At 70.9% G+C, this 56,715-nt stretch carries 54 protein-coding genes (1 of these 54 running past the window's edge); 29 read left to right on the forward strand and 25 right to left on the reverse strand.

Annotated elements, in window-relative coordinates; translation table 11 throughout:
* The first annotated feature begins 235 nt into the window (after positions 1-235).
* The 3 genes from AB0C26_RS23090 to AB0C26_RS23100 all read left to right on the forward strand — a co-directional run bounded on the left by AB0C26_RS23090 (position 236) and on the right by AB0C26_RS23100 (position 3,960).
* Complete coding sequence (locus AB0C26_RS23090; protein WP_360250889.1) at positions 236-1,879, forward strand: GAF domain-containing protein; 1,644 nt, start codon at positions 236-238, stop codon at positions 1,877-1,879.
* A 261-nt stretch (positions 1,880-2,140) separates the two neighbouring features.
* Positions 2,141-2,788, forward strand: a complete 648-nt coding sequence (locus tag AB0C26_RS23095; RefSeq protein ID WP_360250892.1) for a hypothetical protein — start codon at positions 2,141-2,143, stop codon at positions 2,786-2,788.
* Positions 2,785-3,960, forward strand: a complete 1,176-nt coding sequence (locus AB0C26_RS23100) for a PrsW family intramembrane metalloprotease (protein ID WP_360250895.1) — start codon at positions 2,785-2,787, stop codon at positions 3,958-3,960. Before AB0C26_RS23095 ends, AB0C26_RS23100 begins: the two co-directional genes overlap by 4 nt.
* Positions 3,961-4,471: 511 nt before the next feature.
* On the opposite strand, the gene mctP is transcribed toward AB0C26_RS23100, so the two are convergent.
* From mctP to AB0C26_RS23135, 7 genes are all read right to left on the reverse strand, one after another.
* The gene (mctP, locus tag AB0C26_RS23105; protein WP_360250898.1) at positions 4,472-6,115 is read right to left on the reverse strand and encodes a monocarboxylate uptake permease MctP; all 1,644 of its coding nucleotides are present in this window, start codon (positions 6,113-6,115) and stop codon (positions 4,472-4,474) included.
* Positions 6,112-6,282: a DUF3311 domain-containing protein gene (locus AB0C26_RS23110; RefSeq protein ID WP_360251644.1), complete on the reverse strand. Its 171-nt coding sequence runs from the start codon at positions 6,280-6,282 to the stop codon at positions 6,112-6,114. Before AB0C26_RS23110 ends, mctP begins: the two co-directional genes overlap by 4 nt.
* A gap of 89 nt (positions 6,283-6,371) precedes the next feature.
* A complete protein-coding gene (locus tag AB0C26_RS23115; RefSeq protein WP_360250901.1) occupies positions 6,372-7,025 on the reverse strand; it encodes a response regulator transcription factor in 654 nt (217 codons plus the stop codon).
* Complete coding sequence (locus tag AB0C26_RS23120; protein WP_360250904.1) at positions 7,022-8,194, reverse strand: histidine kinase; 1,173 nt, start codon at positions 8,192-8,194, stop codon at positions 7,022-7,024. The genes AB0C26_RS23115 and AB0C26_RS23120 overlap by 4 nt, the downstream gene beginning before the upstream one ends.
* Before the next feature lie 10 nt (positions 8,195-8,204).
* Complete coding sequence (locus AB0C26_RS23125; protein ID WP_360250907.1) at positions 8,205-9,131, reverse strand: D-alanine--D-alanine ligase family protein; 927 nt, start codon at positions 9,129-9,131, stop codon at positions 8,205-8,207.
* A 1-nt stretch (position 9,132) separates the two neighbouring features.
* Entirely contained in the window at positions 9,133-10,215 is a 1,083-nt protein-coding gene (gene alr / locus AB0C26_RS23130; RefSeq protein WP_360250910.1) for an alanine racemase, read from the reverse strand.
* Positions 10,212-10,820, reverse strand: coding sequence for a M15 family metallopeptidase (locus AB0C26_RS23135; protein WP_360250913.1), 609 nt, complete (start codon positions 10,818-10,820; stop codon positions 10,212-10,214). The genes alr and AB0C26_RS23135 overlap by 4 nt, the downstream gene beginning before the upstream one ends.
* A 121-nt stretch (positions 10,821-10,941) precedes the next feature.
* Between AB0C26_RS23135 and AB0C26_RS23140 the strand changes: the two genes are divergently transcribed.
* Positions 10,942-11,973 (forward strand): FAD-dependent oxidoreductase, encoded by a 1,032-nt coding sequence (locus tag AB0C26_RS23140; RefSeq protein WP_360250916.1) that lies wholly within the window; start codon positions 10,942-10,944, stop codon positions 11,971-11,973.
* Positions 11,967-12,113, forward strand: a complete 147-nt coding sequence (locus AB0C26_RS23145; protein WP_360250919.1) for a BBE domain-containing protein — start codon at positions 11,967-11,969, stop codon at positions 12,111-12,113. The genes AB0C26_RS23140 and AB0C26_RS23145 overlap by 7 nt, the downstream gene beginning before the upstream one ends.
* Before the next feature lie 69 nt (positions 12,114-12,182).
* Here AB0C26_RS23145 and AB0C26_RS23150 read toward each other — a convergent pair whose 3' ends face one another.
* Positions 12,183-13,160, reverse strand: a complete 978-nt coding sequence (locus AB0C26_RS23150; RefSeq protein ID WP_360250922.1) for a redoxin domain-containing protein — start codon at positions 13,158-13,160, stop codon at positions 12,183-12,185.
* Between the two features lie 165 nt (positions 13,161-13,325).
* On the opposite strand from AB0C26_RS23150, the gene AB0C26_RS23155 reads away from it, so the two are divergent.
* Positions 13,326-13,862: a GNAT family N-acetyltransferase gene (locus tag AB0C26_RS23155; RefSeq protein ID WP_360250925.1), complete on the forward strand. Its 537-nt coding sequence runs from the start codon at positions 13,326-13,328 to the stop codon at positions 13,860-13,862.
* On the opposite strand, the gene AB0C26_RS23160 is transcribed toward AB0C26_RS23155, so the two are convergent.
* On the reverse strand, positions 13,825-14,616 hold the full coding sequence (locus tag AB0C26_RS23160; protein ID WP_360250928.1) for an EamA family transporter: 792 nt from the start codon (positions 14,614-14,616) through the stop codon (positions 13,825-13,827). The genes AB0C26_RS23155 and AB0C26_RS23160 overlap by 38 nt on opposite strands.
* 27 nt (positions 14,617-14,643) lie before the next feature.
* Here AB0C26_RS23160 and AB0C26_RS23165 point away from each other — a divergent pair, with 27 nt between their 5' ends.
* Positions 14,644-15,195, forward strand: coding sequence for a LysR substrate-binding domain-containing protein (locus tag AB0C26_RS23165; RefSeq protein ID WP_360250931.1), 552 nt, complete (start codon positions 14,644-14,646; stop codon positions 15,193-15,195).
* Here AB0C26_RS23165 and AB0C26_RS23170 read toward each other — a convergent pair.
* A complete protein-coding gene (locus tag AB0C26_RS23170; protein ID WP_360250934.1) occupies positions 15,115-15,765 on the reverse strand; it encodes a TetR/AcrR family transcriptional regulator in 651 nt (216 codons plus the stop codon). The genes AB0C26_RS23165 and AB0C26_RS23170 overlap by 81 nt on opposite strands.
* Before the next feature lie 45 nt (positions 15,766-15,810).
* Here AB0C26_RS23170 and AB0C26_RS23175 point away from each other — a divergent pair, with 45 nt between their 5' ends.
* From AB0C26_RS23175 to AB0C26_RS23190, 4 genes are all read left to right on the forward strand, one after another.
* On the forward strand, positions 15,811-17,325 hold the full coding sequence (locus AB0C26_RS23175; protein WP_360250937.1) for an MFS transporter: 1,515 nt from the start codon (positions 15,811-15,813) through the stop codon (positions 17,323-17,325).
* Positions 17,258-17,845 (forward strand): hypothetical protein, encoded by a 588-nt coding sequence (locus AB0C26_RS23180; RefSeq protein WP_360250940.1) that lies wholly within the window; start codon positions 17,258-17,260, stop codon positions 17,843-17,845. The genes AB0C26_RS23175 and AB0C26_RS23180 overlap by 68 nt, the downstream gene beginning before the upstream one ends.
* A gap of 267 nt (positions 17,846-18,112) precedes the next feature.
* The gene (locus AB0C26_RS23185) at positions 18,113-18,295 is read left to right on the forward strand and encodes a hypothetical protein (protein WP_360250943.1); all 183 of its coding nucleotides are present in this window, start codon (positions 18,113-18,115) and stop codon (positions 18,293-18,295) included.
* Positions 18,296-19,787: 1,492 nt separating this feature from the next.
* Positions 19,788-20,429, forward strand: a complete 642-nt coding sequence (locus AB0C26_RS23190; RefSeq protein ID WP_360250946.1) for a hypothetical protein — start codon at positions 19,788-19,790, stop codon at positions 20,427-20,429.
* A gap of 42 nt (positions 20,430-20,471) precedes the next feature.
* On the opposite strand, the gene AB0C26_RS23195 is transcribed toward AB0C26_RS23190, so the two are convergent.
* Positions 20,472-20,678, reverse strand: a complete 207-nt coding sequence (locus tag AB0C26_RS23195; protein ID WP_360250949.1) for a hypothetical protein — start codon at positions 20,676-20,678, stop codon at positions 20,472-20,474.
* A gap of 2 nt (positions 20,679-20,680) precedes the next feature.
* Positions 20,681-22,015 (reverse strand): hypothetical protein, encoded by a 1,335-nt coding sequence (locus AB0C26_RS23200; protein WP_360250952.1) that lies wholly within the window; start codon positions 22,013-22,015, stop codon positions 20,681-20,683.
* A gap of 43 nt (positions 22,016-22,058) precedes the next feature.
* On the opposite strand from AB0C26_RS23200, the gene AB0C26_RS23205 reads away from it, so the two are divergent.
* From AB0C26_RS23205 to AB0C26_RS23230, 6 genes are all read left to right on the forward strand, one after another.
* Positions 22,059-22,589, forward strand: a complete 531-nt coding sequence (locus tag AB0C26_RS23205; RefSeq protein WP_360250955.1) for a hypothetical protein — start codon at positions 22,059-22,061, stop codon at positions 22,587-22,589.
* A 5-nt stretch (positions 22,590-22,594) separates the two neighbouring features.
* A complete protein-coding gene (locus AB0C26_RS23210; protein ID WP_360250958.1) occupies positions 22,595-23,554 on the forward strand; it encodes a D-2-hydroxyacid dehydrogenase family protein in 960 nt (319 codons plus the stop codon).
* A 62-nt stretch (positions 23,555-23,616) separates the two neighbouring features.
* Complete coding sequence (locus AB0C26_RS23215) at positions 23,617-24,495, forward strand: AraC family transcriptional regulator (RefSeq protein ID WP_360250961.1); 879 nt, start codon at positions 23,617-23,619, stop codon at positions 24,493-24,495.
* Between the two features lie 55 nt (positions 24,496-24,550).
* Positions 24,551-26,404, forward strand: a complete 1,854-nt coding sequence (locus AB0C26_RS23220) for a maleylacetate reductase and hydroxyquinol 1,2-dioxygenase domain-containing protein (RefSeq protein ID WP_360250964.1) — start codon at positions 24,551-24,553, stop codon at positions 26,402-26,404.
* Complete coding sequence (locus AB0C26_RS23225; protein WP_360250967.1) at positions 26,391-27,692, forward strand: FAD-dependent monooxygenase; 1,302 nt, start codon at positions 26,391-26,393, stop codon at positions 27,690-27,692. The genes AB0C26_RS23220 and AB0C26_RS23225 overlap by 14 nt, the downstream gene beginning before the upstream one ends.
* A 60-nt stretch (positions 27,693-27,752) precedes the next feature.
* A complete protein-coding gene (locus tag AB0C26_RS23230) occupies positions 27,753-28,112 on the forward strand; it encodes a hypothetical protein (RefSeq protein WP_360251647.1) in 360 nt (119 codons plus the stop codon).
* On the opposite strand, the gene AB0C26_RS23235 is transcribed toward AB0C26_RS23230, so the two are convergent.
* Together AB0C26_RS23235 and AB0C26_RS23240 are read right to left on the reverse strand one after the other, a co-directional pair.
* Positions 28,109-30,529 (reverse strand): LuxR C-terminal-related transcriptional regulator, encoded by a 2,421-nt coding sequence (locus AB0C26_RS23235; RefSeq protein ID WP_360250970.1) that lies wholly within the window; start codon positions 30,527-30,529, stop codon positions 28,109-28,111. The two genes, AB0C26_RS23230 and AB0C26_RS23235, sit on opposite strands and share 4 nt — an antisense overlap.
* A gap of 97 nt (positions 30,530-30,626) precedes the next feature.
* On the reverse strand, positions 30,627-32,054 hold the full coding sequence (locus AB0C26_RS23240) for an MFS transporter (protein WP_360250973.1): 1,428 nt from the start codon (positions 32,052-32,054) through the stop codon (positions 30,627-30,629).
* Positions 32,055-32,180: 126 nt separating this feature from the next.
* On the opposite strand from AB0C26_RS23240, the gene AB0C26_RS23245 reads away from it, so the two are divergent.
* From AB0C26_RS23245 to AB0C26_RS23255, 3 genes are read left to right on the forward strand one after another with little or no spacing between them, the layout of a single operon-like run.
* The gene (locus AB0C26_RS23245) at positions 32,181-32,393 is read left to right on the forward strand and encodes a bleomycin resistance protein (RefSeq protein WP_360250976.1); all 213 of its coding nucleotides are present in this window, start codon (positions 32,181-32,183) and stop codon (positions 32,391-32,393) included.
* Positions 32,394-32,424: 31 nt separating this feature from the next.
* Complete coding sequence (locus AB0C26_RS23250) at positions 32,425-33,924, forward strand: beta-N-acetylhexosaminidase (protein ID WP_360250979.1); 1,500 nt, start codon at positions 32,425-32,427, stop codon at positions 33,922-33,924.
* A gap of 38 nt (positions 33,925-33,962) precedes the next feature.
* Positions 33,963-34,808 carry a helix-turn-helix transcriptional regulator gene (locus AB0C26_RS23255; RefSeq protein ID WP_360250982.1) on the forward strand — a complete coding sequence of 282 codons (846 nt, stop codon included), beginning with the start codon at positions 33,963-33,965 and terminating at the stop codon, positions 34,806-34,808.
* 1 nt (position 34,809) lies between these two features.
* Here AB0C26_RS23255 and AB0C26_RS23260 read toward each other — a convergent pair whose 3' ends face one another.
* The 3 genes from AB0C26_RS23260 to AB0C26_RS23270 are packed head-to-tail and all read right to left on the reverse strand — an operon-like array spanning position 34,810 to position 38,015.
* Positions 34,810-35,481, reverse strand: coding sequence for a hypothetical protein (locus AB0C26_RS23260; protein ID WP_360250985.1), 672 nt, complete (start codon positions 35,479-35,481; stop codon positions 34,810-34,812).
* Between the two features lie 18 nt (positions 35,482-35,499).
* Entirely contained in the window at positions 35,500-35,766 is a 267-nt protein-coding gene (locus AB0C26_RS23265; RefSeq protein ID WP_360250988.1) for a hypothetical protein, read from the reverse strand.
* A gap of 29 nt (positions 35,767-35,795) precedes the next feature.
* The gene (locus tag AB0C26_RS23270) at positions 35,796-38,015 is read right to left on the reverse strand and encodes a glycoside hydrolase domain-containing protein (protein WP_360250991.1); all 2,220 of its coding nucleotides are present in this window, start codon (positions 38,013-38,015) and stop codon (positions 35,796-35,798) included.
* A 152-nt stretch (positions 38,016-38,167) separates the two neighbouring features.
* Between AB0C26_RS23270 and AB0C26_RS23275 the strand changes: the two genes are divergently transcribed.
* From AB0C26_RS23275 to AB0C26_RS23285, 3 genes are all read left to right on the forward strand, one after another.
* Complete coding sequence (locus AB0C26_RS23275; protein ID WP_360250994.1) at positions 38,168-38,935, forward strand: 3-hydroxybutyrate dehydrogenase; 768 nt, start codon at positions 38,168-38,170, stop codon at positions 38,933-38,935.
* 2 nt (positions 38,936-38,937) lie between these two features.
* Positions 38,938-40,926 carry a helix-turn-helix domain-containing protein gene (locus AB0C26_RS23280; protein ID WP_360250997.1) on the forward strand — a complete coding sequence of 663 codons (1,989 nt, stop codon included), beginning with the start codon at positions 38,938-38,940 and terminating at the stop codon, positions 40,924-40,926.
* Positions 40,927-41,041: 115 nt separating this feature from the next.
* Positions 41,042-42,397 carry an MFS transporter gene (locus tag AB0C26_RS23285; RefSeq protein ID WP_360251000.1) on the forward strand — a complete coding sequence of 452 codons (1,356 nt, stop codon included), beginning with the start codon at positions 41,042-41,044 and terminating at the stop codon, positions 42,395-42,397.
* A 187-nt stretch (positions 42,398-42,584) separates the two neighbouring features.
* Here the strand turns inward: AB0C26_RS23285 and AB0C26_RS23290 are convergent, their stop codons facing one another.
* The gene (locus tag AB0C26_RS23290; protein ID WP_360251003.1) at positions 42,585-43,307 is read right to left on the reverse strand and encodes a response regulator transcription factor; all 723 of its coding nucleotides are present in this window, start codon (positions 43,305-43,307) and stop codon (positions 42,585-42,587) included.
* Positions 43,304-44,512, reverse strand: a complete 1,209-nt coding sequence (locus AB0C26_RS23295) for a sensor histidine kinase (RefSeq protein WP_360251006.1) — start codon at positions 44,510-44,512, stop codon at positions 43,304-43,306. The genes AB0C26_RS23290 and AB0C26_RS23295 overlap by 4 nt, the downstream gene beginning before the upstream one ends.
* Here AB0C26_RS23295 and AB0C26_RS23300 point away from each other — a divergent pair.
* Entirely contained in the window at positions 44,511-45,236 is a 726-nt protein-coding gene (locus AB0C26_RS23300; protein WP_360251009.1) for an ABC transporter ATP-binding protein, read from the forward strand. The two genes, AB0C26_RS23295 and AB0C26_RS23300, sit on opposite strands and share 2 nt — an antisense overlap.
* Complete coding sequence (locus tag AB0C26_RS23305; protein WP_360251012.1) at positions 45,230-47,476, forward strand: FtsX-like permease family protein; 2,247 nt, start codon at positions 45,230-45,232, stop codon at positions 47,474-47,476. Before AB0C26_RS23300 ends, AB0C26_RS23305 begins: the two co-directional genes overlap by 7 nt.
* Before the next feature lie 25 nt (positions 47,477-47,501).
* Here AB0C26_RS23305 and AB0C26_RS23310 read toward each other — a convergent pair whose 3' ends face one another.
* From AB0C26_RS23310 to AB0C26_RS23320, 3 genes are all read right to left on the reverse strand, one after another.
* On the reverse strand, positions 47,502-48,242 hold the full coding sequence (locus tag AB0C26_RS23310) for a sulfite exporter TauE/SafE family protein (protein WP_360251015.1): 741 nt from the start codon (positions 48,240-48,242) through the stop codon (positions 47,502-47,504).
* A 66-nt stretch (positions 48,243-48,308) separates the two neighbouring features.
* Positions 48,309-49,265 carry an endonuclease/exonuclease/phosphatase family protein gene (locus AB0C26_RS23315; protein WP_360251017.1) on the reverse strand — a complete coding sequence of 319 codons (957 nt, stop codon included), beginning with the start codon at positions 49,263-49,265 and terminating at the stop codon, positions 48,309-48,311.
* Between the two features lie 181 nt (positions 49,266-49,446).
* The gene (locus AB0C26_RS23320) at positions 49,447-50,358 is read right to left on the reverse strand and encodes an AEC family transporter (RefSeq protein ID WP_360251020.1); all 912 of its coding nucleotides are present in this window, start codon (positions 50,356-50,358) and stop codon (positions 49,447-49,449) included.
* Positions 50,359-50,874: 516 nt separating this feature from the next.
* On the opposite strand from AB0C26_RS23320, the gene AB0C26_RS23325 reads away from it, so the two are divergent.
* Together AB0C26_RS23325 and AB0C26_RS23330 are read left to right on the forward strand one after the other, a co-directional pair.
* Positions 50,875-52,425: a pectate lyase gene (locus AB0C26_RS23325; RefSeq protein WP_360251023.1), complete on the forward strand. Its 1,551-nt coding sequence runs from the start codon at positions 50,875-50,877 to the stop codon at positions 52,423-52,425.
* A gap of 103 nt (positions 52,426-52,528) precedes the next feature.
* Positions 52,529-53,758, forward strand: coding sequence for a prolyl oligopeptidase family serine peptidase (locus tag AB0C26_RS23330; RefSeq protein WP_360251026.1), 1,230 nt, complete (start codon positions 52,529-52,531; stop codon positions 53,756-53,758).
* 20 nt (positions 53,759-53,778) lie between these two features.
* On the opposite strand, the gene AB0C26_RS23335 is transcribed toward AB0C26_RS23330, so the two are convergent.
* Complete coding sequence (locus tag AB0C26_RS23335) at positions 53,779-54,444, reverse strand: hypothetical protein (RefSeq protein WP_360251029.1); 666 nt, start codon at positions 54,442-54,444, stop codon at positions 53,779-53,781.
* Between the two features lie 75 nt (positions 54,445-54,519).
* Between AB0C26_RS23335 and AB0C26_RS23340 the strand changes: the two genes are divergently transcribed.
* On the forward strand, positions 54,520-54,774 hold the full coding sequence (locus tag AB0C26_RS23340) for a hypothetical protein (protein WP_360251032.1): 255 nt from the start codon (positions 54,520-54,522) through the stop codon (positions 54,772-54,774).
* 59 nt (positions 54,775-54,833) lie between these two features.
* Here AB0C26_RS23340 and AB0C26_RS23345 read toward each other — a convergent pair whose 3' ends face one another.
* Together AB0C26_RS23345 and glsA are read right to left on the reverse strand one after the other, a co-directional pair.
* Positions 54,834-55,592 (reverse strand): alpha/beta fold hydrolase, encoded by a 759-nt coding sequence (locus AB0C26_RS23345; RefSeq protein WP_360251035.1) that lies wholly within the window; start codon positions 55,590-55,592, stop codon positions 54,834-54,836.
* Positions 55,589-56,566: a glutaminase A gene (glsA, locus tag AB0C26_RS23350; protein ID WP_360251038.1), complete on the reverse strand. Its 978-nt coding sequence runs from the start codon at positions 56,564-56,566 to the stop codon at positions 55,589-55,591. The genes AB0C26_RS23345 and glsA overlap by 4 nt, the downstream gene beginning before the upstream one ends.
* A 126-nt stretch (positions 56,567-56,692) precedes the next feature.
* On the opposite strand from glsA, the gene AB0C26_RS23355 reads away from it, so the two are divergent.
* Positions 56,693-56,715, forward strand: the start of a protein-coding gene (locus AB0C26_RS23355) for a winged helix-turn-helix domain-containing protein (RefSeq protein WP_360251041.1). Its footprint extends 961 nt past the window's final position; the window shows 23 of its 984 coding nt (coding positions 1-23); it begins with the start codon at positions 56,693-56,695; its stop codon lies beyond the right edge, outside the window.

Raw genomic sequence — 56,715 nt, forward strand, 5'->3', positions numbered from 1 at the left:
CGACCGCCGCGCGAGTGGGGGGGGGCGCGGGCGGCGCCCCCCCCCCCCCCGGGGGCGGCCCCCCCCCCCCCCCCCCCCCGGGGGGGGGGGGGGGGCGCCCGCCCCCCCCCCCACGACGCTGGCCGTCCCGGTCTTCGCCGAGGGTGGGCTGTGGGGGTTCCTCACGGTCGCCGCCGCCCCCGGCCGGGCCTTGCCGCCGGACGCCGAGACTTCGCTGAGACAGTTCACCAATGTGATGTCGACAGCGATCGCCGACGCCGAGTCGCGGCACGCGCTGGCGCGCCTGGCCGAGGAGCAGGCGGCGCTGCGCCGAGTCGCGATGCTGGCGGCGCACGGCGCCCCGCCCAGCGAGGTCTTCGCCGCCGTGGCCGGGGAGGCGGGCGCGTTGCTGGGCACCGACATCTCCATGGTGGCCGGCCGCAACGGCGACGGAACCGTTACGGTGCTGGGCAGCTGGAGCACCGGCACCGACGGGCTGCCGGTCGGCACCCGGGTCACGCTCGGCGGCCACGACGCCACGAGCATCGTGGCCCGCACCGGCCGGCCGGCCCGGGTGGCGAACCACGACACCCCCGGGGACCCGGCCGAGATCGCCGCGCCGATCCTCGTCGAGGGGCGCGTCTGGGGCTTGCTGCTCGTCGCCACCCGCTCCGATGAGCCCTTCGCGGCCGACATCGAGGAGCGGCTGGCGACCTTCGCCGACCTGGTCGCGACCGCGGTGGCCAACACCGAGGCTCATGAGCAGGTCCGCCGATACGGCGAGGAGCAGGCCAGCCTGCGCCGCGTCGCCACGCTGGTGGCCGAGGGCGCGGGCCCGGCGGCGCTGCTCAAGGCGATCACGGACGAGCTCGCGGCGACGTTCGCCGCGATGAGCGCCGTCATGCGATTCGACGACGATCTGTCCGAGGTCGTCCTCGTGGGCAAGTCGGGCGAGATCGCCGTTCCGACCGGAAGTCACTGGCCGATCGGGGAAACCCCCGCCGCGGCCGCGGTGCACCGGACAAGGCAGCCGGTTCGGGTCGAGGCGGCCGGCCCGGCGCCGGCCACGGGGCCGCACGGAGCGGAAATCCACCGACTGGGCATCGTCTCGACGGTGGCGAGCCCGATCATCGTGGAGGGCCGTCTGTGGGGCGTCATGACGGTGAGCGACCGGGCTCCGCTGCCGCCGGACACCGAGCAACGGCTGACCAGGTTCGCCAACCTGTTCACCACGGCCATCGCCAACTCGGAGAACCGCTCCGAGCTGGCGGCCTCCCGGCGGCGGATCGTCGCCGCGGCCGACGAGGCCCGGCGCACCATCGAGCGGAACCTGCACGACGGCACTCAGCAGCGCCTGGTCTCGCTCGCCCTGGCCGTCCGGTCGGTCCAGTCCTCGCTGCCGGCGTCGCTCGGCGATCTGCGCGACGACCTCTCCACCGTGGCCACCGGTCTCGCCGCCGCGGTCGAGGAGCTGCGCGAGCTGGCCCGCGGCATTCACCCGGCCGCACTCACCCAGGGCGGCCTGAGCGCGGCCCTGAGATCCCTGGCCCGCCGCTCGGCGATCGCGGTCGACCTGAGACTCGCACTCAACGAGCGGCCGGCCGAGCCCATCGAGGCGGCCACCTACTTCGTCGTCTCGGAGGCACTGGCCAACGCGGTCAAACATTCGGCCGCCACGCACATCGAGGTGTGGGTCGAGCACCGCGACGAAACTTTGCGCCTGGCCATAAGCGACGACGGCGCCGGCGGCGCCGACGCGCGCGGCTGGGGACTGCTGGGCCTTCGGGACCGCGTCGAGGCGCTGGGTGGTTCCCTGTCCGTGGACAGCCCGCCCGGCCGCGGCACACGGATCACCGCCGACCTGCCGTTCACGCTGGGCCCCCTGCGCCCGTCGGCCTGAGCAGACCACCGTTCCGGCGCAACCACCTGGTCTCCGTGCCGGAAGTCGCCACGCCGGCCGAACTCACCGAGCGGATCGCGGCCATCGATCGAGCCGAGTACGGCAGGATGTCGCCGCCGGGTTTACCACGCGAGCTGTGCGTCGCTGCGGTCGCGGGCGGGCGCCATCGACTCAAATCGACGCAGCGAACCGTCCCTTCAGCCATTGACCCGTAACGCAACGTCGATGCTGTCATCGCTGGGCTCGTGTGAGATTGGATCGATGTCCGATGCGTACGATGGAGGCCGCCTGTCCGGTACCTGGGTGCCGGTGGAGCGGCGCTGGTGGGGCTTGGACCGCCGAAGTCTGCCTTCGGCGCTCGTGGTGGCAGGTGTGGGGATTCTGCTCGGCGGGTTGCTGCCGCTGATCGATCGGGTGGTTCCGAACGACGACACGGTCCGGGCCGGTGATCGGCTGAACCTCGGCGACGGGCTGACGATCGCGCCGCCGGCCGGGTGGCAGTTGGTGAGCGGGTTGAGGGTCGGTGCTGCTACGACGATCCCCGATCAGGGTTCGCCAGTCGCCGAGGTCGCCGACGACGGTGTGGTGGCCGACATCCGAACCGCGGCGTTCGCCGGTGATGCCAGCGCACTGCTGGACCAGGTGAACAAGAACCTCACCAGGTCGTCCACACGTCCTCAGTTCACGGTGACCGGCGGCCGGGCTTCGGTGACCTCGATCGATGGGATCACCGGGTTGGTCGAGACGTACACCAGTACCGCGGGTGAGGGGTTGGTCGCCGCGTACAAGCTGGCCGACGGCCGGGGCCTGACGGTGGAGGTCGATGCCGCCGCGGGCGGGCAGTTCGCCGCGCGCGCCGACCAGGTCGACGCGATGCTGCGCAGTGTCTCCTTCAAGGAGCCGTCATGACGACTACCGACGCGGCTCTTGATCTTCGTGCGGCCCGGGCTGCTGCGATCGAGGCCTCCGGCTGGGGTACCCCGTTCCGGCTGGTTCAACTCCGCAACGCCGCCTTCTGGGTGTTCGTGTTCGGCATGGCGGCGGGCATCCTCCTGATGATCCAGTACTACAGTCCCACGCTGGGCACCTACGGCGTCGGCCTGGGCAGCGGCATCATCATGTTCGCCCTGTACACGATCCCGTGGTTGTTCCTGCTCAGCTATCACAACAGGTACACCTCGCTGCCGCCGAAGCTGCTGCTGGTCGCCGCACTGTGGTCCGGCATCGCCGGAACCTACGCGATCGGGTTGCAGGCCAACGACGCGATCGTGTCGCTGTACACCAAGGCGTTCGGCCCGGCCTGGGCCCACGACTGGGGTCCCGGCCTGACCGCGCTGTTCACCGAGGAGTTCGCCAAGGCCAGCGCGCTGATCCTGCTGATCGGCCTGGCGCCGCGGCTGGTCCGCAGCCCGTACGACGGCCTGATCATCGGCGCCTTCGCCGGCCTCGGCCTGCAGATCTCCGAGGATGTGCTGTACGTGGTCAACGGCACCGCCGCCGCCTTCGGCACCGACCAAGTCGGTACCGCTTTCGCCACGCTGTCCAGCCGGGGTTGGGCCGGGCTCTTCCAGCACGTGCTGTTCAGCGCGGTGTTCTGCGCCGGTCTGATGTGGCTGATCGGGCGCGGCGACCGCGGGCACCGCCTTCGCGGGCTGGTACTGATGCTCTCGGCGATGCTGGCGCACAGCATCTGGGACAACATGGCCGCCTACGGCTACGTCATCGCCGGCGGCTTCGGCTTCTTAGGCCTCATGATCGTGACGATCATCGCTGAACTGATCCTGCTCCGGACGACGTTCCGGCTGGCCGCCCCGCAGGAGCAATCCTGGCTGCGGGCGATCCTGGCGCCCGAGGCCGAGGGTGGTGTGCTCACCGACGCCGAGGTCAACGCCGCCGCCGGAGGGCGAAGAACCCGCAAGGCGTACCGCAAGTCGGTACACGGCCATCACGAGAGAAAGACCGCCGAGCACGTGCTGGCTGCCGCGCATGACCTGGCGCAGGAACTGGCCGAATCTCGGGGGCAGGACACCGAACGCGTCATCCACGCCCGCGCCGAGATCGCGCGGCTCAGGGCCACGTGACCGCGCCGTAGCGTGCGACCACGCGAGCGGGCACCACAGTTCATCCGGGAGGATTTCCGATGTCACGCGAGAACAAAGCCCGAGCCGGGGTGTCGCAGGTGATCCCGGACGACACCATCCAGGACGTCGCCCTGGTGTATTTCCGCGGATCGACGCGGTCCGGAGCCATCGGGGCCGCGCTCGGCGGAGCGCTCGGCGGCCAGATCGGCGGCACAAGCACCGGAGCATGGCACGCAGATCGACTTCACCGACACCACCACCGGATCCAAGCTCGAGGTGGAGGCGAGGCTGCTGGGCAACCTCGGCGTGACCGACCTCTTACAGAACCTCGCAGGTAAAGACACCACGGAACCAGGCTGACACCGTCCACGCATTACGGACTCGAGGATCCGCCACCCGGAGTACCCCTTCGAAGCCGCAAGACAGGGCCCTACATACCTGACGCACCGTCTCCCTCTTCAAGCCCTTCAGAGGCTCGGGTGGGTCCATTCATCGACATGGAGATGCCGCACTAGGCGCGTGACGGCGTCTCCACCGCCGTCGGGTCGGGGTCGACGCGCGGGTCGCCCTCGTCGGCGAAGTAGTCATCCCGCGTGGTGCCGTCGACGCCGGCCGGGGTCTTGGCCGCTCGCAGGATCAGCGTGACGATCACGGCGATCAGCAGGTTGACCAGCACGGTCACGAAGCCGACGTAGATGGTGCGTTTGGTGTCGAAGCCGAATTCGGACAGCGGGAACGCCGACCCGCCGAAGTGCGCGTGTTTGGTGGCCGGGTTGGGAATCTGCCACAGCATCCACATCGACAGGCCCATGCCGGCCACCCAGCCGGCGATCAGGGCGCCCCGGTGCAGCCACCGGGTGAACAGGCCGAGGGCGACCGCGGGAGCGGTCTGCAGGATGATCACGCCGCCGATGAGTTGCAGGTCGATGGAGAACTGCGGGTCGAGGAAGGCGATGCAGGCGACCGCGCCGATTTTGACGACCAGCGAGGTGATTTTCGAGACGCGGGCTTCGTCGGCGTGTGAGGCGTTTTTGCGCAGGTATTCCTTGTAGATGTTGCGGGTGAACAGGTTGGCCGCGGCGATCGACATGATGGCGGCCGGGACGAGGGCGCCGATGCCGATCGCGGCGAAGGCGACGCCGGCGAACCAGGCCGGGAACTGCATGTCGAACAGCAGCGGTACGACGGTGTTGCTGTCGACGGTGCCCTGGGTGGCGCCGGGCAGCGGCTTCACGTTGGACGCGATGGCCGCGTACCCCAGAAGCGCGAGCAGGCCGAGCAGGAAGCTGTAGGCCGGCAGGGCCGACATGTTCCGCTTGATCACGGTGCGGTTCTTGCTGGCCAGCACCCCGGTGATGCTGTGCGGATAGAGAAACAGCGCGAGTCCCGATCCCAAGGCGAGCGTCACATACTGCAATTGATTGCCGGCGTTGAGCAGAATTCCGTCGTTCGCCGACACGCTGGCCTGAAACTTCTCGTCGGCGGCGTCGAAGATGCTGCCCCAGCCGCCCAACTTGAACGGAAGATAGATGACCGCCACCAAAATCACGACGTAGATCAGCGCATCTTTGACGAAAGCGATCAGCGCGGGGGCGCGAAGACCCGATTGATAGGTGTACGCGGCCAGGATCGCGAACGCGATGATGATCGGCGCATGCCGGGCGAGCAGGCTGTCGCCGGTCACGCCCATCGTCTTGAGCACCGCCTCGATGCCGACGAGCTGCAGGGCGATGTACGGCATGGTGGCCACGATGCCGGTGATGGCCACGACGAGGGCCAGCGTGGGCGAGTCGAACCGGCTGCGCACGAAGTCGGCCGGGGTCACGAAACCGTGCCGGTGCGACACCGACCAGAGCCTGATCAGAATCAGAAAGAACAATGGATAAGTGATGATGGTGTCGGGAATGGCGAAGAATCCGGCCGCGCCGGCGCCGAAGATCAGCGCGGGTACGGCGACGAAGGTGTACGCCGTGTAGAGGTCACCGCCGACCAGGAACCAGGTGATCCAGCCGCCGAAGTTGCGCCCGCCCAGGCCCCACTCGTCCAGGTGTGCCATGTCTTTGGGGGCGCGCCAGCGGGCGGCCACGAAACCCATGCCGCTGACCAGCAGGAACAGCAGCGTGAAGACGACGATCTCGGTGATGTGGTCCCTCATGGCCGGCGTCCCCGCTTCGTCATCCGGTAGACGACAGCGGTCGCCACGACGCCGACGAGGATGAGGAGAAGCTGGATCCAGTAGAACGCGGGGAAGCCGAACAGCCGCGGCTCGTCACGGTTGTAGAGAAACGTCAGGAGCGGCACGACGATCGGGATGAGCAGCAGCCAGTTCCAAGGGCTGCGGTCACGGCGAGGGCTACACGATCACCTATCCTGCCATGATCGATGTCCGAGGGGCCGTCGCCGGATCTCGGTCAGGTGCGAAGGCCGTGTTCGTGGGCGAAGACGACGATCTGGACGCGGTCGCGGAGGTTCAGTTTGCGGAGGATGGCCCCGACGTGGGTCTTGACCGTGGACTCGCCGGCGAAGATCTCGGCGGCGATCTCGGCGTTGGACAGGCCGCGGGCCACGGCCCGGAAGACGGCCCGTTCCTTGTCGGTCAGCGCGAGGTAGGCGTCGGGTACTGGCGAGCGGGCCGGGAACTGCCCCTCCAGCAGGGCGGAAAGGTCGTTGGGGGCCAGTACGGCGTTGCCGGCGTGGACGCTGCGGATGGCGTCGGCCAGCTGGGCCGGGGTGGTGTCCTTGAGCAGGAAGCCGCTGGCGCCGTGGCGGATGGCCATGGCCGCCCGGTCGTCCAGGTTGAAGGTGGTGAGCACCAGGACCCGTACCGGATGGGTCCTGGGTGTGGCGTAGATGAGCCGGGTCGCCTCGACGCCGTCGAACTCGGGCATCCGCAGGTCCATCAACACCACGTCCGGCTGCAGTTCCTCGGTCAGGCGTACGGCGTCCCGGCCGTCACCGGCCTCGCCGACCACCCGGATGCCGGGCTGCGCGTTCAGGATGACCACCACACCGGCCCGGAACAGCTCCTGGTCGTCGACGACCAGGACCTCGATGTCGTCGCTCACGGCAGCGGCACCGGGATCCGGGCGACGGCCACGAAGACGTCGTCGCGGCGGCCGGTCTCCAGCGACCCGCCGACCGCCGCGAGCCGTTCCCGCATGCCGTGCAGGCCCGAGCCGGAGCCGGGCGGCGAACCAGGGGCGCCGGTGGCGTTGCGGACCTCGATGACCAGGCTGTCGGCGGTCCAGGAGCGCTGGACGATGACCGCGCTGTCGTGCCGGCCGTGCCGGATCGCGTTGGTGAGCATCTCCTGCAGCACCCGGTAGGCCGTCACCCGTTGCTCCTGGGTCAGCACGCGCGGCGTGCCGTCCTGGCCCGAGACGACCTCGCGGCCGCCGTCGCGCAGGTTGCCGATCAGCTTGTCCATGTCGTCGGCGGTGTCGCGGGTCGTCGACAGCACCTCCTGCACGTCCCGCAGCGACGTGCGGGCCGAGGTGGCGATCCCGGCCAGCAACGATTTCAGCGCGCCCGGGTCCTCGTCGGGCAGATACTGCCCCGCCTCGGCCTGGGTGAGGATCACGGCCAAGGAGTGGCCGACGACGTCGTGCACGTCGCGGGCCAGCCGGGTCTGCGCGGCCCGGATCCGGGCCGTCTCCTCGGCTTCCGCCCGTTCCCGGGCCGCCTCGGCCAGGTCGGCGTGGGCCCGGCCGGAGATGCGCAGCGCCAGCCCGGCCAGCCACGGAACGCCGATCAGGGCGGCCATGACGACGGCGACGCCGATCCGCCAGCCGATGCCGAGCTGATCCACTGTCGCGGCGATGAGACCGTACGAGGGAATGGGGAAGTTGATTCTGACCGCTTCGGCCTGGACGAGCAGCACGGCAGCGACCGCGGCGGCCGGAATCGACAGGGCGCTCGCCCGCAGCGTCACCGTGCCGCCCCAGCGGGCCGTGCCGAACGCGACGGCCAGGATCGCGATCTGGGTGGCGATGTACGGGCTTCCGGTCGCCGCCTGGCACAGCGGGATCGCCCAGACGAGCACGAGGGAGACGGCCGGCGCCCTCCGCACCAGCCCGACGGCCAGGGCGGTGCCGAGGACCACCAGCCAGAACAGGAGCCGGCGGACCGGGCTGAAGTAGGAGAGCCAGTCGTTCGTCATGTATTCGAGCGCGCCGAACAGCAGCACCAGCGCCGCCGCGCCGATGTCCGGCCACCACCACGTCCGATCGCGCACGCCTTCCACGTTAGGCGAGGGTGTCGCGGATCAGGCGGTCGAGCAGCTCCGGGTAACCCCATCCAGCGGCCGCGAACATCCGCGGGACCTGCGAGTGCTCGGTGAAGCCGGGCATCGTGTTCACCTCGTTGAGCACCGGGCCGGCCTCGGTGACGAAGAAGTCGACCCGGGCCACGCCCCGGCAGCCGAGCGCGTCGTAGAGGGCGAGCGCGGCGTCCTCGAGGGCCTTGCCGGCGGCCGGATCGATCGGCGCCGGCACCCGGAAGACCGTACTCCCGGAGTATTTGGCCTCGTAGTCGAAGAAACCGTCGGCCACGACCTCGAGGGCGGGCGTGACGAAGCCGTCCAGCACGGCGATGTCGACCTCCCGGCCGGTGACCACCTCCTCGACCAGGACCCGGTCGTCGTGCCGCAGCGCCTCGGCCAGGGCGGCCGGCAGCGACTCGGCGTCCCGCACGAGACAGACGCCGAGGCTGGACCCGGCGGCCACCGGCTTGACCACGACGGGACCGGTCCAGGCGCAACCGGCGGCGGTGCGGGCGGTGAACAGCCGCCCGGGCGCGGTGGCGATGCCGAGCGCCGAGGCGATCAGCTTGGTCACCCACTTGTCCATCGCGAGCGCTCCCGGGCGGACTCCGGAGCCGATGTACGGGACGCCGGCCAGCTCCAGAAGCGCGGCCAAGGTGCCGTCCTCGCCGTGCGGGCCGTGCACGATGGGCAGAGCCACGTCACAGCTCTGCAGGACGGAGACGGCGGCGGGCAGCCCGATCGGCGCTCCGGCGCCGTCGCGCCAGGTGCCGTCGGGGGCGATGGTCAGCCGTACGGCCTGATAACGCTCCGGGTCGAGAGCGGCCGCGACGGCCGCGGCCGAGGCGAGCGAGACCTGGTGTTCGCCGTTGCGGCCGCCGCCGATGACGGCGGCGCGGATGCGGGACATGTCAGTTACCCCCGATGACGTGACGGTGTGGGCGGGCGCCCAGCCCGGTGACGATTTCGTGCGGAAGCGTGCCGGCCCAGGCGGCCCAGTCGGCGATGGTCGGCTCGCCGTCGTCGCCCGGGCCGAAGACGGTCGCGGTGTCGCCGGGCCGGACCTCGGGGCCGGTCTCGACGACGGTCTGGTCCATGGAGATACGGCCGGCCACGCGGCAGCGGCGGCCGCCCAGCAGGACTTCGGCCCGTGGCCCGGCGCCGCGTGGAAGGCCGTCGGCGTAGCCCAGCGGCAGCAGCGCCAGGTGGGTGTCACGGGCCGCGCGCCAGGTGTGGTCGTAGCCGACCGGCGTGCCCGCCGCGACCCGGCGCACCTCGACGACCGGCGCGGTGAGCGTCATGGCGCCGCGCAGCGAAGTACCACCGGAGGGGTCGATGCCGACCAGGCCGGCGCCGGTGCGGACCAGGTCGAAGTGGGTCTCGGGGCGGGTCAGGGTGGCTGCGGTGGCGGCCAGGTGGCACAGCCGGGGGCGCAGGCCGGCCGCGAAGGCGACCGCGATGCCGTCCCGGAAACGCCGGGTGGCGGCCGCCGTCTCCGGGCCGGCCAGATGGCTCATGATGCCGGCCACGACCAGGCGACCGCCGCGCTCGGCGGTGAAGGCGGCCCGGCACAGCGCGGCCCATTCGCTGAGGGACGCGCCCTCGCGCGCCATTCCGGTGTCGAGCTGAAGGTGCACCCGGGCGCCGGGCGGGAGGGCGGCCAGGTGGGTGAGGCTCGGCACGGCGAGGTCGACCCGGTGCCGTACGGCCGCCTCGAAATCCGTGCCGAGCGGATTGAGCCAGCTCAGAATCGGCGCGGTCAGCCCGTTCGCGCGCAGGTCGAGCGCCTCGCCGAGGCCGGTCACGCCCAGCCAGGCCGCACCGGCGCCGAGCGCGGCCCGGGCCACGCCCAGCGCTCCGTGCCCGAAACCGTCGGCCTTCACCACGGCCATCAGCTCACCGCGGGCGCGGGCGGCCAGCGTCCGGGTGTTGCCCGCGACGGCGCCCAGGTCGACGGTGACTCGCGGCCCGGCGCCGAGGGTGGCGACGGTCATGCGGCGACCGGGCCGTGCAGCGAGGCCGGCGCGCCCGTCATCAGCGCCCAGTAGCGGTCGCCGTAACTCCAGTGCCACCACTCGGTCGGATAGTTCACCAGGCCGGCCCCGCCGAGCACGCGGGACAGCAGCATCCGGTTGGCCCGCGCCCGCGGGCTGATGTTCTGGGCCGCGAAATAGCAGGCGCCGTCCGACTCCTCGGGGGTGGCGTCGATCGGCGTGCCCATGTCGAGGTCGCCGTCCGGGCCGCTCAGCGTCAGGTCGACGGCGGCGCCGGCCACGTGCGGGGCCACCTCGACGGGCGCCACGAAGCGGCTCACCAGGTGGTGCAGTCCGGCCTCGTCGACGGCCGGACGGGCCGAGCGCACCTGGGCCTCGTACATCTCGATGATCTGCCGTTGCCTCGCGACCTCGCGATGGCCCTCCACCACGCGCGGGAACACGCCCGCGGGCAATGCCGCCCGCGCCCAGCCGAGGCGTTCGGCCAGGTCGGCCCGCACCCGGGCACGCGCCGGGCCGAACTCGGCGCCGAGCCGCACCAGCGGGACTCCGGCTTCCCGCACCGGCACAGCCAGAACGCGCGGGTCACTGAGAAGGATCACCATGTCGCAAAGATCGCTTCCGCGGGCGGGCCGGCGCATCGTTCTCAGGTACCGGCGCGATGGCCTCGAGTACCGCTCGCCACTGTCCACGAACCCGGGCGCGCCACATCGCGTCGAGATGGTCATGACTGATCTTGAGAAACTGACCGGGCCGGTACTGCGCCCGGGCGACCCCGGATACGACGAGGAACGCCGCACCCAGAACCTGCTGACCCCGTTGCGGCCGGCGATCGCGGTCGGCGCCGCCGACGTCGCCGACGTGCGGGCGGCGGTCCGGTACGCGGCGGCGAACAGGCTGGCGGTCGCGGTCCGTGGCGGCGGTCACATGCAGCCGTACACGGCCGAGGGCGCCGTGCTCATCACCCTGGACCGGATGGCCGGGGTCACCGTCGACGCCGGGCGGCGGACCGCGCGGGTGACCGGCGGCGCGCTCTGGCGGGAGGTCATCGACGCCGCCGCCAAGGAAGGGCTGGCCCCGATGGCCGGCTCGTCGGTCACGGTCGGCGCGATCGGTTACGTGCTCGGTGGCGGGCAGGGTCCGATTCTTTCCCGGCCGTACGGATACGCGTCCGACCACGTGACCTCGTTCGACATCGTGACGGCGGACGGGGAGCTCCGCACGGTCAGTGGCGACGACGAGCTGTTCGCGGCGCTGCGCGGCCCCCCGATCCCGCAGCTGCCCGAGCCGCTGCGCGGCGCGCACGTGCTGAGCGTCCGCTTCGCCCACCTGGGCCCGGCCGAGGAGGGCGAGGCGCTGCTGGCGCCGATGCGGGCGGTCGCGCCCGCCCTCATCGACACGGTGGCCGAGGTGCCGTTCGCGGTCGCGGCGACCCTGCACAACGACCCGGTCGACGCCTCGCCGTACCAGGACCGCAGCCTCGGCCTGAGCGGCCTGCCCGACGCCGCCCTGGACAAGCTGATCGAGCTGACCGGCCCCGGCACCCGGATCCCGCTGACCAGCGTCGAGGTGCGGGCCCTGGGCGGCGCCATGGACCGCCCGCCGGCCACACCCGACTCGGTGCCCAGCCGGGGCCTGCCGTTCCAGCTGTCGCCTTCGCGGTCGGCGCCGACGACCTGGACGGCGGCCACCGCCGCCTCGAACGGCTGGTCACCGCGATGCGGCCGTGGTCGGACCCGCGACACCGCCGGATGCTGAACTTCCTCTCGACCGAGGAGGCGGTCGACCCGCAGGAGCTGTCCGAAGTGTACGGTCGCGAACTCTACGACCGTCTGCGCGCGGTCAAACGCCGCTACGATCCGGACGTCATGTTCCGGATGAACCACACCATCCGCTGACGGCGGCCGGCCCACAGCCGAACGCTCTCAGCCGAACGCTCTCAGCCGAACGCTCTCAGCCGAACGCTCTCAGCCGAACGTGAAGCTGTACGTCTCGGCGCCCGGCTCCAGAAAGGTGATCTCCACGGTGTGGTCGGTGATCGGGTCGGGCTGGCGCAGCAGCTGGTACAGGCGGCGGTCGCCGAGCGTGCCGTAGCCGTCGGCGTCGACGTCCTGGCCCGCGCCGGCGGCCGGCGGCTCCCCGTCGACGAGGATCTGGAAGCGTACGGGCGTGGCGGCCCCCGCGACGATGTTCAGGTCCCGGGCGTGGAAGCGGTAGAGCAGGCGGGCTCCGGCGGCGCCGGAGACGGTCGCCTGCTCGTTCATCGTCCAGTCCCCCTCCAGGGACCACTCGTTGAGCCCGAGCGTGTCCGGAAGCGTGTACCGGTGCGGTTTGCCGAGAATCAGGCCGTCGGGCGAGGCGAAGCGCTCGGTGCGGTCGTATCCGGTGTAGTTCTCCTGCGATTCGAGGGTCGACCAGTCGGCCGCCTCCTCCACCGGCCGCGGCTCGACGACGACCAGATCGTGCCCGGGGTCGGCGCCGGCCTCGTGAAGCAGGCGCTGGATCGCTTTCTCGGTACGCTCGTACTCGCCCTCGCCGAAGTGGTGGAACCGGATCTCCCCGTCGGCGTCGGCCAGATACAGCGCCGGCCAGTAATGGTTGTCGAAGGCACGCCACACGCCGTACTCGTTGTCGAGAGCGACGGGATACTCGATGCCGTCGGCGCGCATCTCCCGGCGTACGTCCTCGAGGTCGTGCTCGAACCGGAACTCGGGCGTGTGCACGCCGAGAACGACGAGCCCCTGAGAGGCGTACTTCTCGTGCCAGGCCCGCACATAGGGAAGCTGGCGCAGCCAGTTGACGCAGGTGAAGGTCCAGAAGTTGACGAGAACCACCTTGCCGCGCAGTTCCTCCGCCCGCAACGGCCCGGTGTTGAGCCAGCCGGTCGCGCCGTCGAGCAGCGGCAGCGGGCCTTGTTTCGGCAGGTGGTGCGTTCCTGAGAACATGGCGTCTCCCCTGGTTGGTGGTGCTCTCACCCTCGCCCGGCAGTACCCCGTCCCGCACCCGGGAGTTCCCCTGGTCCGGTGTACTGGTCGTCACAGAACCCGGCACGCGCCGCCACCACACTCGAAGTGCTGGCCCTTTTCGGGCCGGTGGCGCAGGATGCGGGCGTGAGCGAGTACCTGGACACCGGGCGCCTGATCCTTCGTCAGTTCACCGACAAGGATGCGGAGCTGCTGATCGAGCTGGACAGTGATCCGGCGGTCATGCGCTATCTGAGCGGCGGGGAGCCGACCGCGCCCGAGGTGATTCGCGAGCGGAACCTGCCGAACATCATCGCCGGGTACGAGAGGTGGGGCGGCGACTTCGGGCTCTTCGCGGCGCGGGAGAAGGCCGGCGGGGCCTTCGTCGGCTGGTTCTTTCTGCGGCCCGAGCGGGGCGGCCCGCTGGACGAGGTCGAGCTCGGCTATCGGCTGCGGCGGGCGGCATGGGGCGCGGGGTACGCCACCGAGGGCGCGAAAGCCCTGCTGGGAAAGGCGTTCACCGAGCTGGGGGTGCGTACCGTCTGGGCCGAGACCATGACCGCGAACAGCGCCTCCCGGAACGTGCTGGAGAAGGTCGGCATGGTGTTGACGGAAGGCGCCGAGCACGGCGGGGTGCGCTACGAAATCACGAGCGAGCAGTGGAGGCAGCGCCGGCCGCTGTAGCGTTCGCCGTCACGACCAGCAGGATTCCGGTCCACTGATGGACCGTCAGGGGCTGGCCCAGCAGGGTCAGACCGGCCAGGGCGGCCATCAGCGGGTGCACGCTCATGAAGACGCCGAACAGGCGGGGTGGTACGCGGCGGAGCACGACCAGGTCGGCGGCGTAAGGGATGACGGAGCTCAGCAGGCCGGCCGTCACGGCGTACGGCAAGCCCTCGAATTCGACTGTCAGCAGGACCGGAAGGTAGGCCAGGGCGGAGACGGAGGTCGCGACCGCGGGGGCCTGAAGGCCCGTCAGGCGACGCCCGGCGAGGCGGTTGAGGAGGATGTACGCGGCCCAGCAGGCGGCCGCCAGAAGCCCGAGGCCGACGCCGGTGAAGTCGCTGGCCGGGCCCGGCGACACGAGGATGTGGACACCGGCGCCGGCCAGGGCCGCGCACAGCAGGTCGCGGCGGGTCCGTGAGCCGGCGAGGGCGACCGCGAGGGGGCCGAGGAACTCCAGCGTCACCGCCAGGCCCAGGCCGATCCGGTCGATCGCCATGTAGAGGCTCAGGTTCATGGTGGCGAAGACCAGGCCCAGCAGCAGTACGGGCCACCACTGTCCCCACGTGAAGCGGCGCACGTCCGGGCGGGCCACCGGGATGAGGACGGCCGCGGCCACGATCTGCCGCACGGCCACGACCCCGCCCGGCCCCATGACCGGAAAGGCGTGTGAGCCCACGGCCGCGCCGATCTGGTTGCTGGCGGCGCTGCCCATGGTGACGGCGCCCGCGGCGGTTCCGGCTTGCCGCTGGTCTTCGTGCAGTCCGGCACCGCGACCGCGGGTCTGGCCGAAGGGCTGGCGGACGTGGCGGTGCTGCGCCGGGCCCTCGACGGCGACGAGCGTTTCGACACCGCTCTGGTCGGTACGGAGGCGCGGTATGCCGCCGTGGCCACCGACAACGCGCTGGCGCGCCGGCGCACGGTCCGGATCAGTGGCCTGGCCCGCTACACGGTGGCCCTGGACAGCCGGACGGGCACGACCACGGCCTCGCTGTGGCCGGCCGGGTCGGGACCGGCGTCGACGCGGGAGACGCACGGTGTCGACGAGTGGCTGACGCTGATCGCGGCGGGACAGGCGGTCGGCGTGACGTCGGAGGCGACGGCCAACCAGAACCCGCGGCCGGGGGTCGCCTACCGGGCGGTGCGGGACGCCCCGCGCATTCCGGTGTGGCTCGCTTGGTGGCGCGACGACCGCCCGTACGGCCTGACCGAATTAATCGCCCTGGCGCGCGGCGCCTATCAGCCCGCCGACCAGCGCCCGCAGACCCTCGGGGTAGATGTCGCGGGCCACTAGCTCGGGCCACCGCGAACCGATGGCGGCCAGGGTGGGCACCCGTTCCGGGTCGAAGTCGGTGAACGTGATCTCCCAGCCGCCGAGGTCGCGCCGGGCCGAGCGGGCACGGACCAGGATTTCGCCGACGGTGTAGTACCAGATGGCGCGGAAGGCGTCGACGGCCTGCTCGCGGGTGAGGCCGCAGTCGACCGCGCCGTCCAGGATCACCTCGACGAGCCGCAGCGCCGGCGCGCCGAGCCGCCCGACGAAACCGTCGACGGTGAGCACCTCGGCCGCCCAAGGCCACGCGGCCAGCCCGTCGTGCAGGGCCTGGGCGGCGACGACGACGCGCTCCCCCGGGGCGTCGGGCAGGTCGGGCGGGGCCGCCTGTTCGGCGTACTCGTTCAGCAGCAGCAGGAGAAGAGCTTCCTTGTCCCGTACGTGGTGGTAGAGCGTGGTCGGCCCGATCCCGAGCTCACCGGCGAGCCGGCGGATCGTCAGCTTCTCCCAGCCGTGGTGGTCGATCAGCCGCCGCGCGGTGGCGAGGATCTGCGCGCGGGAGGTCACGGGCGGGCGTCCAGTTCTTGGCACGTTCCCCATCTTGCCCCCGCCCGCCCCGGGCACTAGTTTTCGAACATGTTCCGAAAGTCGCTCACCCTGACGGCCGTGGCCGTCGTGCAGTTCATGGTGTCGCTTGATCTCTCGGTCGTAAATGTCGGTCTTCCGGCAATCCGTGACGGCCTCGGCTTCGGCGCCACCGGGCTCACCTGGGTCATCCACGCCTACGCGCTCGCCTTCGGCGGGCTCCTCCTGCTCGGCGGCAAGGCCGCCGACCGCTTCGGCCGGCGGCGGGTCCTGCTGGCCGGCCTGACGCTGTTCGCCGTCGCCTCACTGGCCGGCGGCTTCGCCCAGTCGCCGGGTCACCTCGTCGCCGCCCGGTTCGCCCAGGGCATCGGCGCCGCCGCGCTGGCGCCGGCCGCTTTGGCCCTGCTCACGGCCACCTTCCCCACCGGCCGGCCACGCGTGCGGGCCTTCGGTGTCTGGGCCGCGACCAACGCGGCCGGCGGCGCTCTCGGCGTCCTCATCGGCGGCGTGCTCACCCAGTGGGCCGGCTGGCGCTGGGTGATGTTCGTCAGCGTTCCCATGTCGCTGGTCGCCCTGGTCCTGACCTGGCGCGGTGTCGCCCCCGACGACCCGGTCGCCCCGCGCGGGCGCCCCGACGTGGCCGGCGCCGCGCTGGGCACCACAGGCATGACCGTGCTGGTGTACGCGATAGTCCGGCAGTCGTGGCTCTGGACCCTGCCGGCCCTGCTCCTGCTGGCGGCGTTCGTGCTGGTCGAGCGCCGGACCACCAGGGATCCGCTGATCCGGCTGGGCCTGTTCACCAACCGGTCGGTGGCCGGCGCCAACGCGTACAACCTGCTGGTCGGCGCGGCGATGGCCGCGGCCTTCTACTTCGCCTCGCTCTACCTGCAGGGCGTGCTCGGCGTCGGACCGGCCCTGACCGGCGTGATGTTCCTGCCGTTCGCCCTCGGCGTGGTGGCCGGCTCGGTGCTGGCCGTGCGCCTGGGCTACCGCTTCCCGCCCCGCGTCCTGCTCGTCCTGGGCGGCCTGCTCACCGCCGCCGGCTTCGCCTGGTTCTCCGGGATCAACCCCGACGGCGCCTTCGCCACCGACATCCTCGGCCCGTCCCTCGTGGCCAGCCTCGGGTTCGGCCTCTGCCTGGCCCCGATCGTCTCGCTCGCCACCGCCGGCGTGGTCCCGCACGAGTCGGGCATGGCGTCCGGCCTGCTGAGCAGCTCCCGCCAGATAGGAGCGTCGCTGGGCCTGGCCGTCCTCGGCACGGCAGCCGCCCACCACACCACCACTACCGGCTCCCTCACCGCCGGCTACGCGTTCGGCCTGACCTTGTGCGCGGCCCTGCTGCTCGCGGCCACGCTCATCGCCCTGACGGTCCTGCCCCGCGCGACAACACCCCGCCCGCGAGACGCGCCACCCGGTATGCTCCCCGGCCGTGCCGATCGAGTCGCCCAGCCGCCTGAACCGGCGGCGGGATCTGCCGGGCTGGCTGATCACACCGGCGGTGACCGTTCTGCTGGCACCGGCGCCGGCCCTGAGCATCGGCGTGCTGGTGGCGCGGGACGCGACTGACTATCCGGCGCTGTGCGGCACCACCTTCGCCGAGAACGGCTGCTCGGAAACCATTCTGGCGATGGTCGCCCGGCACGCCCGGCTGTTCGCGGTGGGCTGGCTACTGCTCTGGGCCCTGCCGTGGTGGCGAGGCCTGCGTCCGTACCGGATCTGGTGGGCCGTCGCGGTCACGGCCGTGCTGGTGGCCGCTCCGTTGCGCCTGGCGGATTGGCCCCGGCTGTACAGCGGTTTCCAAGTCGACCAGCTGTTCACCGACGGCTCGTCCCTGGCCGAGCGCGAAGACCGGGCCGACGCCGCCTTCTCGCTGATCACCGTACTGATGGTCGCGCTGCCCGCCCTGCTGTTCTTCGTGTTCCTGCTGACCGACCGCCGCCCGCGCGCGCTGACCAGCGGAGCCCTGGCGATCGTGCTCCTGATCCCGAGCATCGTCATCCTCAAGCACACGTACCACCCGGCCCAGCGCGCCCGCCCTTGCGTCACCGACACCAACACAGACGCCAACATCTGCGCCGGCGACTGAGCCGCGCCTTTGGTTCCAAAGCCGAACCGGCTCCACAATGACTCGACCAAGGCGGACCTCGCCAGTTGTATCCATGAGCTCGGGCGGAAGCCGGTCGCCGGCCCGAGTTGAGGCAGGCGCCGATCTCAAGGGCGGCCCCCGTCCCGAGCGCCGGTGCTCCTGGTGAACATTGACGGCGTCTTCACCCGCTCCATTGCCGATCGTTAGTGCCCGTATCTGGTGCTGGCCCGGTTGAACGAGCCCACCAAGCAGCCGCGGGGTGAGCGCATGGCCACGGTGGCGGCACTGGCCACTTCTGCCGCCTATCAATCGATCACGGATCGACGGCTGAGCAAGGCGCCAAGCCAGCGTGATGCCCACACGATGCGGCGTCAGTTCGCCCTAGCGCTCGGCATCATGGAACTACTGGCAGTTGCCTTGAGCTCCGCCATCCAGTCCCGGGACGCGTGACAGCTGGCGGCGCGCGGCTCGCAGCTCGGCGGCGCGCGGCTCGCAGCTCGGCGGCGCGCGGCTCGCAGCTCGGCGGCGCGCGGCTCACGGCTCGGCGGCGCGCGGGTGGCGGCTCGGCGGCGCGCGGGTGGCGGCTCGGCGGCGCGCGGGTGGCGGCTCGCGGGTGGCGGCTCACGGCTCGGCGGCGCGCGGCTCGCGGCTCGGCGGCTCACGGCTCGGCGGGCTCACGGCTCGCGGGTGGCGGCTCGGCGGCGCGCGGGTGGCGGCTCGGCGGCGCGCGGGTGGCGGCTCGGTGGCGCGCGGGTGGCGGCTCGGTGGCGCGCGGCTCACGGCTCACGGCTGGCGGCTGGCGGCTGGCGGCTGGCGGCACATACGACAGGCGGCAGGTGAGCGTGCTTCTCGCTGACTCCCGGATCCTTCTTTGCGCCCCATTCTTATTGGCATGATCCTTTCTTTGTTTTCGATCTCCGGGGTGCGGGATAATGGTTTATGACGCAGTTGGGGGTCTTTTCCAGGTCGGAGATCGCGGCGATGCGTGACTGGTCCGGGGTGCCGAGCCATTCGCCGGACATGGCCGATTTCCGGCGTGATTGTGAGGAGCGGCGACGGTGGGGACTCAAACGGCGTCATGCGTTGAAGCTGTGCCGATTGCATGGCTGTTCGCGGCTGTGCGGCGAGTTGGGGCTACATGATTCGGTCGAGCGGATACCGCCGCTGCTCTGGGATGACGAGGTCACGTGTACGCGGCGGCCCGTTGACCCGGCGAAAGCCGCTGCTCACCCGGAGGGTGCGCCCGCCTGCCGCGCGCGGGAGCCGGTTGAGGAATCGGCAGCACGAACCGCGGAGGTGGCCCAGCCCGCGACGGCGATGAAGCCGGAACCGACAGTCAAGGCCAAGACGATAGTGCGGCCCGAAAACCACATTTACGATGAGGCGGCGACCCAGGCGAAGGTCACCACACGGGGCGAATTCGCCGGGCGATATGGAACGCCGCGTTGCGCCGTGAATATCGGCCACAGGAGGCGGTCGGAAGATCGGGTATTCACCGCTCAGCCACGCCTCAGGAAGATGGTGGCATCACGGAATCACTGGCGATACCTGAAACCGTGCGCAGGGGCGGTGCGAAAGCATTTGAGAATGCGCCACGGCTCTCAGCCCCGACCTGATCGAACGGCATCGTGTGAGCCGGTTGAGGGGCGTCTCTGTTGCGGCCGGCTGGGTTTCGTTAGGGCCGCGCCACAACTCGGGTGCCGGGTCTTCGTGGGCAAAAGCGTGCCAGGATGCCACACCTGTCGCCGCTTCCCACGATGTGGTCAGTTGCTGGCGATTTTATGTCGGGCATGTCGGACTTGGTCGCCGGCAGCACTGCCGGTGGCCTCCGCTCAAGTCGCTGACCTGCTAGAACGCTATTTTCTTGTTAGGCGCCTCACCTTTGGGCGGGATTTTCGCGGCGATTGATGGGCTGGCTTCGTGCCGCCTACGGTCGAGCGCCGTGGAACCCGAACCGACATCTCGCGAACGTGCCGCCGCCCGCCTGCTGGAGCAATATCAGAGTGCTGGCAACGGCTTCGACGGCATTCACCAGATGCTGCTGCCTCACCTGCGGGAGAACCGGCACGCCGAACCGCGGCCGAAAGACACCGCCGCGCTGGCTGCGGCCGTCTACCGGCTGGGTTATCTCGACTATGCGCGCCCGCACATCAGCTGGCCGAACTTCGTCGTCGACGCGTCGGTGCTGGCCTCGCATGCCCGCCTGGACAGTCTCACCGTGGGCGCCGCCCTGGTCGAAGCCGTCGCCGACGACACGTGTCAGGTCATCGCGTCCCCGCAGGCTTACCTGCACGTCGCCCCCGGGCTCACCGGCGAGCAGGACCAGCGCCTGTACCGGTTTCTGCGGCATCTCGAGCCGGCCACGGAAACCCGGGAGAAGCCGGAAGACTCACGCCCGGCGATCGAGGTGCCTCCGCTGACGTTCCGGCACACCGACATCATCGCCCGCCTCAAGACCGGGGAACGCCCGGACATCGTGCACACCGCTCTCCTGGCGCTGCACCACCGCTGCGTCATCGGAACCTTCGACCCGGCCGCCTACCATCGCCTCGGCTATCTGCGAACCCTCGACTTGAACGCTTGAACGCTTTGCGGAAGCACTGCGGAAACAGGTAGCGGCCGGAGCTCACTCGACCGCGACAATCGCGATACGTCGCCTCACGGCAAGCCGCTCCGCCGGCTGACCCCAGGGAGACCGCGCGTCCTTGACCACGAGGATCGCGGCGCGCCGCCAGGTCCCGGCAAGGTCGAGTTGACGCTCTGGCTCGTCGACGAACCCGATGTCGGCCTTTCCACCCGCCTCGTAGTGGAGAGGGTGCCGGCGGCGGAACATGGTCACGCCTTGCGGACGGCGGCCACGCACTCGCGGTTCACCTGGGACCACGGCTTCTGCAAGGAGGAGATGGCGGCGCCCTCCAAGCCGATGCCCTGCTGGACCGCCTGCTGGAAGAACGCCAGGGCGGCCTTCTGGCCGTACTTCGCGATCAGGTAGTGCAAGGCGTAGTAGCCGACGGCGTAGCGGCCGCCGGCGTCGTCGTTTGACGCGTCGTCGGGTGGGTGGGGCACCGCCACCGTCGTGAGGTTGTGGGAGCGCAGATAGCGGTGCAGGTCCTGCCGCTCCTGGGCGGTCCCCTGGGGGTTGCCGGCCAGGGCCACGTGGTCGGCCATGCCCTCGACCAGCCACCACACATCGTTCTTGCCGTAGTAACTGTCGTTGCGCAGCGTCGACACGTGGGCCAGTTCGTGCCGCAGCAGCTCGTCGGAGTAGCCGGGGGTCATCTCGCTGGCCAGCACCTCCGTCTCGATGCGGTCGCGTCCGGTCGGCACGGCCCAGCCGGCCACCCAGGAGCCGGGGTTGCCACGGTACCAGCGCTTCCAGGACGCCGCGTCGGCCAGGAAGACCCGGTAGCGGTCCACCCGCCCCTCCCCCACCGTGTAGCGGTCGGCGACCGCGGCGGCGGCCTCGGCCCGGCGGCTCAGGTCGGCCAGCCGGCTCCGGTAGGCGAGCGGCACCGCCACCAGGGTGCGCCGGCCGGCCCGCGCGACCAGCTCGGTCGTCTCCCACGGGCGGGAGAAGGTGTGGCTGCCGCCGGTGCAGTCGAAGCAGGTGGTCGCCTCGTCGTAGACGTGGTAGCCGGCGAGCCGCAGGCCCTGCGGGGTGATCCGCCACATGCTGTCGAAGTACGCGTAGTCGGCCGCGCACTCCTTCTCGACCAGGCAGTGGTCCACCAGCGTTTCGACGCGCCAGTCACCGCCCGCTTCGGCCGGCGGCCACGGGTTGCCGCCCACCGACTGCTCGAAGCGGGTGACGTGCAAGGAGCGCAGGCTGCGGTAGCGGCGCCCCAGTTCGGCTTTGGCGCCCGGCAGGGCGTCGGCCGTGAACCCGGCGAAGTCGCCGGCGAGCAGCGCGGCCGACTGCCTTTTCATGGCGGCCTCCGCCTCCTGGCCGACCCAGGCCTGCCATTGCGACCGGGGTGCCGACGCGGCCGGCCGCTTCAGCTTCACCGGCTCCACTGTCACCACCGGGCTGGGCGAGGCCGGCGCGGCCGCGACCGGCGCCGGCGTGGCCGGCCAGGCCGTCACGGCCACCCCGGCGGCCGCCGCCAGCACCACGGCGAGCCCGCCGGCGATCCACCAAACGCGCCGTCGACGGGCTTTCGTATCGATCACGGCGCGAATCTTAACTACATGATCTTTTTGCTACTCTCCCGCGGTGCCGAAGAAGATCATCACTGCCGTGGCGCTCTGCGGCGTCGCCGCCGTCGCCGGGGTCGGGTGGCCGATCGTGTCGGCCCGCGACACCGTACTCTCCACTCCCGACACGGTCGGCCCGCTGCGCCTGGACCTCTCCGACGACGGCCGGTCCACCGCCGAGAACCTGCGGACCGTCCTGTCCGACGGCATCACCGTGAAGACAGCGGTCGGCGCGGTCTACCTGGACGGCACCGGCAAGAACGTACGCTTCCTCGGCGGCACCAAGTCGATGTGGGCGCCCGGAAGCGTTCTGGACTCCGCCTTCGGGCTGCTCGCCGACAAGGCGCACACCGAGGCGACGGATCTGCACACCGTGGACGCCGGCCCGCTCGGCGGCACCATGAAATGCGGAACCGCGGCCGCTGACACCGTCTGCGGCTGGGCCGACCACGGAAGCCTCGCGCTGGCCGTGTTCACCGGCCGCGCCGAGTCCGATTCCGCCCAGCTTCTGCGCCGGCTCCGAGAAGCCGCCGAATCGGACGTACGGTGATGACCATGAGGATTGTCGTGTTGGACGACTATCAGCGGGTCGCTCGGGAGTACGGGCCGTTCGACACCCTGGAGGCCGAGGTCGAGGTGCTGCACGAGCATCTCGCCGACGAGGACGAGCTGGCCGACGCGCTGCGCGGCGCGGACGTCGTGGTGGTCATGCGCGAGCGGACGGCGTTTCCGGCGTCGCTGTTCGGCAAGCTGCCCGGCCTGCGGCTGCTGGTCACCACGGGCATGGCCAACGCCGCCATCGACCTCGCGGCGGCGGCTGAGCGCGGGGTCACGGTCTGCGGCACCCAGATGTACGGGTCCACCAAGAGCTCCAACACTGCGGAGCTGACCTGGGCGCTCATCCTGGCGGTCCGCCGGCACGTCGTGGTCGAGGACCGGGCGCTGCGCGACGGGCGCTGGCAGACGACGGTGGGCACCGACCTGGCCGGCAGCACCCTCGGCGTGCTGGGCCTGGGCCGGCTGGGACGGCAGATCGCCCGGATCGGGCAGGCCTTCGACATGCGGGTGATCGCCTGGAGTCAGAACCTGACGCCGGAACGCGCCGAGGAGGCCGGTGTCACCTATGCCGGCAAGGACCAGCTTTTCGCCGAGAGTGACGTGCTGACGGTGCACCTCAAGCTCAGCGACCGCACCAAAGGCCTGGTCGGCGCGGCCGAACTGAGCGCCATGAAGCCGACCTCCATCCTGGTCAACACGTCGCGCGGGCCGATCGTCGACGAGGGCGCGCTGGTCGCCGCGCTCACGGCGCGGACCATCGCCGGGGCCGGGCTGGACGTCTACGACGAGGAGCCGCTGCCGCTGGGCAACCCGCTGCGGGGCGCGCCGAACACGGTCCTGCTGCCGCATCTGGGCTACGTGACCGAGGCCGGCCTGCGGACCATGTACGAACAGGTGGTCGAGGACATCGCGGGCTGGCAGCGTGGTGAGGCCGTAAGGATCATTTCTTCCGATTAAGGGCGGTGGCGGGGCGGTTGGACGGGTTGATTTGATCATTGCTTTGGGGCTATGACGGGGCGATGGCGGAGATGACGGTGGCCGACACGAATGGCATCCTCCGCCAGTCGTGGGTTCATCCGGAGCGCACCAGCCGGGGCCTCGGGTGGGAGCAACTGTACGTCTCCACCCAGCGCGAGCAGCCCTATCAGGCCTCGTTCGGCGGCGCCGGCAGCCATCTGGTCATCCTGCACCTGAACGGTCCGGTCACCGTGCGCCGCGGGCACCTCGGGCTCACCCGCGGGCGTACGGTGCCGCCGGGCGGCCTGTTCGTGCACCCGGCCGGCAAGGAGCTCACCGTCGAGCTGGGCGGGCAGCTCGACACCGTGCACGCCTACCTGACCGACGACATGCTCCGGGCGGCCCACGACGGCGACCCGGTCGAGCTGGCCGAGGAGCTGGGCAGCCTCGACCCGCTGGTCGAGCAGCTGCTGCTGACCCTCGACGGCGTGCTGCGCGCGTGGGAGCCGTCGGCGCGCACCTACGTCGACCATCTCGGGCAGGCGCTCGCCGCGCAATTGGCACGGCGTCACAGCGTACGGCCGAAGCCCGCGGCCGAGACGCGGCGCCCGGCCCGCGCCGGTCTGCCGGACCGGCAGGTTCGCGCCGTACGCGATCTGATCGAGCAGCGGCTGGGCGAGCCGCTGCCGCTGTCCGACCTGGCGGCCGTGGCCGGGTTGAGCGTGAGCCAGTTCGCCCGGCAGTTCAAGGCGCGGACCGGCCTGTCGCCGCACCAGTTCGTCATCCAGCGCCGGGTCGACGCCGCCACCTCGCTGCTGCGCCGCACGGCCATGCCGATCGCCGAGGTCGCCCAGCGCTGCGGTTTCTCCCATCAGGAACATCTGACCAGGGTGCTGCGGGCCCACCTGGGGGTTACCCCGGCCGCGCTGCGCCGCGGCTGAATCGTGCAGCGGTTTTGTGCAGGATCGGCGCGCTCGGCGGGCTGACACTGGGCGCGTGGAGTCGTTCGAGTACACCGCGCACCATCCCCGGGTCGTCTTCGGGGCGGGGACGCTGAGCCGGCTGCCGGCGGAGATCGCGCGGGCCGGCGGGTCACGTCCGCTGCTGCTCAGCAGGCGCGGGCCGGTGGCCGGCGTCGACGCCGTGTTCGACGGGGTGGCCATGCACACGCCGGTCGAGGTCACCGAGCGCGCGCTGGAGGTGGTGCGCGAGCGGGGCGCCGACTGCCTGGTGGCGCTCGGCGGCGGATCGAGCACGGGGCTCGGCAAGGCTCTCGTGGCGCGCACCGGGCTGCCGCTGATCGCGGTTCCCACCACGTACGCCGGGTCGGAGATGACGCCGATCCTCGGTGAGACCGACGGCGGGGTGAAGACCACACGCCGCGACCCGGCGCTCCTGCCGGCAACGGTGATCTACGACGTGGAGCTGACCCGGACCCTGCCGGCCGGGCTGTCGGTGACCAGCGGGCTGAACGCGATGGCGCACGCGGTCGAGGCGCTGTACTCGCCGCAGGCCAACCCGGCGATCGACAGTTTCGCCCTGGACGCGATCGGGCGGCTCGCGCGGGCGCTGCCCCGCATCGCCGACCGGCCGGACGATCTCGACGCCCGCGCCGACGCGCTGACCGGCGCCTGGCTGGCCGGGATCTGCCTCGGCACCGTCGGGATGGGGTTGCACCACAAGCTCTGCCACGTGCTGGGCGGCTCGTTCGGCCTGCCCCACTCGGAGACGCACGCCGTCGTGCTGCCGCACGTGATGGCCTACAACGCGCCCACGGCGATGGCGCGTATCGCCGCCGCGCTCGGCGTCTCCGACGCCCCGGCCGGGGTCTTCGATCTGGCGGCCCGCCTCGGCGCGCCCACCTCGCTGGCCGAACTCGGCCTTCCCGAGACCGCGCTGAGGACAGCGGCGGTGGCGGCCACCGAGACGCCGTACCCGAACCCGCGAGCCGTGACGGCGGACGGCGTCGAGCGCCTGCTGTCCGACGCGTGGCACGGCCATCGCCCGGCCACGGCCGCCGGCGATCTGAGCCGGCTCACCGCGCAGGTGGTCGCCAGCTTCGCCGGCGCGCCCGACCAGCGGCTGGCCGCGCTGCTCGGTGACCTGGTGACGCGCCTGCACGGCTTCGTGGCCGACAACGACCTCACCGAGGCCGAGTGGACGGCCGCCATCGGGTTCCTCACCGAGACCGGGCAGCTCTGCTCGCCCACCCGGCAGGAGTTCGTGCTGCTGAGCGACACGCTCGGCATCTCCAGCGCGGTCGATCTGCTGAGCAATTCGCGCTCCCCCGACACCACACCGTCGGCCGTGCTCGGCCCCTTCTACGTCGAGGGGCCGCCGGTCAAGGAGCACGGTGCCGACCTCGCCGAGGGCCTGCCCGGCACGCCGCTGCGGGCCGACGTGCGCGTCACCGACGTCGACGGGCGGCCGGTGGCGGGCGCGACCGTCGACGTCTGGCAGTCCAATCAGGACGGCTACTACGACGTCCAGCTGCCCGACCTGGAAGGCCCGGTGCTGCGGGCCCGGCTGCGCACCGACGGCGACGGCCGCCTGTGGTTCCGGTCGATCCTGCCCTCGGAATACCCGATCCCCGACGACGGACCGGTCGGGCGGATGTTGCGGGCCACCGGGCGCCATCCGTACCGGGCGCCGCACCTGCACTTCATGATCAGCGCGCCCGGTCATCGCCGGCTCGTCACCCAGCTCTTCGTCGCCGGCGGACCGTACCTCGACTCGGACGCGGTCTTCGGCGTCAAGGACGACCTGATCATCGACTTCCCGAGCGACGAGGACGGCACCCGCCGCGTCGCCTTCACCTTCCGATTGGGGCCCGACAGTGCTGGAGACTGACGTTCTCATCGTGGGCAGCGGCCCGGCCGGCGGCGCCGCCGCGCTGCTGCTGAGCACGTACGGCGTACCCAATGTGGTCGTCACCAAATACGCCGCCCTGTCCGACACGCCGCGGGCGCACATCACCAATCAGCGGACCATGGAGGTGCTGCGCGACGCCGGGATCGAGGACCAGGTGATCGCCCAGGCCACCCCGCAGCACCTGATGGGCGACACCACGTTCTGCACCAGCCTGGCCGGCGAGGAGCTGGGCCGGCTGCACACCTGGTACACCCACCCGTCGCGGCTGGCCGACCACCTGCTCGCCTCGCCGTCGAGCATCTGCGACATGCCGCAGCATCTGATGGAACCGGTGCTGGCGTCGAACGCGATCGCGCGGGGCACGTCGTTCCGCTTCCAGACCGAATACCTGTCGCTCGAACAGGACGAAGACGGGGTCACCGCGACCGTGCGGGACCGGCTGCGCGGCGACGAATACCAGATCCGTGCGAAGTATCTGATCGGCGCCGACGGCGGCCGCAGCAAGGTGGCCGAGGACATCGGCCTGCCGATGGTGGGCCGGATGGGCGTGGCCGGCAGCATCAACATCGTCTTCGAGGCCGACCTCACGAAGTACACCGCCTACCGGCCGAGCACCCTGTACTGGGTGCTGCAGACCGGATCGGACGTCGGCGGCATCGGCATGGGGCTGGTCCGCTGCGTGCGCCCCTGGCACGAATGGCTCATCGTCTGGGGCTACGACATCGACGGCGAGCCGCCGGACCTCACCGAGGAGTACGCCCGGCGGATCGCCCACCACCTCATCGGCGACGACACCGTGCCGGTCACCATCAAGTCGTCCTCGGCCTGGACGGTCAATCACCTGTACGCCGAGACGTACCACCGCGGCCGCGTCTTCTGCATGGGCGACGCCGTGCACCGGCATCCCCCGTCGAACGGCCTCGGTTCCAACACGTCCATTCAGGACGCGTACAACCTGGCCTGGAAGGTGAAGTTGGTTCTGGACGGCACGGCGGGCCCGTCGCTGCTCGACACCTACTCGGCCGAGCGGGCCCCGATCGGCCGGCAGATCGTCGACCGGGCCAACCGCAGCATCGGCGAGACCGCCCGCGTCTTCGAGGCGCTGGGCCTGCTGTCGACGGACGATCCGGCCCAGCTGCGGGCCAACATGGACGCCCGCAAACTTCCCACGCCGGAGGCGGAGAAGCAGCGGCGGGCGCTCCGCGAGGCCATCGAGTTCAAGAACTACGAGTTCAACACCCACGGCGTCGAGCTGAATCAGAGGTAAGTCTCGTCGGCCGTCACGCCGGACGGGACACCACCCCCGGCGAACCCGCGCGACGACGAGCTGTACCACCACGCGACCACCTGGCCCGGCGCGAAGGTGCCCCACGCCTGGGTGACCCGCGGCGCCGAGCGGCTGTCCACACTGGATCTGGGCGGCCGGGGCCGCTTCACGCTGCTCACCGGAATCGGCGGCGAGGCCTGGGTTGCCGCCGCTTCGGCGCACGGCATCACCGCCGTCACCATCGGCCCCGGCGCCGACTACGAGGACCCCTACGGCGACTGGGCCCGCCTGCGCGAGATCGGCGACAGCGGCTGCGTGCTGCTGCGCCCCGACAACCATGTCTGCTTCCGCAGCGCCACCGTCACCGACGACCCGTCCGCCACCTTGCGCGCCGCCCTCGACAAGGTGCTGGGACTTTAGAGCAGGCCGCGGTCGCGGGCGATGAGGACGGCCTCGCGGCGGCGGCGGGCGCCCAGTTTGCGGTAAATGGCTCGTAAGTGGACCTTGACGGTGTTGGCGGAGATGGAGAGGCTGTCGGCGATCTCGTTGACCGTCAGCAGGGTCGGCAGGAAGTGCAGGACCTCCACCTCGCGGTTGCTCAGCGGTTCGGCCAGTGGCGGTAGCGGCCCGGCGCGGGCCGGGGCGGCCTCGGGGGTGAGGCGGCTGCGCCGCAGCAGGGCCGTCGCCGCACGGCCCGGAAAACGATGGAACGGCCAGGTGATCCGGTCGCGGGCGGCCAGCTCGTCGGCGCGGCGGATCGCTCTCAGCGCCTCGGGCTCCGCGCCCCGGTCCTCGGCCACCAGGGCGATCCCGATCCACGCGATGATGGCCGTGAGCGGGTCACTGCCCCCGGTGGCCCGGCGGAACAGCTCGTCCGCCCGGTCCCTCTCGCCGGTGACCAGCAGGGCGCGGGCCAGCGAGGCGCGTTCCGCGGCGAGGAGCCTCGGCTCGCCCATCGCGGCGTACCGGGCCAGAACCAGCTCCGGGTCGCCGAGCTCGAGGTCGACCTCCGACTCGGTGAGGTTCAGCCACCGGCGCAGCAACGGGGCGTCGAGCGTTTCCGGCCAGTCGTGGCGGGCCTGCCGGATCACTTCGCGGGCCGCCTCCGGCTGGCCGCGGATCAGCAGCAGGTGGGTCCGGGCCACGCCGGTCATCGTCACCAGCGCCGCCTCGTGCGGGTAGGGCTCCCAGTGCTGCGCCTGCCGCAGCAATTCCTCGGCGGTGTCGACGTCGTTGCGCTCCACCGCCACGAACGCCTCGACCAGGAAGGCCAGGGACGCCTGCGGGGTGGTCTCCACGTGGTGCCGCTCGGCGAGGTGGCGCGACTGTTCGGCGTACTCCCAAGCGTCCTGCCGAGACCCGGTGACCAGGGCCAGCGCGCCCAGGTGCCCGAGCATGTTGATTTCGACGAGCGGCACCCCGTTGGCGCGGGCCACGCTCAGACCGGCCCACAGGTAGCGTTCGGCGGCGTCGGCCCGGCCGGCCCAGAACAGCCCGATGCCCTTGTTGGCGATCGCGAGGGCGCGGTACTGATGGGCCGCGGGCATGTCTTCCAGCCGTACGGTCGCGAGCTCACGCAGGATGCGCGTGGTCTGCGCGACGAGTGCCGGCATCTCGCCCCGGACCCGCCTGACCAGGATCGCCTCCAGCAGCCGGACCGCGGTCCCGGCCATCAGCCGGTCCGCCTCGGTGCGGCCCTCGAGCAGGCGGCCGGCCCGGGCCAGTTGCGCGGGCACGGCCGCGTAGTCGCCTTCGGAGAACAGGCGCAGCGCCCCGCACACGGCGAGTTCGGCCTCGTCGCGGGTGAGGACTGGCCACGGAACCCGCTGGAGCATCGCGAACAGCCGGTTGCGGTCGCCCGACACGATGAACGGCGCCGCGGCCCCGACAACCAGCCGGCCGAGCTCGGTCCAGTCCTCGGCGGCGAGCGCGTGGTCCAGGGCCTCTCGCGGCTCGTGGACGGTGTACCACCGCATGGCCCGGGTGTGCAGCGACCGGACCTGGCCCGGCTCGTCCCGCCGGAGACGGCGCAGCAGAGTGGCCCGCAGCCGGGGGTGCAGATGGAACAGGTCGGAGTCGCCCGGATCAGCCGTCACGAACGCGTCGGCGGCGGCCAGCCCGGACAGGATCCGCCCGGCCCCGGGCTCGCCGGACAGCTCGGCCGCGAGGCCGGACGGCACCGAGCTCAGGATGCTGACGCGCAGCAGCAGTCGCCGGGTGCACTCGCACAGCCCGGACAGCACCTCACTGTCCAGATAGTCACCGGCCGCGGCGTCGTCCAGCCGCAGCCCGGCCGCCCAGCCCAGGGAGTCCGGGTCCGGCGCCGGCAGGCCGGCCGCGGCGGCCAGCTCGGCCGCCTCGGCCTCGGTGAACGCCAGCGCGCCGGCGTCGATCACGGTCAGCTCGCCCGCCGCCTGCCAGCGGTGGGTGGGCAGGGCCGGTTCGCCGCGACCGGCCAGCACCATCCGGACGCGAGGGGACCAGTCGTGCAGCAGGGTCTCCAGCTCGGCCAGGGCATCGGCGTCGACGAGCCGCTGATGCTCGTCGAGCACCAGCACCAGCGGACCGGCCGGCGCCGCGCCGAGCATGCTGGTCAGCTCGGCGCGGAGCACGGCGGCGTCGTTGTGCCGGTCATGGAGGGTGAGCCAGCGGACCGGTTCGGCGCGGCCGAGGGCCCAGCTCGTGATCAGCACGGTCTTGCCCCAGCCGGCTCCGGCCCGGACCAGCGTCACCGCCCCGTGGACGCCGGCGTCGAGTTCGGCGTGCAGCCGCTCGCGCCGGACCAGAACGCGGGGCAGCGCGGGCGCCGCCCGGTGAACCTCGCCATGGTGGGGCATGTGATGACGTCACCCCCCCTAGCTGATCATCACCTCTTTCCCGCAGGTGAGAGCCAGTTGACCATGCATGGCACCCGATGGCAACGGCCGTGCCCGTTCAGGCCGCCGTCAACGGGGTGGCGATGTCCTCCAGGCTCTTGCGCTCGGCCTTGACGCCCAGGAAGGCCTCGACCACGCCGCCGGCGATCATGACGGCGGCGCCGATGACGAAAGCGATCACCGTGTCGCCGACCTGGCCGGTGCCGACCAGGTTGGAGAAGAGCAGCGGGCCGGTGATGCCGCCGACGGCGGTGCCGACCGCGTAGAAGAACGCGATGGCCAGGGCGCGGGTCTCCATCGGGAAGATCTCACTGACGGTGAGGTACGCCGAGGAGGCGCCGGCCGAGGCGAAGAACAGCACCACACACCAGCAGGCGGTCATCGTCACCGCGTTCAGCACGCCCGCGCTGAACAGCCACGCCGTACCCAGAAGAAGAACCCCCGACAGGACGTACGTGCCGGTGATCATGATTTTGCGGCCGACCGAGTCGAAGAGCGAGGCCAGCAGCAGCGGGCCGAGCAGATTGCCGACCGCGATGACGGCGAAGTAGTAGCCCGTACTGCCCGACGGCACGTCGAAGAAGGTCTGCAGGATCTGCGCGTAGCCGAAGGTGATCGCGTTGTAGAGGAACGCCTGGCCGATGAACAGGGCCAAGCCCAGGCCGGCCCGCTTCGGGTACTTGGTGATCAGGGTCTTGGCGATGGTGCCGAACCCGATGGTCTTGCGGGTGTGGATCTCGATGCTCTTGTCGACGGGGTCGAGCGTGACGTGGTCCTCGCGTTCCACGGTCTTCTCGACGTCGGCGACCAGGGCCTCGGCCTCCTCGCCGCGGCCGTGGATGAACAGCCATCGTGGACTCTCCGGCACGTGCCGGCGTACGAGAAGAACCACCAGGCCCAGGACGACGCCCAGGCCGAACGCCGCCCGCCAGCCCCAGCTGACCGGCAGCTGGGTGAGGATCGGCACGGTGAGCAGGGCGCCGAACGCGGCGCCGGCCCAGTACGTGCCGTTGATGATCAGGTCGATGCGGCCGCGGTACCTGGCCGGGATCAGCTCGTCGATGGCCGAGTTGATCGCCGCGTACTCGCCGCCGATGCCGGCCCCGGTGACGAAGCGGAACAGGAAGAACCACCACGGGTCGAACGACAGGGCGGTCATCGCCGTGCCGAACAGGTAGACGGCCAGGGTGACCATGAACAGCTTCTTGCGGCCGAACCGGTCGGTCAGCCAGCCGAAGAACAGGGCGCCGCAACAGGCGCCCAGCACGTAGATCGCCGCGCCGAGGCCGGTGACCTGACTCTGGGTGATGTCGAGGCCGCTGCCGGACTCGGACAGCCGGCCCGACAGGTTACCGACGATCGTCACCTCGAGGCCGTCGAGCACCCACACCGTGCCGAGCCCGATAACGATCATCCAGTGCCAGCGCGCCCAGGGCAGCCGGTCGAGCCGGGCCGGGACATCGGTGCGAATGGTTCCGGAGGACATGATCCCGGGCTACCCAAAGCTCAGACGTTTTAGACCTCCCCCGGGGATCGGACCAGGGTCTCCACGGGTTCGGCCCGGCACCCTGGTGCGCGATGCTGGCCGTACCGAAAACCTGAGGAGACGACTGTGAGCAACAGTGACGTGGCGGCCCTGGCCGACCTGCTGCACGAGACCGCCGAGCACCACGGCGCCTTCGAGGCGGTGGCCCCGCCGCACGACTGGTGGGACTGGTACGCGGCCTACCTGAACGCCCGCCAGAACGGCAGCACCCCGGACGAGGCGGTCGCCGCCGGCAACCGCTACATGGCCGAGATCAAGAACGTCGTCATCCCGTCCTGACCTCTGATCGAACTGCGTCTATCGTCTAGGAATGCGCATCGTTGCCGCCCTGCTGGCGCTCGCCCTGCCGCTGACCGCGGCCCCGGCGGTGCCCGCCGCCGAGGCCCCGGCCATCGCTCTGAGCAGTGTCGTTCCGGCGCCGCTCGAGGTACGCCAGCAGGGGGCGACGTTCCGGCTCACCGACCGCACGGTCATCGAGGCGCCGCGTTCGGCCCGAAATGTCGCGAATCGGCTGGCCGAGGCGCTGCGGCCGGCCACCGGCTACCGGCTGCCCGTGGTCGAGCGGGCCCGAACCAACAAGATCTCCCTGCGTACGGACGAAAGCCCCGGTTATCGCCTGACCGTCACCAAGAGCGCGATCACCATCGGCGCTCGGGACAACGCCGGCCTGTTCGACGGCGTGCAGACCCTGCGGCAGCTCCTGCCGCCCGCGATCGACGCCGCCACGCCGCAACGGGCCGCGTGGGTGGTCGCCGGCGGCGAGATCGCCGACCGGCCGCGGTACGCCTACCGCGGGGCGATGCTCGACCTGGCCCGCCACTTCCACACCCCGGACGAGGTCAAGCGCTACATCGACGAGATCAGCCGATTCAAAATCAACTATCTGCATCTGCATCTCTCCGACGATCAGGGCTGGCGCGTCCAGATCGACTCGTGGCCGCGGCTGACCGCGGTCGGCGGCGCCCCGGGCACCGGCGTCGACGGGACCGGCGGCGGATTCCTGACCAAGGCCGACTACCGCGACCTCGTGCGGTACGCCGCCGACCGGTACGTGACGATCATTCCCGAGATCGACATGCCCGGGCACGTCAACGCCGCACAGGTCGCCTACCCGGAACTGACCTGCGACGGCGTCGCACCGCCGCCGCGCACCGACACCGCGGTCGGCTACAGCTCGCTGTGCATCGGCCAGGAGACCACCTACCGGTTCGTCGAGGACGTCATCCGCGAGCTGGCCGCTCTCACCCCCGGCCCCTACCTGCACATCGGCGGCGACGAGGCGCACGCCACCACCGAGGCCGACTACCTCGCCTTCCAGCAGCGGGTGCTACCGCTGGTCGCGAAATACGGCAAAACCCCGTACGGCTGGAATGAGATCGACCAGGCGCCCGCCGCGAAAGACGCCGTCCTTCAGTACTGGAACCAGAAGCCCACCTTCACCCCGGTCCACGCCTCGAAGGTGGTCCTCTCCCCCGCCAACCGCGCCTACCTCGACATGAAGTACGACCCGTCGACCCGGCTCGGGCTGAACTGGGCCGGCTACATCGAGGTGCGGACGGCGTACGACTGGGACCCCACCACCTACGTGCCCGAACGCGCGGTACTCGGCGTCGAGGCCCCGCTCTGGTCCGAGACCCTGCGCGACCTCGACGACATCGAGTTCATGGCCTTCCCCCGCCTGGCCGCGATCGCCGAGATCGGCTGGTCGCCACGCAAGGACTGGGAGTCGTTCCGCACCCGGATCCACGCCTACTATCCCCGCTGGGAAAACAGGGGCGTCAACTTCTACCGGTCACCCCAGGTGGGCTGACCACCGCAGGCGGGCGGGTGGCGACGTAGCGTCGGGGTATGGACCACCGGAGTGAGATCAAGGACTTCCTCACCACGCGGCGTGCGCGGATCACGCCCGCGCAGGCGGGGCTGCCCGCCTATGGGACCGGCCGGCGGGTGCCGGGGCTGCGCCGGGAGGAAGCGGCGATGCTCGCCGGGGTCAGCGTCGACTACTACACGCGGCTGGAACGCGGCAATCTCTCCGGGGTGTCCGAGAGCGTCCTCGAGTCACTGGCGCGGGCCTTCCGCCTGGACGAGGCCGAGCGGGAGCACCTGTACGACCTCGCCCGGCAGGCCAATCGCAGTGCCCGGGCGCCTCGGCGCCGCACCACGCGGCAGTTGCGCCCCGGCGTTCAGCAGCTCCTGGACGCCATGACCGGGGCTCCCGCGTACGTCCGTAACGGCCGCCTGGACGTCCTCGGCGCGAACCATCTGGCCCGGGCCGTGTTCGCCCCGGTGTTCGAGGGGCCGCCCAATCTGGCCCGCTTCATCTACCTCGATCCGGCCGCCCGGGATTTCTACCGGGACTGGGAGCAGGTGGCCGAGGATGTCGTGGCCCTGCTGCGCGGCGAGGCCGGCCGTAACCCGTACGACAAGGGCCTGACCGATCTCATCGGCGAACTCTCCACCCGCAGCGACCGATTCCGCACCTGGTGGGCCGCCCACGACGTGCGCCAGCACCGCACCGGCGTGAAACGCCTGCGGCATCCCCTGGTCGGCGACCTCGACCTCGCGTACGAGTCGATGCAATTGACCGCCGACCAGGGGCTGCAGCTGAACGCCTACAGCGCCGAACCGAACTCCCCGCACCAGGACGCCCTCAACCTGATCGCCAGCTGGGCCGTCACCGGCGCGCGGGCGTGAGTCAGCGCGTCCGCTGGGCGCGGGCCAGCGCGTCGGCCCGGCTGCGCCGGGGCTTGGCCAGGAAGTCCACGCTCACGCCGGCGCCCGCGCCGGGCTTCCGCTCGAAGCCGCGGAACCGGTCGGCCAGCGTCCGCACCCGCTTGTGGCGGGGACCCAGCGCGATGTAGAACAGCGACTCGTCCACCTGGTCGTCGTCGCCGCCCCACCGGACCACACCTTCGCAGTCGGCGAGGATGTCGCGCAGCACCAGCTCCTGCAGCGGGAAGAACCCGCCCTTGGCGCGGGAGCCGGGGCGGATGCGGACCGCGCTGCCGGAGGCCAGGTTCGACTCCGGCCGGCCCTTGGCCACCTCGGCGGCCGGCTGCCAGCCGGTCAGGTCGATCGAGGGGATCTGTTCGATCTCGTAGTGGAACCGGCGCACGACGTGCAGCAGGATCGTCTCGGCGTCGCCGATCGACACGGGCACGCTCAGCCCGGTGCCCGACACCGTACGGGTCCACACCTGCGAGTCGACGTCCTTGGTGGCCTGGATCGGCCATCCGTTGGCCGACGTCTCGCGCCGGGGCTTGCTGGGGGCCTGCGCCCGCGCCGCGGCGGTGGGCAGGGCGGCGCCGGCGACCACGGCGGCCGCGCCGGTGCGGAGAACTACCCGCCGGCTGATCCGGAGACTCATCTGTCTCGGTGTTCCTTTCTAGAGAAATGCGATCAAGGCGAGGGAGGGCAGGAAGAAGGCGACGACACAGGCCGGCCAGTACGACCAGGCGGGCACCAGTTCGCGCCGCCACAGCCCCCAGTTGAGAAGGGACCAGATGCCGACGGCGAGCCCGGCGATCGGGAACAGGAGCAGTTTGGACACGAACTCCGGGTCGTTCAGCCAGTGATAAGTCAGGGCGATCGGAACGACGCCGGGAATTCCCAGCACGACATTCAGGCCGACGGCCGTCAACAGTCTCCGCACGTGCCCATCCTTGCCGCCGCCCTCCCGGGTCAAGCAGCCGCCCGGCAGAGCGCGTTGTAGCTCTCCAGCACGCTATACAGGCCGGTCACCTGGCGTCCGTACAGCAGGACGTCCTCGTCCGGCGCGCCGTTGTCCTCGAGGGTGCCGTTGTACCGGGCGATGATCTTCCCGACGTCGGCCATGCTGGTGGTCAGGGTGGGGATCGGAAGGCCGACCTGGTGGGCGTTGTACATCGTCAGGTACGCGACCGACTGGATGTTGTACGCCGGTTCCTGCAGCCGGTCCCAGACGGCCCGCAGGTAGCCGTTGCTCAGCTTCACTCCGTTGATGATCCCCTGGTCGATGCACCAGTTGCGGGACTCGATGGCGACTTTGGCGTAGATCTGTCCGAGACCGGTGCTGCAGTCGTCGACAAGGCCCTTCCGGACCGCGTCGTCGAGAACGGCGTCCTGGAACCACAGATGGCGCAGCTCCCACAGCACCGGCGCCTGGATGAGGGCCTTCCGGATTCGGAGCTTCCGGGCCAGGTTGGTGAACACGACGTCCATGTTCATCAGGGTGTTGAAGGCTTCCGTCGTGGTCACCTGATTGAAGGTGGCCCACTCCTTGTCCTTCCATCCCTCTCCGCCGGTCTCCGGGGTGCCGATCGACTCCTGGTACGCCTGCACGTCCCGCAGCAGGGCCGATCGGTAGGTCTCGTCGAAGTCGACGTCGAGGCCGTTGACGTATTCCGGCGCCGGGGCGAAGTCGTTCTGGCCGATGTCACGCCCGGACGCGATGTTGTTGTCGATCTCGATGGCGCCGCTGCCGGAGCCGATCTTCTTGGTGACGATCTGGTCGTACGCCCAGTTCTTCGGCAGTGGGTAGCCGAGGTTGCCGGAGAATCCGGACGACATGTCGGAGACGAACGAGGTCACGGCGTATCCGGCGTCGGAGACGCGCTGGCACACGTTACGCGGGCCGTAGATGCCGACCTCGTAGTGCGAGCTCTCGCCGATGGCCTCCCAGATGCCTTTGAAGTGCGGAATGATGTACCGCGTGACCTCGGCGTCCAGGGCGTCGTAATCGACGGCGAAGTAGATGATCGTGCCGGCCTTGAAGCCGTGAATCTTGGCCCACTCGATGGCGTTGTACGCGTCGGTGTTCCCCTGCTCGTAACTGAAGTAATCAGTCGACCGCGACCACGTCTGGAAGATCGGGAAGCACCGCAGCCCGTACTCCTTGATGGTGTCGAGCTCACCCGGCTGGATCTGCTTCTCCGGCAGGTCGGTCTTCGAGGGGTTGTAGAGGTACCGGCCGATGTACTTGTATCCGGCGGCCTTCAGCGCCTGCGCCCGGGCCGGGGTGATCTTGGTGACCCCGTCGCACGCCTCGCCGCTGCGGGTCTGGTCGCCGTACGACACCAGAAGTGACGCCCAGGTCGCGAAGTTGCCCGTCCCGGTGACCGGCAGCTTCGAGAACAACTGGAAGAGCTCCACCTCCCCCTTGACGTCGGCCGTGAAATCGCCGAAGGCGACGTTCCGCGCGTTCAGCCGCATGGCCGCGGTGAACAGCCGTGCCCACACGCCGGTGGCGCCGTTCTCGACGGTGTGCTGCTTGAGGCCGCTCTGGGTGCCCGGGCCGAAGACGCCGTTCGCGGTGCCGTCGGCCATGCCCAGCTCGTACTGGATCGCGAAGAGCATCGAGGTGGCCACGTCGCGCGAGTGGTGGCCGTCGCACGGGATGATGTAGAAGTCGCGGCGGCCGGCGTACCGGCCGTTCATCCATTGCTGGATGCTGCGGATGGTGTCCGAGCCGTTGTTGACGGTGACGTACGCGTCCATGTTGAACAGCGCCTTGACCACCTTGGGCTCCAGGTCACCGCCCGGGAAAGCACCGGCGACGCCCATGTCCTGCTTCAGCGAGGCCACCGACGCCTGGACCCGGGCGCTGTAGATGCCGTCGATCCCGCCGCCGTCGTAGCCCTTGCAGTACAGGGCGGACTGCAGGATGCAGCCGAAGGCCCAGGACGGCACGGTGGACGCGTTCAGCTTCGGATACTTCGACTGGAGGGTCGACAGTGTGGTCGGCCCGAACGTGTTCGACAGGGAGGTGATGCCCATTTCGTACTGCAGGGCCCGGGTCAGGGCGTACATCGTGGTCCAGCCGGTCTGGCCGTCCTCCGGAACCTTCGAGATGCCCAGCTTCGCGCCGTTGGCATACGTCTGGTTGATGAACTGCTGGGCCCGAAGGACCATCTCGTCAGACATCGAGCATCTTTCTGCGAGGGAAACGCGGTTCTTAGCGTTGACGATCTTACATATTTCGATCAGATCCAGGGGACCCGTCACATAGGAGGTCCGGCGGCTATGTGTGGGTGAGCCATGGGGTACGGCCCTGTCATGTGGGTAGGTTCGGGTCCATGACGACGACTGGGGTGGTCGAGCTCGACCTTGCGGGGCGCACCGCGATGGTCACCGGTGGCGGCAGCGGGATCGGGCGGGCGTGCGCCCTGCGGTTGGCCACCGCCGGGGCGTACGTCCTGGTCGTCGACGTCGACCGGGTGGCCGCGGAGAAGGTGGCGGCCGAGATCCACGGTGAGCCGGTCGCCGTCGACCTGGCCCGCGAGGCGGCGGTCGACGGGCTGCGGGCGGACGTGGACGTGCTGGTCAACAACGCGGGTCTGCAACATGTGGCGCCGCTGCACGAGTTCCCGCCGGAGCGGTTCGCGTACCTGCAGAAGGTCATGGTGGAGGCGCCGTTCCAGCTGGTGCGGCGGGTGCTGCCGCACATGTACGGGCGGGGCTGGGGCCGCGTCGTCAACATCTCCTCGGTGCACGGGCTGATCGCGTCGCCGTTCAAGGCCGCGTACGTGACGGCGAAGCACGCCCTGGAGGGCCTGTCGAAGACGGTGGCGCTGGAGGGCGCCGGGCACGGCGTCACGTCGAACTGCGTGAACCCGGCCTTCGTCCGTACTCCCCTGGTCGACAAGCAGATCGCCGACCAGGCGAAACAGCACGGCGTCACGGAGGACGAGGTGATCACGAAGGTGATGCTGGACCGCGCGGCGATCAAACGCCTGATCGAGCCGGACGAGGTGGCCGAGACCGTGGCGTTCCTGTGCTCGCCGGCCGCCGACATGATCACGGGCGCGTCCATCCCGCTCGACGGCGGCTGGACAGCGCACTGAACATGCTGGAGTTCTTCGAGCTGCTGGCCCGGGAGGCCGCCCCCGCCGAGTTCGAGCAGCCGCTGATCGCGGCGCGGGAGGCCGGCGCATCCCCGCCGGAGCTGGCCGAACTGGAGCGGGCAAAACTGCGGGCGCTTCAGGTACGGGCGGTGCTGGAGCGCCGCCGCCGGCGGGAGGAGGAGCTTTCCGCCCTGTACGACACGGCGAGCGACCTGGCCGCCCTGCGCGACCTGGACGCGGTGCTGCGCGCGATCGTCCACCGGGCGCGAACGCTGCTCAACGCCGACGTGTCGTACATGACGCTGAACGACACGGCCCGAGGCGACACGTACATGCGCATAACGGACGGCTCGGTGGCGGCCAGTTTCCAGAGTCTCCGCCTGGCGCCGGGCGCCGGCCTGGGCGGCCTGGTCGCGCTGCGGGGCACCCCGTACGTGACGGCGAACTACGCGGGCGACGCCCGTTTCGAGCACACGAGCGACATCGACCGGGGCGTAGGCGACGAGGGCCTGGTGGCGATCCTCGGCGTACCCCTGAAGCTGGGCGCGGAGGTGATAGGCGTCCTGTTCGCGGCGAACCGCACGGAGCGCCCGTTCGCCCGCGAGGAGGTGGCGCTGCTGGTCTCCTTGGCCGCCCACGCCGCGGTGGCGATCGACGCGGCCCGCCTGCTGACGGAGACCCGCACCGCTTTGACCGAGTTGTCGGCCGCCAACGAGGCCGTGGAACGAGCCGCGGCCGCCCACGACCGCCTGACGACATTGGTCCTGCGGGGCGGCGGCGTGGAAGACGTAGCCCACGACCTGGTAGACGTCCTGGACGGCACCCTCCTGGTCTTCGACGCCACCGGCCGCCGCCTGGCCGCCGCCGGCTCCCTGCCCTCCCCTCCCCCCGCGATGCTGGCCGAGGCGATAGCCGCTTCCCGCGCCGAGGGCCGAAGCGTACGAAGGGGCCCCCTCTACGTCGCCGCCGTGGTAGCCGGCACCGACGACCTGGGCGCCCTGGTCTTCCAGCCCGCAAGCCCGCTGTCGGAGGCCGACCAGCGAACGTTGGAGCGCGCCGCGCAGATCACCGCCCTGTTGCTCCTGTTCCGCCACACGGTCGCCGAGGCCGAGGCACAGGTACGCGACGAACTCCTGGACGACCTCATCAGCCACCCCGACCGCGACCCGGCCGCGCTGCGCTCCAGGGCCGCCCGCCTCAACGTGGACCTGGACGCCCCCCACGTGGTCGTCGTCGCCGACGGCACCCAGATCACCTCCTGGGCCCGCACTTTCGCCGCAACCCGCAGCGGCCTGGCCATGACCCGCGACGGCCGCACAACGTTGCTGCTGCCCGGCACCGACCCGGGCCAAGCCGCCCGATCAGTCGCCAAGGAGGCCCACCGCGAACTGGGCCGCCCCGTAACCGCCGGCGCCGCCGGCCCTTTCTCCGCCGGTGCCGCCAGCCCTTCTTCTGCCAGTGCCGCCGGCCCTTTCTCCGCCGGCGCCGCCAGCCCCGTAACCGCCAGCCCTTTCACCGCCAACGCCCGCGGCCCCGTAACCGCCGGCGCCGCCGGCCTGATCGGGGAAGCCGCCGGTCCTGTGGCTGGCGCCGCGACCGTCGCCGCGGCTCACCGGGAGGCCGAGCGCTGCGTCCGCGCCCTCGTCGCCCTCGGCCGCACCGGCACGGGCGCGAGCGCGGCCGAGCTCGGCTACGTCGGCCTGCTGCTCGGCGACGGCCAGCGGCACGACGTCCTCGGCTTCGTGGCGAGCACGCTGGGCCCGGTGATCGAGTACGACGACAAGCGCGGCACAGCCCTCATGCACACACTCGACGCCTACTTCGCCGCCGGCGGCGGCCTGGCGCGCGCCGCCGAGGAGCTGCACGTCCATGTCAACACCGTCAGTCAGCGGCTCGACCGGGTCACGCAGTTGCTCGGCACCGGCTGGCAGGACCCGGAGCGCTCCCTGGACGTGCGCCTCGCCCTGCGCCTCCATCGACTGAGCATGTAGGACAGCAACACACCCGCCCCACAGGCTATGGGCGCGGCGGCCATGGGATCCCGACCGGTCCGCGGCATATCGTCACCTGACGATGTGGCCCCGATCACAGTCAGGAGAGGCCCTCATGCCGACGCTTGCCACCCCTCGAACACCCCTCGTGAAGGTGATCTTCGCCAGCCTGGTCGGCACCGCCGTCGAGTGGTACGACTTCTTCCTGTACGGCTCCGCCGCCGCGCTGGTCTTCGGCTCGTTGTTCTTCCCCTCTTCCGATCCCGCGACCGCGACGCTGCTCGCGTTCGGCACATACGCACTAGGTTTCGTCGCCCGCCCGCTCGGCGGCATAGTCTTCGGCCATTTCGGCGACCGGGTCGGCCGCAAGAAGATGCTGGTCGTCTCCCTGCTGATGATGGGCCTGGCGACGATCGCGATCGGCTTGCTGCCGACATACGCGACCATCGGAGTGGCCGCCCCCATCCTGCTGCTCGTATGTCGCCTCGCCCAGGGTTTCGCGGTCGGCGGTGAGTGGGGCGGCGCGGTGTTGATGGCCGCCGAGCACGGCGACGACAAGCGTCGCGGACTGTGGACGTCGTGGCCGCAGGCCGGCGTGGCCCTGGGCAACCTGCTCGCCACCGGTGTGCTGTGGGTGCTCGCCGCGGTGCAGTCGGACGAGGCGTTCAACGCGTGGGGCTGGCGCATTCCGTTCCTCCTCAGTGCCGTTCTGGTTCTGGTCGGTCTGTGGGTGCGACTGTCCGTCGAGGAGTCGCCGCTGTTCCAGTCGGCTCGCGAGCGCCTCACCGAGCGGCACCAGCCGCTGCTCGAGGTGGTGCGCCGCTACCCGCGCGAGGTCCTGGTCGCGATGGGCATGCGCCTGGCCGAGAACATCTCCTACTACCTGTTCACGGTCATCTCCATCACCTTCCTGACCACGTACGCCGGCGAGAAGTCCGACCGGGACATGATCCTGAGCGCCCTCCTCATCGGTTCGGTGGTGCAATTCGTGGTCATTCCTGTGATCGGCGCGTTCTCCGACCGGGTGGGCCGGCGCCCGCTCTACCTCGTGGGCGCGGTCGGCGTCGCGGTGTGGTCGTTCTTTTTCTTCGACCTGGTCGGCAGCCGCTCCGAGGGCCTGATCACGTTCGCGGTGGTCGTCGGGCTGATCCTGCACGCCCTGATGTACGCCCCACAGGCCGCGTTCTTCTCGGAGCTCTTCGGCACATCGGTCCGCTACACGGGCGCCTCGGTCGGCTACCAGCTCGCCTCGATCTTCGCCGGCGCGCTGGCCCCGATCATCGCCGTACGCCTGCTCGGCAGCACCGACAACCCGAACACCACCGCCGTGGCCATCTACATGACGATCGCCTCCGTCCTCACCATCATCTCCGTCCTGGTCACTCGCGAGACCGCCCGTTCCTCACTGAGCCACGACCGTGTTACCCCCTCCTCCGCCGACGCTCCGAGCAACGCTCCCGCGACCAAGTAGCCCCGACCGGCGCCACCCGGGCCGCGACACGCGAGGTCGCGGCCCACCTCGTCAATCGAGCGCCACCTCGTCAATCCAGCGCCCACCTCATCGATTCAGCGCCCACCTCATCGATTCAGCGCCCACCTCATTGGTTCAGCGCCCACCTCATTGGTTCAGCGCCCACCTCATTGGTCCAGCGCCCACCTCATTGGTCCAGCGCACCGGCGACCGGCCTCCCGTCCCGATGGTGAGAGGCGACCACCAGGCCCGACTCGTAAGCGGTGATGACCAGCTGGGCGCGGTCACGCGCGTGCAACTTCGCCAGCAGACGAGTGATGTGGGTCTTCACCGTGGCCAGCCCGAGCCGAAGACGGTCCGCGATCTCCGCGTTGGACATGCCACCCGCGATCAGCACCAGCACCTCGCGCTCGCGATCGGTGACGTGGTCGAGTCCGGTGATCGGGTGATCGCTCTCCGAGCGGGAACTACTCGCCGCGAAGCGTGCGATCAGGCTCCGGGTGACCGCCGAAGCCGGCAAGGCATCCCCGGCCGCCACCGCGCGGATCGCGGCGATCAGGTCGTTCGGCGCCACGTCCTTGAGCAGAAATCCGCTCGCTCCGGCTCGCAGCGCCGCGAAGACGTACACGTCGAAGTCGAAGGTCGTCAGGATCAACACCCGTGTGTCGGGCGTCCGCGCGTCACCGCAGATCAGCCGGGTGGCCTGGATGCCGTCGACCTCCGGCATCCGAATGTCCATCAGCACGACGTCGGGTTGCTCGCGGCGAGCCAGCTCCACCGCCTCGGACCCGTTACCCGCCTCCCCCACCACCTCGAGTCCCGGTGTCAGCTCGATCAGTAGCCGGAAGCTCGCCCGCAGGAGTTCCTGATCATCCGCGATCAGCACCCGCACAGTCTGTTCGGCCGTCACGGCGTACCTCCGTAAGGAAGAGTGGCAACCACCGCGAACCCGCCGGCCGAGCGCGGCCCCGCTTTGAAACTGCCGCCATAGGCGGCGACCCGCTCGCGCATGCCGGCCAGCCCCATCCCGTCCCTGGCCGGGGCGGGCCGTCGCGTCCCGTCGTCGGCGACCTCTATCCTCAGCTGGCCGTCGGACGCGGCCACGTCCACCCGGCACTTCGCCGGCGCCGCGTGCTTCACCACGTTTGTCAGGGACTCCTGCACGATCCGGTAGGCGGCCAGAACCACACCGTCAGGCGCGTCGTCTCCCCCGCGCACTTCCAGGCTGACCGCCACCCCCGCCGAAGCAGCCTGATCGGCCAGCTGGGTGAGGTCGCGCAGCGCCGGGGGCGCGGTGAAGTCGGGTGCGGTCCGCAGCTCGCCCACCGACCGGCGCAGCTCCTCGAGGGCTTGTTTGCTTGTCGCCTCGATCACCGCCAGCGCCGCGGGCACCTCTTGGGGCCGCTGTTGGGCCACATGGTTGGCGATGGCCGCCTTGACCGCGATCAGACTCAGACTGTGGCCGATGATGTCGTGCATCTCCCGCGCGATCCGCAGCCGCTCCTCGGAGACGGCCCGCTCGGTCGCGCGCACGACGGCCAGCCGCGCCTGGCGCCGTCGCTCACGGAGGGTCCAGCCGAGCGCCCAGCTCGTCGCGCAGATCAGCGCCGCGAACACGGTGCCGGCCAGCCCGGGCCCATCAGCCGAGATGTCGGCCGCCACTGTTCCGATCAACAGGACGATGGTCGTCGCTGCCGCGACCCTGATACTCCAGGGGGCCGCGGCGTAAAGACCGAGGGTGAAAAGCATGACGGCCACGGCGAACAGGGGGCCGGCGGAGGCGAAGTCGGGCACGACGCCGGTCGCCAGCGCGCCGCCCGCGCTCACGCCCACGACGAGTGTGGCAGCGACTGGCCATGGCCGGCGAACCAGGAGCGGCACGCTGAGCAGCGTCGCGGTCGAGAAGGTAAGCCAGGGCGGCTCGTGGTGGCTGCCGTCCTCGGCGGCCGCATACAAGCAGATCAGCCAGGCGGCTGCTGCCAGAGCGACATCCATCAATCGGCGAAGAATCACGCCACCGACATTATCGACGGCGGGCGCCGACCGCGTCAGACCACGGGTTGACAGACTCCGGTCTGACGACAGCGACGCCTCCGTGCCCGATCGTCGTCGCATGACAGTCTTCCTGCGCGAGCTAAGCAAGACTTATCAGGCCACGGCGGGGACCGTGACGGCGCTCGACGGCGTGACGGTCGGATTCGAGCGATCCACCTTCACCGCGATCATGGGCCCGTCCGGTTCGGGCAAGTCGACCCTGCTGCATTGCGCCGCCGGCCTCGAACCCTCCACATCGGGCACGGTCACGGTGGACGGCACAGTGCTGGGCAGACTCGACGGCAACGCGCTCACCCGGTTCCGCCGCGACCGCATCGGCTTCGTCTTCCAGGAATTCAACCTCGTCTCGTCGCTAACCGCCGCGCAGAACGTCGCGCTGCCGGCCCGGCTGGCCGGTCGCCGAGCCGACCCGGCCGAGGTGACAGCGGCGCTGGCCGCGGTGGGCCTGGCCGATCGGGCGTCACACCGGCCCAGTGAGCTCTCCGGCGGTCAGCAACAGCGGGTGGCTATCGCCAGGGCCCTTTTCACCCAGCCGGCCGTCGTCTTCGCCGACGAGCCGACCGGCGCTTTGGACAAGGCGACCTCCCACCACGTCCTGGCCCTGATGCGGCGCATGGTCGACGAGCACGAGCGAACGATCGTGCTGGTCACGCACGACCCGGTGGCGGCCGCGGTCGCCGACCGCGTCCTGCTTCTGGTCGACGGCCGGGTCATCGAGGAACTGGCCGGCGCCGACGCGGCCGCCGTGGCCGACCGCATGACCGCCATGGAGCGGTCGTGCTGAGGCGGGGTCGGGAACTCGGCGTCGACCGGCGCGGCACGTTCCTCGCGGTTCTGCTGGGCACGACGATCGTGACGACCTTTCTGCTCCTGCTCACCTCCGGTCATCCGCGGGTGCCTGACCGCTTGGCCGACTTCGCCATAGTTGTGACCAGCCCGGACGCTGCCAATCGAGCGGACGCGTTCGCCGAGCCGGTGCCCTGGTCCGCTTCGGAGGCGCAGTCCCTGGCCGAGCGACTCCGCTCGGTGCCCGGCGTCGAGGCCGTGGCCGTCGACCACCGCTTCTACGCCCAGCCGGTGCTCGACGGGCGCCCGGTCACCGACAGCACCACCGGCCACGCCTGGCTCGGCGAAGGGCCGCCCGGACCGGGCGAGGTGATCGTCGACCGGTCGCTGGGCGTGCCGGTCGGCGCCACCATCACCCTGCTGACCGCTGCCGGTCCCCATACCTGGCGGGTCAGCGGACACACCGACTGGCGTGGTGTCTACTTCTCCCGGCCCGACGCGGAACGACTGGGTCCCGGCGTACGCGCCATCGGGGTCTCCGGGCCGGCATCGGCCGCGGCCGTGCAGACCGTGGTCGGGTCGGCGGGGACGGTCTCGACCGGCGACGCGCGGGGTGTCGCCGAGCCGCGTGCCGATGCCCGCACCCGATGGATCGGCATGCAGGTGCTCACCGCCACCACCGCGCTGGCCGGATTCGCCTGTGTCTTTCTGATCGCTACGACTTCGGCGTACGCGGTCGACCAGCGCCGCCGCGAAATCGGGCTGCTTCGGGCGATCGGCGCCACGCCGCGCCAGGTTCGTTCGATGCTGCAGCGATCGGCCCTGCTGTTGGGGCTGCGCGCCGCGCCGGTCGGCGTCCTGCTCGGTGCGCTTGCCGCCCTGTTCCTGGCCCGGTTCCTGGTCGGTGCCGGGCTCGAGCCGCGCGGCTATGCCGTGCGCTGGCAGCCCTGGGTTCTGGCGGTGGCGTGCGCGGCCGGGCCGTTGATCTCGTTGGCCGGCACGGCTCTGGCGGCGCGCCGGGCCGCTCGGACCAGCCCGATCGAAGCGCTGCGGGTCGCCCGGGTCGAGCCGCGCGCGATGAGCCGAGGACGGTGGATCAGCGGTCTGACGATGGCGGCGGCCGCCACCGGCGCGGGCATCGCCGCCGCTGGCGCCGATGACCTACGCGACGTGGGCACGTACGCCCTGTTCGGCGCCATGGCCCTGGTCGCTGCGACGGTCCTGCTGGCCCCGGCCGTCGTTCCGGCGCTGATCCGCGTCCTGCTCGGTCCTTGGCCCGGCGTCACCGCCGTGCTGGCCCGCGAAAGCGCCCGTACCGCCGTGCGCCGCACATCCTCCACGGCTGCGCCCGTTCTGTTCACTGTGGCGTTCGCCGTCTTCGTCACGGGTACGGCTCAGACTTCGACGGCCGCCTGGGAGACGCGCCGCGCCAACACGATCGGCGCGGAAACCGTGCTCGTCCCCGACGGGACCCCCGGGCTGCCCGACAGCGCTTCGGCCAGCGCCCCGCTGGACACGACCGTCTACGTCGAGCGGTCCCCCGTGGCGGTCAGCGGGGCCGAGTCGGTGGCCGCGGGCACCGCGTTGGTCTCCGCGGAGGCCGCCAGGCGGTATGGGCGTTCCGTGACGCTCACATTCGCCGACGGCGAGCGGGAAACCGTGCGGGTGGCCGGAACAGCGCCGTCAGGCCCGCTGGCGACCGACCTCGTCCTGAGCCGGGACACTGTGCGCCGGCACGATCCTTCAGCGCTCGCGCCTGGCGCCTACCCCGTGCCGCCGGGCCCGGTTCCCGTGGGCGCTCGGGCAGCGAGCCCCGGCGAGATCGCCCGCCAGGCCGACGCCGAGGACGACCGGCTCGTCCGCCTGTTCACCATGCTGCTGCTGGCCGTCTCGGCCGGGGCCGGCGCCCTGGCGGTGGCCAACACGCTGCTCATGACAGCCCGTCGCCGCGGGCCGGACCATCGTGTGCTGTGGCTGGCCGGCGCCTCACGCGGCCAGGTGCTGCGGGCCGTGGCCCTGGAGACGACCCTCGTGGTCGCGATCGGCTCTCTCCTCGGTGGTGGGGCGGGGTTGCTCGCGATCGCTGGGTCCGCCCGGTCGCTCAGCGCGCAGATCGGCGCCCATGTACCCGTCTCCGTCTCCTGGCCGGCGGTCGCCGCCTCCGTGGCGTGCTGCCTCGTCCTCGGACTGGCGGCCGCGCTGTGGAAACCCGCAGCCGCCAGGCAGTGGAGGAGCTGAGGGGCTCGTATGGACGAAAGCGAGCTCAGGGGTTGAGCCAGAGCGAGACGGCCAGGCCCAGGGCGGCCAGCGCGATGGTCACGCGCAGCGGGCGCTCGGGGAGGCGGCGGACGAGGACCGGGCCGAGGCGGCTACCGACCAGGCACCCGGCCGCGAGAAGCGCCGCCGCGGTCCAGTGAACCGGTGCGATCAGCGCGTAGAGGATGGCGGCGACGAGATTGGAGGCGCCTAGAACGATGCTTTTGACGGCGTTCGTCACGGGAAGCGGCTCGGCTACAGCCAACGACATGGCGGCCAGCAGGAGGACGCCGGCGGCCGCTCCGAAGTATCCGCCGTAGATGGCGATGAAGAAGATGCTGAAGCCCAGGGGCGGGCGGAAGCCGGGTTTCGCGTACCAGACCCGCAGCGGATCGCGCAGCAGCAGCGTGACGCCACCGAGAGCGACAAGGAAGGGAACGATGCGCTCGAACGCCGACGCCGGGGTGCTGAGCAGCAGCACCGCGCCGACCGCACCGCCGGCCGCGGCCACCGCGCACTGCCGGAGCAGGCGACCGCCCTGACCACGAAGTTCGTGCCGGGAGCCGGCCGCGGAGCCCGCCGCGCTCGAAAGCAGAGCCACGGTGTTGGTCACGTTCGCCGCCACGGGCGGGATGCCGACGCCGAGGAGCACCGGATAGCTGACCAGCGACGCCAGGCCGGCCATCGAGCCGGTCAGGCCCGCGCCGACACCTCCGGCCACCAACAACGTCGCATGATCAAGATCCACGTAGAGCAACGGTATCGCGCTGGGCGGCCATCTTGGGTAACGCGGCCACTGCGCCGGAGGCCCGAGTCAGGAGCGGGCGTCGGGTGGGGCGGTGGTGTCGAGGTCGGCGAGCACGGCTCGGTGATCGCTGCCGGGAGCTCGCAGGACCCAGGAGCGGCGGGTGGCCATGCCGAGTTGAAGGAGGTGATCGGGGCGTACGACCGGGAAGGTGTCCGGCCAGGTGAAGCCGAAACCGGCGCCGGCGTCCTGCTGGGTGTCGCGTAAAGGTGCCAAGGCGGCGAAGCGGCGGTCGGTGGTCGCGGTGTTCAGATCGCCGGCCAGGACCAGGCGGGGGCTGGGGTCGGCATGCACGGCGGCGGCCAAGGCCTCCAGGGTGCGGTCGCGCTTGGCGGTCATGTCGGCGCGGGCCGATGCCAAATGTGCGGCGTAGACGCGGACGGGGCCGTTGGGGGTGGTCACGGTGGTGGCGAGGGCGCGAGTCCAGCCGATGCGGATGTCGACGGGGGTGGTGTGCGAGAGCGGTAAGCGGCTGAAGACGGCCACGGTGCCGGCGGCGGCATGGTGGGGGTAAGCGCTGTTCAGGGCGGCGGTTACGGCCTTCCGGTCGGCGGTGGTGATCTCCTCCAGGACGATCACGTCGGGGGTGGCTCGCAGGAGTGGGGCCAGCGCGGCGTCCGGAGCGGCGGAGCCCAGATTGAGGGAGGCGACGCGCAGATCGTGCGGGCCGGTGGTCGCTCGGTCGGTCAAAGACGGGGCGAACATCGCCGCCCAGATCAGAAGCGGGACTGCCGTGGCCGCGATGGCCCACCGCCGACGGGTCAGAACGGCCACGGCGATCAGCGGCACGACCGGGGCGGCAGCCCAGGGCAGGGCGCTGTCCACCAGTGAGCCTGTGGCGCCGGGGACCGCTTCGTGCGCGAGCAGCAGGACGCCGAGGGTCAGGGCTGTGCCGGCTACTACGGCGGCAAGTCCTCGCCGTAGCCGTCCGGCCCTGTGCTGCTGGGCGGGGCTGGCTACGGTCACCGGCCCACGATAGCGATGATCAAGCGCCGACTGCCCGGCGACGCAGCACATCCACCGCGCCAGAGGCACCAACAAGGCCGGGCGAACGACGACTAGGGCACCGAGTGACAGCCAGAACGCGTGGCGACGGGCGGGCTTGGCTTCGGCCGGAGGCGACCAGGGAGGTGACGGGGACGGCCGGTTACAGGGAGTTGGCGACAGTCAGGGCTATCAGGACGGGTACGCAGAGCAGGGAGGACAAGAACACGGCGTCGCGGACCAAGGGGACGCCGGCGTTGAAGGACTGGGCGTAGAGGAAGACGTTCTGGGCTGTGGGGAGGGCGGCCAGCACCGTGACGGCGTGGATCTCTGAGGGGGACAGCGGCAATGCCAAGGCCAGCAGGGAGGCAATGGCTGGCATCAGTGTGGTCTTGAGGGTCACCGCGGCGATGGTGGGTGTTCGGTCGGGGCCGGGGGCCAGGACGCGGGCGCCGGAGAGGGACATGCCGAAGGCGATCAGGACTACCGGGACGGCGGCCTGGCCTATGGCGGTGGCCGGCTCGGTGATGACGGAGGGTAGGTGGACGCCGGTCACTGCTACGACTATGCCCAGGACCACCGCGACGCTCAGTGGGCTGCGCAGCGGTGCTGTCAGTGAGGCGCGCCAGGAAGTGTGGCCCGTGGTCACCAGTTGGAGCAGGGTCAGCGCGACGGGGGTGATGATCAGCAGTTGGAGCATGATGATCGGGACGACCAGGGCGGCGTCGTGCAGCATGTAGGCCGCCACGGGGATGCCTATGTAGCCGGCGTTCGTGTAGCCGGCGGCCAGGGCGCCGACTATTCGGGTGCCGGGGTCGCGGTGGCGGGTGATCAGGGCGTGCAGGGCGAAGCAGGCGAACGCGGCTAGCGCCGAGGCCAGCAGGGGCCAGGAGAAGAGCACGCGCGGGTTGGATGCCGAGGCGCTGGTGAACAGCAGGCACGGGGTCAGCACCGTGAATGCCAGCCGGCCCGCGACCGTGACGGTTTCAGCGGGGAGGCGGGCCCAGCGGCCGGCCACCCAGCCGACGAGGACGATCACGGCGATGACCGCGAAACCGGAGAGCGCCGAGATCACAGGTCGACGGTAGCCAGAAGACGGCCGGCGGGCGAAAGCGGCCGACGCGAGAGACGGCCAACGGAAGCAGACGGCCGGCGGAAGCCGACGGCCAGCGGAAGCCGACGGCCAACGGGAGCAAACGGCCAACGGGGCCAGACGGCCGGCGGCCAAAGGCGAGGGCCGCTGGCGTGGCAAACGCGCGGGCGGGCAGCGGCAGCCGGTAGCGCCAGCAGCAGCGGGAGCGCCAGCAGCGGGCAGCGGCGGGCAACGGGCAACGGGCTGCGAGCAACGGGCGGCGGGCAGCGGGCAGCGGGCGGCGGGCAGCGGGCAGCGGGCGGCGGGCAGCGGCAGCGGGCAGCGGGCAGCGGGCAGCGGAAATTGCAAACACTGCAAACGCTTGCCGTGGGGATTGATGGGTTTCTATTCTCGGCACAAGCAGCAAGGTAAGCGCTTTCCTGCATGCGAATCCTGGTCGGCGTGGGAGACGGCATTGGTTCGTGGCAGCGCCCGAAAAGGTATGCGAGGAGGAGCGACATGCGAGTACGGACAGCTACGGCCCTGGTCACGGGGGTCGCCGGCGCGGCGGTTCTGGTGGCGTTGGCGGCGCCGAACGCCGAAGCGGCCGCTGTGGGCACGGCGACGGGCTACGCCAGTGTCAACGGGGGCACCACCGGGGGGAACGGCGGGAGCACCGTTCGGGCCACCACCGGCACCCAGATTCACCAGGCCTTGTGCGGCCGCGCCAGCAGCAGCACGCCGATCACGATCGAGGTGCAGGGGACGATCAATCACGGCAACACCACCAAAGTCTCCGGCAGTAGTTGCAACACCGCGGCTGACAAGATCGAGCTGAAAGGGATCAGCAACGTCACCATCATCGGGGTCGGTAGTGGGGCCGTGTTCGATCAGCTCGGCATCCACATCCGGGACTCGAGCAACATCATCGTTCAGAACGTGACGGTGCGGAACGTCAAGAAGTCGGGCTCGCCCACCTCCAACGGCGGCGACGCCATCGGCATGGAGAGCACCGTCCGCAACGTCTGGGTCGACCACGTCACGCTCGAAGCCAGCGGCGGCGAGTCCGAGGGCTTCGACGGGCTCTTCGACATGAAGGACGACACCGAGTACGTCACTTTGTCGTACAGCATCCTGCGCAATTCGGGCCGGGGCGGGCTCATCGGGTCGAGCGAGAGCGACACCGGCAACAGCTTCATCACGTTCCACCACAACCGATACGAGAACATCGATTCCCGTACGCCGTTGCTGCGCGGCGGCGTCGCCCACATCTTCAACAACTACTACTACCGCCTGAACGAGTCCGGCATCAACAGCCGGGCCGGCGCCAAGGCCAAGGTGGAGAACAACTACTTCGAGGACTCCAAGGACGTGCTCGGCACCTTCTACACCGACGCCGCCGGATACTGGCAGGTGGCCGGCAACATTCTCGACAACGTGACCTGGTCGGCGCCGGGCGAGGACACCAACCCGGCCGGGCCGAACCTGACCTCCACCACCAGCGTCTCCGTCCCGTACAGCTACCGCCTGGACAACGCCTCCTGCGTGCCCGACGTCGTCCGCCAGACCGCCGGCGCCAACACCGGCCTGCGGACCTCGACCGGCAGCTGCGGCACCACGAACCCGACCACGCCACCCGCCACCACGCCGCCCACGACGACGCCGCCCACCACCACACCGCCCGCCACCACACCGCCGCCGAGCGGGACCAACCTCAGCATCGGCGCCGGCTCCGACGGTTCCAGCAAGGCGAGCGGCACCAGCTACGGTGACGTCCGCGACGGCAGCCTGAGCACGTACTGGTCGCCCAGCGGCACCACCGGCTCCATTTCGATCAAGTGGGGCTCGGCCACCACCGTCGCGCGCGCCGTCATCCGTGAGCACAGCGGCGCCGTCGGCGCGATCGGCGCCTGGCGGCTCCTCAACGGCGACACCGGCGCCGTCCTCAAGACCGGCTCCGGCGCCGGCACCATCACCTTCACCGCGACCTCCCTGAAGAAGGTCACCTTCGAGATCACCGGCGCCTCGGCCGCGCCGCGGGTGGCCGAGTTCGAGACGTACGCCGCCTGACGAGGGAGGGGGCCGAAAGGCCCCCTCCGATGCATTGCCACGAGATTTCCGGCGCGATACGTTGTGACGACTATCGATATTTGCGCGAGGGAGTCCCCCCATCATGCCCCTCAGTCGTCGCACTGTCCTAGCCGCCGGAGCGGGTGCCGCAGCCGGCCTCGCGATCCCCGGCGCCGCCGCCCAGGCGGGCGGGAACAAGGCCACAACCGTCGGATTCACTCTGAACGCCGTCACCCTCGACGGCGGCGAACAGGTCGTCAGCCTCACCCTCGGCACCCGCCGGCTCGGACCGATCTCCCGCGCCAGCCTCACCCCGGGCACGTTCAGCGTGCACGTCAAGGCCACCAGCCCCATCGCCGTCACCCCGGACCCGGGCTACGACCTCGACCGCGTGGTGACCGCGGCCCGCGTCGACCGGCACGGCGACATCGTCCTCGAGCTGAGCTACGCCGAGGGCCAGCCCGGCGGCGGCACGCTCGGCTACCTCGTCAGCCGCAGCCGCAACGTCCGGCTGAACCTGACCTACACGATCACGCAGAACGCCCCCTTCGTCGCGCGCGGCCGCCCGGTCACCGTCGGCACGTTCGTACAGGGAAGGCTCTCGAACCCCGAGGTCGACGCTTACAGCTACCACACCTCGAAAGACGGCATGAAGTACCGCCTCTTCTCGCCCAGGAGCCAGGGGAAGCGCCCACTCGTCGTCTGGCTGCACGGCGGCGGCGAGGGCGCCTCCCTGCCCGACGGCTACTACGACAACGAGACCACCCTGCGGGCCAACCGCGGCGCCCTCGGCTTCTCCACACCCCAGGGGCAGAGGATCTTCCACGGCGCGTACGTCGTGGCGCCCCAGAGCTTCTCCGCCTGGATGCTGGACGGCCCCCGCTTCGCCCCGCTCATCCGCCAGATCGTCGACGAGGTCGCCCGGCGCCACAACGTCGACCGCGACCGCGTCCATGTCGTCGGCTGCAGCAACGGCGGCTACATGAGCCTGAAGATGACCACCGTCTACCCGGACGTCTTCGCCTCGTCGGTGCCCATCTGCGGCATCGTCGCCGGCAACCCGCCGCTGATCCCCGACCCCGAGCTGGCGGCCATCACCACCCCGACCTGGCTGGTCACCTCGCTCGACGACGACACCGTCGACCCGGTCGCCAACACCGTGCACGCGCACGACGTCATCCCCCGGTCGCGGGTCACCCTATACGACAACGTGATCTGGAACGGTCACCAGTTCCCCGGCCACTGGTCATGGATCTACGTGGCCCGCAACGACCCGAGCATCAACGGCCTGCACATCTGGCAGTGGATGTCCCGGCAGCACCGCCGTGACTAGGCCGAAGCGTGAGGTCGTCCTCACGTCAGACTGATCCGATGCGCGGGGTGGTCGAAGAGCGAATCCTGCGGGAACAGCACCGCCTCGGCCTTCGTGCCGCTCGGCACCGTCCACACCTTGATCAGCCGAGCCGTCATACCCGGGTTGTACGGGCCACCGGGGAAGTCCTCGGCCCGCTGCAGGTTGGCCGCGACCGTCTCGTCGAGATCGGAGAACGCGTACTCGCCCCGGTCGGTCACCAGGTGCCCGAATTCTTCGGTGCCGGAGGCCGGCGTACGCCCGACGTTCTCCATCGTCGCGTCCATCCGGCAGAACTCCCAGCCACTCGGCGGCCGGGCGTCGACGTGCTCCGGCGGCACGTCGTCACTGGACCAGTCGCCGCTCGTATAGGCCGGGTTGTCGGCGGCGTCGGGGAAGACCGTGATCCCGCACTTCACCCCGGTCACCGTGACGGCCCAGTCGACCGGCGGGGTGCCGTCACTGAACAGTTCCCGATACGGGAACGCCACGCCCGTGCGCTGCGGCGCCAAACCGGCTTCATCGGCGGCCGCCATCCCCGCGGTCGCCTCGGCCGACGTCAGCGGCGCCACCTTCTCGTCGCCCCCACCGCACCCGCCGGTCAGCGCCGCCGACGCCGCCACCCCCACAAGCGCCAGCCCTGACCGCAAAACCGGATATTTCCGCATTCGCTGACGCTAAGGCCGGAGCCTCGACGGGCCGGGCCGAACGCGGGGACATCCCCTTTCCGATACTTTCCCGGAATGCAAACCCTTCAGGGGGCCCTGGTTCGCCTGCGCCCGGCCACTCAGGACGATGTCCCGGCGCTGTCCCGGATCCGCGCGACCCCTGAGGTGTACGAGCGCTGGGGTCCCGGCGACGTCCTCGACGCGGACACGCCGACCCTGGTCATCCTGGCCGAGGAGCGCGTGGTCGGATCCCGCGGCCGACAACCACGCCGCGATCCGCTGCTACACCAGGGCCGGCTTCCGCCCGGTCGGCATCATGCGCCGCTATGAGCAGGCCCCCGACGGAACCTGGCACGACGGCCTGCTCATGGACCTGCCGGCCGGCGAGATCACCTGACGCCGTCGAGCTTGGTTTCGTCCAGCCAGCCGCCGATCACGGCGGCCAGCTCGGCCGGGTGGCTGTAGTTCATCGCGTGGGCCGCCCCCTCGATCACCGCGACGCTCAGGTGCGGCGGCCCCAGGTGGCTCAGCTCCGCGACGCGCCGGTCCGGCGGCATCAGTGGATCCCGGCCGCCGAGCACCGCCAGCGTCGGCACCGGCGTGCGCAGCAGCCTTTCCAGCGACGGGAACCGGGTCAGCTCCCCGAACAGGTGCACCGCGTTGACCGGCCCGAACCGCAGGTAGTCCGGGAGCGCCACCCTGACCATGCGCGCCGACTCCCGTGGCACGTCCCGCGCGAGCTGCACCAACGCCCGCAGCAACGGCTGGTTGTGCACTCCCCCGGCGGGTGAGGCCAGCACCACGCCGGCCACGCGCTCGGGGGCGCTGTGCGCCACCTCCAGCGACACCGGGCCGCCCATCGAGTTGCCGACGAGCACCACTTTGTCCAGGCCGAGCGCGTCCAGGATCTCCAGGAGCGCCCAGGCCAGCGACGAGATGCCCAGCGTCTGCCCCCACGGCTTGCTGCGCCCGTATCCCGGCAGGTCCGGCACGAGCGCGGTCGCTCGATGGGCCAGCGCCCGCGCCGTCGGCACCATGTAGCCGCCCGAGATCCCGAAGCCGTGCACGTGAACGATCGGCGTCGACCCCGGCACCTCCGGACCCCGGCGCACGAAGACCCGGCGTCCCCGGACCACGACCCAGCTCATGAGGGTTCCGAGGCGAAGAGCGTCAGGCCCAGCCGTACGGACAGGAAACGCGCCGCCAGTTGACCGCGGACGCTGTTGCCGTACGCGTCGAGCGGCGGGGCGAAGGCGGCCAGCGCCCCCTTGCCCGGCGAGACCACCACGATGCCACCGCCGATCCCGCTCTTGCCCGGCACTCCGACGTCGTACAACCAATCGCCTGAGGTCTCGTAGAGACCGGCCGTCGCCATCACCGCCAGCGTGAACGGGCACACCGTCGCGTCCACCACGCGCTCGCGAGTGAGCGGGTTGACCCCGCCGTCGGCCAGCGTGGCGCCCATCGCCGCCAGCCCGGTGGTGGTCACCCGCAGGCAGCTCTGCCGGGTGTAGAGGTCGACCGCCTCCATCGGATCGCAACCGAGCAGGCCGTACGTCTGCAGCAGGTCGGCCAGGGCGCGGTTCCGGTGATTGGTGGCCGAGGCCGAGGCGTACGTCTCCCGGTCGATCTCGAGCGGACGGCCCGCGAAGCGCGACAGCCCGTCCCGCAGGAACCGCCACTTCTGCTCCAGCGTCTCGCCCGGCACCAGGCTGGCCGTGGCGATCGCGCCCGGGTTGACCATGGGGTTGGTGCGGCCGCCGGGCGCCCGCTCGACCGCCGTGAGCGAATTGAACGGCAGCCCGGTCGCGTTGACGCCGAGCCGCCGGCGCATCTGATCCGGCCCGAGGATCGCGCAGACCAGGGCGAACACGAACGGCTTGGCCACGCTCATGATCGTGAAACCGTGTTCGGCGTCGCCGGCCGCGTACTGGCCGCCGCGCGCGCCGACCGCGCAGACGCCGAACAGGTCGACCGGCACGCGGGCCAGCGCCGGATAGACGTGGGACGGCTCGCCCTCCGTCACGGTGCGGAATTTCGCGTACGTCTCGTCGATCGCCGCCCGTACCTCGTCCGGCGAAGGCAGGTGACCGGTGGACACATAGGCCGGCGTCGTGCTCATGATTCGCACGCTAGTGGCGATTCACCCCCTCGCGCCTCGCCCGCGGGAGGTGATCAGGACGGATCTTGGACAATGCCTTTTGCTCCCGCCTGAGACAATCGCGTCGGTCGATAGAAGGGGGCCGGCGTGCTGCGTATCCATTTCACGGC

Origin of the sequence: Actinoplanes sp. NPDC048796 (genome assembly GCF_040650035.1) — a bacterium.
GTDB lineage: Bacteria > Actinomycetota > Actinomycetes > Mycobacteriales > Micromonosporaceae > Actinoplanes.

Bases quoted from the DNA above. Each gene is read 5' to 3' on its own strand.
- AB0C26_RS23135 (WP_360250913.1), bottom strand. From the start codon at position 10,820: ATGGTGATCCTTCTCAGTGACCCGCGCGTTCTGGCTGTGCCGGTGCGG.
- AB0C26_RS23175 (WP_360250937.1), top strand. From the start codon at position 15,811: ATGTTCCGAAAGTCGCTCACCCTGACGGCCGTGGCCGTCGTGCAGTTC.
- AB0C26_RS23300 (WP_360251009.1), top strand. From the start codon at position 44,511: ATGACAGTCTTCCTGCGCGAGCTAAGCAAGACTTATCAGGCCACGGCG.
- AB0C26_RS23095 (WP_360250892.1), top strand. From the start codon at position 2,141: ATGTCCGATGCGTACGATGGAGGCCGCCTGTCCGGTACCTGGGTGCCG.
- AB0C26_RS23335 (WP_360251029.1), bottom strand. From the start codon at position 54,444: ATGCGGAAATATCCGGTTTTGCGGTCAGGGCTGGCGCTTGTGGGGGTG.
- AB0C26_RS23280 (WP_360250997.1), top strand. From the start codon at position 38,938: ATGCTGGAGTTCTTCGAGCTGCTGGCCCGGGAGGCCGCCCCCGCCGAG.
- AB0C26_RS23275 (WP_360250994.1), top strand. From the start codon at position 38,168: ATGACGACGACTGGGGTGGTCGAGCTCGACCTTGCGGGGCGCACCGCG.
- AB0C26_RS23090 (WP_360250889.1), top strand. From the start codon at position 236: ATGTCGACAGCGATCGCCGACGCCGAGTCGCGGCACGCGCTGGCGCGC.
- AB0C26_RS23240 (WP_360250973.1), bottom strand. From the start codon at position 32,054: ATGTCCTCCGGAACCATTCGCACCGATGTCCCGGCCCGGCTCGACCGG.
- alr (WP_360250910.1), bottom strand. From the start codon at position 10,215: ATGACCGTCGCCACCCTCGGCGCCGGGCCGCGAGTCACCGTCGACCTG.
- AB0C26_RS23255 (WP_360250982.1), top strand. From the start codon at position 33,963: ATGGACCACCGGAGTGAGATCAAGGACTTCCTCACCACGCGGCGTGCG.
- AB0C26_RS23325 (WP_360251023.1), top strand. From the start codon at position 50,875: ATGCGAGTACGGACAGCTACGGCCCTGGTCACGGGGGTCGCCGGCGCG.
- AB0C26_RS23145 (WP_360250919.1), top strand. From the start codon at position 11,967: ATGCTGAACTTCCTCTCGACCGAGGAGGCGGTCGACCCGCAGGAGCTG.
- AB0C26_RS23150 (WP_360250922.1), bottom strand. From the start codon at position 13,160: ATGTTCTCAGGAACGCACCACCTGCCGAAACAAGGCCCGCTGCCGCTG.
- AB0C26_RS23330 (WP_360251026.1), top strand. From the start codon at position 52,529: ATGCCCCTCAGTCGTCGCACTGTCCTAGCCGCCGGAGCGGGTGCCGCA.
- AB0C26_RS23340 (WP_360251032.1), top strand. From the start codon at position 54,520: ATGCAAACCCTTCAGGGGGCCCTGGTTCGCCTGCGCCCGGCCACTCAG.
- AB0C26_RS23160 (WP_360250928.1), bottom strand. From the start codon at position 14,616: ATGGGCAGCGCCGCCAGCAACCAGATCGGCGCGGCCGTGGGCTCACAC.
- glsA (WP_360251038.1), bottom strand. From the start codon at position 56,566: ATGAGCACGACGCCGGCCTATGTGTCCACCGGTCACCTGCCTTCGCCG.
- AB0C26_RS23100 (WP_360250895.1), top strand. From the start codon at position 2,785: ATGACGACTACCGACGCGGCTCTTGATCTTCGTGCGGCCCGGGCTGCT.
- AB0C26_RS23295 (WP_360251006.1), bottom strand. From the start codon at position 44,512: ATGCGACGACGATCGGGCACGGAGGCGTCGCTGTCGTCAGACCGGAGT.
- AB0C26_RS23345 (WP_360251035.1), bottom strand. From the start codon at position 55,592: ATGAGCTGGGTCGTGGTCCGGGGACGCCGGGTCTTCGTGCGCCGGGGT.
- AB0C26_RS23235 (WP_360250970.1), bottom strand. From the start codon at position 30,529: ATGCCCCACCATGGCGAGGTTCACCGGGCGGCGCCCGCGCTGCCCCGC.
- AB0C26_RS23195 (WP_360250949.1), bottom strand. From the start codon at position 20,678: ATGTTCCGCCGCCGGCACCCTCTCCACTACGAGGCGGGTGGAAAGGCC.
- AB0C26_RS23215 (WP_360250961.1), top strand. From the start codon at position 23,617: ATGGCGGAGATGACGGTGGCCGACACGAATGGCATCCTCCGCCAGTCG.
- mctP (WP_360250898.1), bottom strand. From the start codon at position 6,115: ATGAGGGACCACATCACCGAGATCGTCGTCTTCACGCTGCTGTTCCTG.
- AB0C26_RS23140 (WP_360250916.1), top strand. From the start codon at position 10,942: ATGACTGATCTTGAGAAACTGACCGGGCCGGTACTGCGCCCGGGCGAC.
- AB0C26_RS23250 (WP_360250979.1), top strand. From the start codon at position 32,425: ATGCGCATCGTTGCCGCCCTGCTGGCGCTCGCCCTGCCGCTGACCGCG.
- AB0C26_RS23285 (WP_360251000.1), top strand. From the start codon at position 41,042: ATGCCGACGCTTGCCACCCCTCGAACACCCCTCGTGAAGGTGATCTTC.
- AB0C26_RS23125 (WP_360250907.1), bottom strand. From the start codon at position 9,131: ATGTCCCGCATCCGCGCCGCCGTCATCGGCGGCGGCCGCAACGGCGAA.
- AB0C26_RS23270 (WP_360250991.1), bottom strand. From the start codon at position 38,015: ATGTCTGACGAGATGGTCCTTCGGGCCCAGCAGTTCATCAACCAGACG.
- AB0C26_RS23185 (WP_360250943.1), top strand. From the start codon at position 18,113: ATGGCCACGGTGGCGGCACTGGCCACTTCTGCCGCCTATCAATCGATC.
- AB0C26_RS23210 (WP_360250958.1), top strand. From the start codon at position 22,595: ATGAGGATTGTCGTGTTGGACGACTATCAGCGGGTCGCTCGGGAGTAC.
- AB0C26_RS23260 (WP_360250985.1), bottom strand. From the start codon at position 35,481: ATGAGTCTCCGGATCAGCCGGCGGGTAGTTCTCCGCACCGGCGCGGCC.